The organism is Photobacterium sp. BZF1 (genome assembly GCF_014349205.1).
Taxonomy (GTDB): domain Bacteria; phylum Pseudomonadota; class Gammaproteobacteria; order Enterobacterales; family Vibrionaceae; genus Photobacterium.
The window spans coordinates 1-54,027 of sequence record NZ_JACSOF010000024.1; the positions used below are offsets into that span (position 1 = coordinate 1).

The 54,027-nt window shown below is 45.6% G+C and carries 41 protein-coding genes and 1 pseudogene; 18 read left to right on the top strand and 24 right to left on the bottom strand.

The features are described 5' to 3' along the window. Positions 1-398 precede the first annotated feature (398 nt). The 3 genes from BIZ37_RS07225 (at position 399) to BIZ37_RS07235 (ending at position 2,419) form a co-directional block, all read left to right on the top strand. Complete coding sequence (locus BIZ37_RS07225; RefSeq protein WP_187460942.1) at positions 399-1,466, top strand: transporter; 1,068 nt, start codon at positions 399-401, stop codon at positions 1,464-1,466. Between the two features lie 124 nt (positions 1,467-1,590). Next, the gene (locus BIZ37_RS07230; protein WP_187460943.1) at positions 1,591-1,989 is read left to right on the top strand and encodes a DUF2750 domain-containing protein; all 399 of its coding nucleotides are present in this window, start codon (positions 1,591-1,593) and stop codon (positions 1,987-1,989) included. Positions 1,990-2,059: 70 nt separating this feature from the next. Next, positions 2,060-2,419, top strand: a complete 360-nt coding sequence (locus BIZ37_RS07235; protein WP_187460944.1) for a HopJ type III effector protein — start codon at positions 2,060-2,062, stop codon at positions 2,417-2,419. A gap of 16 nt (positions 2,420-2,435) precedes the next feature. On the opposite strand, the gene BIZ37_RS07240 is transcribed toward BIZ37_RS07235, so the two are convergent. After that, positions 2,436-2,768 (bottom strand): hypothetical protein, encoded by a 333-nt coding sequence (locus tag BIZ37_RS07240; RefSeq protein WP_237156879.1) that lies wholly within the window; start codon positions 2,766-2,768, stop codon positions 2,436-2,438. A gap of 340 nt (positions 2,769-3,108) precedes the next feature. Here BIZ37_RS07240 and BIZ37_RS07245 point away from each other — a divergent pair, with 340 nt between their 5' ends. The 3 genes from BIZ37_RS07245 to BIZ37_RS07255 all read left to right on the top strand — a co-directional run bounded on the left by BIZ37_RS07245 (position 3,109) and on the right by BIZ37_RS07255 (position 5,439). Then, a complete protein-coding gene (locus tag BIZ37_RS07245) occupies positions 3,109-3,897 on the top strand; it encodes a phosphoribosylglycinamide formyltransferase (RefSeq protein WP_187460945.1) in 789 nt (262 codons plus the stop codon). A 267-nt stretch (positions 3,898-4,164) separates the two neighbouring features. Beyond that, positions 4,165-4,944 carry a RelA/SpoT domain-containing protein gene (locus tag BIZ37_RS07250; RefSeq protein ID WP_187460978.1) on the top strand — a complete coding sequence of 260 codons (780 nt, stop codon included), beginning with the start codon at positions 4,165-4,167 and terminating at the stop codon, positions 4,942-4,944. Positions 4,945-5,151: 207 nt separating this feature from the next. After that, positions 5,152-5,439 (top strand): Rho-binding antiterminator, encoded by a 288-nt coding sequence (locus BIZ37_RS07255; protein ID WP_187460946.1) that lies wholly within the window; start codon positions 5,152-5,154, stop codon positions 5,437-5,439. Between the two features lie 52 nt (positions 5,440-5,491). Here the strand turns inward: BIZ37_RS07255 and BIZ37_RS07260 are convergent, their stop codons facing one another. The 4 genes from BIZ37_RS07260 to mrcB form a co-directional block, all read right to left on the bottom strand. Beyond that, positions 5,492-6,778 carry a serine dehydratase subunit alpha family protein gene (locus tag BIZ37_RS07260; RefSeq protein ID WP_187460947.1) on the bottom strand — a complete coding sequence of 429 codons (1,287 nt, stop codon included), beginning with the start codon at positions 6,776-6,778 and terminating at the stop codon, positions 5,492-5,494. Between the two features lie 374 nt (positions 6,779-7,152). Continuing rightward, on the bottom strand, positions 7,153-7,731 hold the full coding sequence (locus tag BIZ37_RS07265) for an NUDIX hydrolase (RefSeq protein WP_187460948.1): 579 nt from the start codon (positions 7,729-7,731) through the stop codon (positions 7,153-7,155). Between the two features lie 62 nt (positions 7,732-7,793). Beyond that, positions 7,794-9,485 carry an asparagine synthase-related protein gene (locus BIZ37_RS07270; RefSeq protein WP_187460949.1) on the bottom strand — a complete coding sequence of 564 codons (1,692 nt, stop codon included), beginning with the start codon at positions 9,483-9,485 and terminating at the stop codon, positions 7,794-7,796. Positions 9,486-9,700: 215 nt separating this feature from the next. Further along, positions 9,701-12,052, bottom strand: a complete 2,352-nt coding sequence (gene mrcB / locus BIZ37_RS07275) for a penicillin-binding protein 1B (RefSeq protein ID WP_187460950.1) — start codon at positions 12,050-12,052, stop codon at positions 9,701-9,703. Between the two features lie 198 nt (positions 12,053-12,250). On the opposite strand from mrcB, the gene BIZ37_RS07280 reads away from it, so the two are divergent. After that, entirely contained in the window at positions 12,251-12,703 is a 453-nt protein-coding gene (locus BIZ37_RS07280; protein WP_187460951.1) for an exoribonuclease R, read from the top strand. 103 nt (positions 12,704-12,806) lie between these two features. On the opposite strand, the gene BIZ37_RS07285 is transcribed toward BIZ37_RS07280, so the two are convergent. From BIZ37_RS07285 to BIZ37_RS07295, 3 genes are all read right to left on the bottom strand, one after another. Further along, positions 12,807-14,513 (bottom strand): phospho-sugar mutase, encoded by a 1,707-nt coding sequence (locus BIZ37_RS07285; protein WP_187460952.1) that lies wholly within the window; start codon positions 14,511-14,513, stop codon positions 12,807-12,809. A 211-nt stretch (positions 14,514-14,724) separates the two neighbouring features. Continuing rightward, positions 14,725-16,614: a DEAD/DEAH box helicase gene (locus BIZ37_RS07290; RefSeq protein ID WP_187460953.1), complete on the bottom strand. Its 1,890-nt coding sequence runs from the start codon at positions 16,612-16,614 to the stop codon at positions 14,725-14,727. Positions 16,615-16,871: 257 nt separating this feature from the next. Then, positions 16,872-18,665, bottom strand: a complete 1,794-nt coding sequence (locus BIZ37_RS07295; RefSeq protein WP_187460954.1) for a diguanylate cyclase domain-containing protein — start codon at positions 18,663-18,665, stop codon at positions 16,872-16,874. Between the two features lie 317 nt (positions 18,666-18,982). Here BIZ37_RS07295 and BIZ37_RS07300 point away from each other — a divergent pair, with 317 nt between their 5' ends. The 3 genes from BIZ37_RS07300 (at position 18,983) to BIZ37_RS07310 (ending at position 23,119) form a co-directional block, all read left to right on the top strand. Further along, the gene (locus BIZ37_RS07300; RefSeq protein WP_187460955.1) at positions 18,983-20,986 is read left to right on the top strand and encodes an exoribonuclease II; all 2,004 of its coding nucleotides are present in this window, start codon (positions 18,983-18,985) and stop codon (positions 20,984-20,986) included. A 111-nt stretch (positions 20,987-21,097) separates the two neighbouring features. Beyond that, on the top strand, positions 21,098-21,652 hold the full coding sequence (locus BIZ37_RS07305) for a DUF1415 domain-containing protein (protein WP_187460956.1): 555 nt from the start codon (positions 21,098-21,100) through the stop codon (positions 21,650-21,652). Between the two features lie 303 nt (positions 21,653-21,955). Then, positions 21,956-23,119, top strand: a complete 1,164-nt coding sequence (locus BIZ37_RS07310) for a GGDEF domain-containing protein (protein ID WP_187460957.1) — start codon at positions 21,956-21,958, stop codon at positions 23,117-23,119. Between the two features lie 600 nt (positions 23,120-23,719). On the opposite strand, the gene malG is transcribed toward BIZ37_RS07310, so the two are convergent. The 3 genes from malG to malE form a co-directional block, all read right to left on the bottom strand. Further along, on the bottom strand, positions 23,720-24,610 hold the full coding sequence (gene malG / locus BIZ37_RS07315; protein WP_187460958.1) for a maltose ABC transporter permease MalG: 891 nt from the start codon (positions 24,608-24,610) through the stop codon (positions 23,720-23,722). An 11-nt stretch (positions 24,611-24,621) separates the two neighbouring features. After that, the gene (gene malF / locus BIZ37_RS07320) at positions 24,622-26,220 is read right to left on the bottom strand and encodes a maltose ABC transporter permease MalF (protein WP_187460959.1); all 1,599 of its coding nucleotides are present in this window, start codon (positions 26,218-26,220) and stop codon (positions 24,622-24,624) included. 75 nt (positions 26,221-26,295) lie between these two features. Continuing rightward, positions 26,296-27,477, bottom strand: coding sequence for a maltose/maltodextrin ABC transporter substrate-binding protein MalE (gene malE, locus BIZ37_RS07325; RefSeq protein ID WP_187460960.1), 1,182 nt, complete (start codon positions 27,475-27,477; stop codon positions 26,296-26,298). Between the two features lie 604 nt (positions 27,478-28,081). Between malE and malK the strand changes: the two genes are divergently transcribed. Both malK and BIZ37_RS07335 read left to right on the top strand, forming a co-directional pair. Next, positions 28,082-29,191 carry a maltose/maltodextrin ABC transporter ATP-binding protein MalK gene (gene malK / locus BIZ37_RS07330; RefSeq protein WP_187460961.1) on the top strand — a complete coding sequence of 370 codons (1,110 nt, stop codon included), beginning with the start codon at positions 28,082-28,084 and terminating at the stop codon, positions 29,189-29,191. A 206-nt stretch (positions 29,192-29,397) separates the two neighbouring features. After that, a complete protein-coding gene (locus BIZ37_RS07335; protein ID WP_187460962.1) occupies positions 29,398-29,577 on the top strand; it encodes a hypothetical protein in 180 nt (59 codons plus the stop codon). A 66-nt stretch (positions 29,578-29,643) separates the two neighbouring features. Here the strand turns inward: BIZ37_RS07335 and BIZ37_RS07340 are convergent, their stop codons facing one another. Further along, the gene (locus BIZ37_RS07340; RefSeq protein WP_187460963.1) at positions 29,644-30,834 is read right to left on the bottom strand and encodes a potassium/proton antiporter; all 1,191 of its coding nucleotides are present in this window, start codon (positions 30,832-30,834) and stop codon (positions 29,644-29,646) included. A gap of 185 nt (positions 30,835-31,019) precedes the next feature. Between BIZ37_RS07340 and BIZ37_RS07345 the strand changes: the two genes are divergently transcribed. The 4 genes from BIZ37_RS07345 (at position 31,020) to BIZ37_RS07360 (ending at position 36,209) form a co-directional block, all read left to right on the top strand. Beyond that, positions 31,020-31,373 carry a hypothetical protein gene (locus BIZ37_RS07345; protein WP_187460964.1) on the top strand — a complete coding sequence of 118 codons (354 nt, stop codon included), beginning with the start codon at positions 31,020-31,022 and terminating at the stop codon, positions 31,371-31,373. Positions 31,374-31,964: 591 nt separating this feature from the next. Further along, entirely contained in the window at positions 31,965-33,224 is a 1,260-nt protein-coding gene (locus BIZ37_RS07350) for a maltoporin (protein WP_187460979.1), read from the top strand. Between the two features lie 124 nt (positions 33,225-33,348). Next, complete coding sequence (locus tag BIZ37_RS07355) at positions 33,349-34,164, top strand: MalM family protein (RefSeq protein ID WP_187460965.1); 816 nt, start codon at positions 33,349-33,351, stop codon at positions 34,162-34,164. Positions 34,165-34,280: 116 nt separating this feature from the next. Next, positions 34,281-36,209 (top strand): glycogen-debranching protein, encoded by a 1,929-nt coding sequence (locus tag BIZ37_RS07360; protein ID WP_187460966.1) that lies wholly within the window; start codon positions 34,281-34,283, stop codon positions 36,207-36,209. Between the two features lie 63 nt (positions 36,210-36,272). Here the strand turns inward: BIZ37_RS07360 and BIZ37_RS07365 are convergent, their stop codons facing one another. From BIZ37_RS07365 to BIZ37_RS07400, 8 genes and pseudogenes are all read right to left on the bottom strand, one after another. Beyond that, entirely contained in the window at positions 36,273-37,913 is a 1,641-nt protein-coding gene (locus BIZ37_RS07365; protein WP_304622263.1) for an alpha-glucosidase, read from the bottom strand. Positions 37,914-38,243: 330 nt separating this feature from the next. Then, a complete protein-coding gene (locus BIZ37_RS07370; protein WP_187460967.1) occupies positions 38,244-39,392 on the bottom strand; it encodes a carbohydrate porin in 1,149 nt (382 codons plus the stop codon). 413 nt (positions 39,393-39,805) lie between these two features. Then, a complete protein-coding gene (locus tag BIZ37_RS07375; protein ID WP_187460968.1) occupies positions 39,806-40,822 on the bottom strand; it encodes a LacI family DNA-binding transcriptional regulator in 1,017 nt (338 codons plus the stop codon). 106 nt (positions 40,823-40,928) lie between these two features. Continuing rightward, on the bottom strand, positions 40,929-41,459 hold the full coding sequence (locus tag BIZ37_RS07380; RefSeq protein ID WP_107297093.1) for an MltR family transcriptional regulator: 531 nt from the start codon (positions 41,457-41,459) through the stop codon (positions 40,929-40,931). Positions 41,460-41,563: 104 nt separating this feature from the next. Then, positions 41,564-42,616 (bottom strand): annotated as a pseudogene (locus BIZ37_RS07385) (PTS mannitol transporter subunit IICBA); the annotation flags it as partial. 101 nt (positions 42,617-42,717) lie between these two features. Beyond that, complete coding sequence (locus BIZ37_RS07390; protein ID WP_187460970.1) at positions 42,718-43,074, bottom strand: hypothetical protein; 357 nt, start codon at positions 43,072-43,074, stop codon at positions 42,718-42,720. 170 nt (positions 43,075-43,244) lie between these two features. Beyond that, positions 43,245-44,390, bottom strand: coding sequence for a mannitol-1-phosphate 5-dehydrogenase (locus BIZ37_RS07395; RefSeq protein WP_187460971.1), 1,146 nt, complete (start codon positions 44,388-44,390; stop codon positions 43,245-43,247). Between the two features lie 97 nt (positions 44,391-44,487). After that, positions 44,488-46,440: a PTS mannitol transporter subunit IICBA gene (locus tag BIZ37_RS07400; protein ID WP_187460972.1), complete on the bottom strand. Its 1,953-nt coding sequence runs from the start codon at positions 46,438-46,440 to the stop codon at positions 44,488-44,490. A gap of 567 nt (positions 46,441-47,007) precedes the next feature. Between BIZ37_RS07400 and BIZ37_RS07405 the strand changes: the two genes are divergently transcribed. Next, positions 47,008-47,739 (top strand): GntR family transcriptional regulator, encoded by a 732-nt coding sequence (locus BIZ37_RS07405; RefSeq protein WP_222939615.1) that lies wholly within the window; start codon positions 47,008-47,010, stop codon positions 47,737-47,739. Between the two features lie 146 nt (positions 47,740-47,885). Here BIZ37_RS07405 and BIZ37_RS07410 read toward each other — a convergent pair whose 3' ends face one another. From BIZ37_RS07410 to hppD, 3 genes are all read right to left on the bottom strand, one after another. Further along, a complete protein-coding gene (locus BIZ37_RS07410) occupies positions 47,886-49,343 on the bottom strand; it encodes a sucrose-6-phosphate hydrolase (RefSeq protein ID WP_187460974.1) in 1,458 nt (485 codons plus the stop codon). Further along, positions 49,343-50,830 (bottom strand): PTS transporter subunit EIIC, encoded by a 1,488-nt coding sequence (locus BIZ37_RS07415; protein ID WP_187460975.1) that lies wholly within the window; start codon positions 50,828-50,830, stop codon positions 49,343-49,345. Before BIZ37_RS07415 ends, BIZ37_RS07410 begins: the two co-directional genes overlap by 1 nt. Before the next feature lie 219 nt (positions 50,831-51,049). Then, complete coding sequence (hppD, locus tag BIZ37_RS07420) at positions 51,050-52,126, bottom strand: 4-hydroxyphenylpyruvate dioxygenase (RefSeq protein ID WP_187460981.1); 1,077 nt, start codon at positions 52,124-52,126, stop codon at positions 51,050-51,052. 287 nt (positions 52,127-52,413) lie between these two features. On the opposite strand from hppD, the gene BIZ37_RS07425 reads away from it, so the two are divergent. Continuing rightward, a complete protein-coding gene (locus BIZ37_RS07425; protein ID WP_187460976.1) occupies positions 52,414-53,385 on the top strand; it encodes a CHAD domain-containing protein in 972 nt (323 codons plus the stop codon). A 58-nt stretch (positions 53,386-53,443) separates the two neighbouring features. Here the strand turns inward: BIZ37_RS07425 and BIZ37_RS07430 are convergent, their stop codons facing one another. Then, positions 53,444-53,926 (bottom strand): glutathione peroxidase, encoded by a 483-nt coding sequence (locus tag BIZ37_RS07430; RefSeq protein ID WP_187460977.1) that lies wholly within the window; start codon positions 53,924-53,926, stop codon positions 53,444-53,446. Positions 53,927-54,027 lie beyond the last annotated feature (101 nt).

The following is a 54,027-nucleotide window of genomic DNA, read 5'->3' on the forward strand; positions in this document are numbered from 1 at the left end:
TGGTCATACTCCAAATATATTTAGTAGTTATTTTCTTATAATCACTCGCCGTGTTCGCGAGATAATTTAAATATAGTGTTGGCAAGAAAAGCCCCTGTATTATTTTTAATAATTTTTTGTGCTTTTTATTCTGAACTTTTCCTTTTAATTCCTTGCGTTTATAACGTAAAAAATATGAAATTCATTCTCATATTTTCAATAGTTAGAATATTGCTTCATTTCATCAACAACAATATCACTTTCTCATTTTAAAGAAATAAAAGATCTGTTCTCACTAATAAGACCGAGAATAAGATTCTTAAGTACCATATAATTCTCACCTCTACTATGATTTTCTTATTCAATAACTATCAGTTTTTTACCGTAGTTAAATAAAAGCAATAACCACAATATTACTTATGGGTAAGCTCAGTGAATTAAGTGAGGAAATCGTGAGTATTTTCAACAACAAAAGCTATATCGCGCTTCTTGCTTTGATATCAGGAACGGTTGCAGCAGAAACCGAGCAAGCAACCAACTCATCGCAACCTAGTGAAAAGCCAAAACGAGTGCAAACCTTCGGCGATCTCCTTGACCCTGATTTACCTGGTGTTCTTACACCAAAGGGGTCATTTGTACTTGATACCAGCTTCTCTTTTACACAAAACTCGTCAAACAGGGTTTCAGTCGTCGGCTATACCGTACTACCCTCCCTTATCGTTGGCTTAATTGAAGCTAGCGACACCGATAGAACAACACTCACTTTCGGCCTAACTGGCCGTTATGGCATTACCAACCGCTTAGAGGTCGAAGCCCGGATCCCTTGGGTATACCGCTATGATTCAGTGTCTAAAAGGGATACAAATACACCAGCCGAGGGGGCTACAACTACCACTTTTGATGGTAGTGACATTGGAGATATCGAAGCTGCATTTAAATACCAGATCAATATGGAAACAGCGCCGTACTGGATAGCAGGACTACGCTTTAAAACAACAACAGGGACATCCCCTTATGACGTTCCTGCTTCAACCGAATTTGGTTTAGAAGAACTTCCGACAGGCTCTGGATTCCCCAGTATTGAACCAAGTCTAACGATGATTATGCCCATGGATCCCGCTGTCATTTATGCCAACCTAAGCTACATCTGGAACATTAAAGATGATGTTAGCTCTGAATTGAATGGCGTAACTACCAAAAATGAAATCGACCTCGGAGATACTATAGGCATCAGTGCAGGTATGGGTTTTGCTGTTAATCCTAAACTGTCTTTTAGTCTAGGTATGAGTCATAGAACTATCCTCAAGTCTAAAGTTAATGGCAGTACTCAGGATGATGCCAAACTGCTCCAGCTTGACTCTATCTCTATGGGCGCTAACTATGCTATCAACCCTGAAACCACATTGAACGTGGGTGTGAATGCAGGTTTGACCGCAGATGCCCCCGACTTCCAGCTGACAGTTCGAGTTCCTTATACTCTGCGCTAACCATTCTGCTCAACTGCCTTTCTTTTAATAGCCTTACCCATTGCGGGTAAGGCTATTTTCATGACTAAAGTCTAATTTTCCTCTATGCTATGTCGCTACTACTATGTGTAACAGGAAAATAAGAATGTCTACGCCATTAGATCCAAGCCAAATCGAACAAATTCAAGGCTATGACGCTGAAAAGCGCTACAAGTATTTGGTGAAAGAAGTGGTGAGTAACCGCGAAATCTGGATTCTGACGGATGAACATGGCTGTGTCATGCTCAATACCGATGACGAGGACTGTGTACCAGTATGGCCAAACAAAGAATTTGCCGAATCTTGGGCAACTGGCGAATGGGAAGATTGCAAAGCGGAAGCTATTTCCCTAAATAAATGGCACAGTCGCTGGACATACGGCCTTGAAGACGATGAGCTGGCTATCGTTATTTTCCCAAACCAGGACGAAGACGGTCTTGTGGTATTCCCTGATGAGCTTGATTTTGAACTGAAACAACAAGCAAAAAAAACAGGAAACCGCTAGACCAACCAATAGCAACCAATAACTCGGGGGCGATATCATCATTTCGCCCCTCATTTTAAGGATATTAGCCATGGAAGCGCTTCTCGCTAAGCTCAAATCCCAGCCTGATTCAGTCTCATTTCCTGAAGTAATGACTGCTATTGAGAGAAACTACACATACCAACCGGTCCCGTTTACCAACGGGTTGGGTAACGACACCCTGATCAACGACGCTGGAACCAATGAGGGATCGTGCCGGATCTTTGCATTTGCAAAGCTAAATAAGCTCTCTGAAGCTGAAACTCTTGCCTGCTTTGGTGACTACTACCGTATCGATGTACTTCAGAATCCAGACGGAAATGATCACCAGAATATTCGTCACTTTATGAAATACGGCTGGCAAGGCATTCAGTTTGATGAGGCCCCACTGATTGAAAGGGCCTGCGCGTAGGATAAGTGCTCTCAATTTACAGTTTTTTCTGGCAATGGGAGCATTTTTCAGGTGGCTTCATAAAAAATGGTGATCGTGATGGGTTTCCGCAACCATCACAAAACTTGGTTGATCGAATCGTCAACCATGTCAGCGGTACCATAAACGCCAACAATCCCAGCATCATTGGCATTGGTGGCTGCACATAAACAATCACCGCAGCAATCACAACATTGCTTGCAATGGTATAGATCGGCCACAGACGACGCTTTCTTGCAACATCCTTCCCTCTTTGAAACAACATATAGCTGCCAGCAGCCATAGCCAACCAAATCGCCGCAAAGATAATCATTAAATTTTGTTGCATCATAACTCTCTTAAGTAACACCACCAGCGCATTCTAGCACTTTGTGCATAGTCATCGTAATGCTTCTGCCACAGCCCCCCGCTGTAGCCCCCCGCCAAGGCGCTTGTTGGATAGAAAACAATCAAGTGTGACAACGCGCTCACTTTGCTGCCATACCGCCCTTAAAAGAATAACTTCCTATTTACGGCCTAGGTCACATTGCAAATCTGTTGATTGGGAAGCGCGTCACAGGATGATAATTTGCCATCCACTTTTCGCCTTGGTTCATATTGAAAACCCAGCCTCCGCCCAGATATCTTACGTATACCGCTTGAAGTTAGAGCGGTGATACCAAGGAGATCCAATGATCGCGAAGTCTTTGTTCAGAACATGTTTTGTTCTGTTATGTGTTTTCGGACGTGGCCCCGTTGCCAACGCAGCAGTACCACAATTTACTGATTCGGAGTTTAAGCTTCCATCCCCAACACAAGACACCAAGGATAACTTCCAACGCTCACTAAGCGGTTTATTTTCAATACCTAGCTTCCGCCAAGAAACATTGAGCCAGCCTTACCATAACTTCGACGAGCTATACCACCATGCTCACGCCGCCCAGCAAGAACTGGAGCAACTACTGACTCAAATCAGCCTCCATACAGAAGCAAAACCTATCATCCCGGGTATTAAGTCTCGCCAACGTGCTGAGCAGAAAATCGCAACCGAACTCAATGGTCAACCAGAAAAGCTTACTGATCTCGCTCGTGGGACACTGGTTGCCAATAATATCTCTTCTTTAGTTGATGCATTCAATCACCTTAGCCGTGAAAGCACTATCGTAGAAACCAAGAACCGTTTCAAGCAACCAGCATCTTCTGGTTACCGTGATTTAAAAATGCTGGTTCAGTTACCTCAATCTGGCTTGATTGCTGAAATTCAGCTCCACCTTGATAGCATTGCAGAAATCAAAAGTGGCCCTGAACACGACATTTACGAATCTATTCAGCACATAGAGCGCCAAGCAACCCTTGAGCAGCGGGTACTGAATGATATCGAAGTAGCCAAAATCAAAGCCTTGCGCAAACAATCACAGCATATGTATCAGCAAGCTTGGCACCAATACTTACAACCTGAACCGCTTGCAATGGCAAGTTAATGAAAATTATTTTCGAAGGGGAGCAACTTGCTCCCCTTTTTATTTCAGTGATTTATCACATATTCTGTCAGCGCTTTGTTAACTCTCATCAATGAATTTTCCAAATTCATCCAGCGTTCAGATAACTTTGCTAATCTAGCAAGCGTAGAGTAGCTAGCAACTCAAATAAATACGTCGCTTTTTCTGAGCAGGCCCTGCCCGCTGAGATGCACCTTTTTACGTATGATGCCCGATCTGATCGGGCAACCAAGGAGTTGTTTGATGGATTTGAAATCTGTACTTCGAACGTGTTTTGTTCTGTTTTTCCTGACCCGTGGGTCAGCGATGGCAACACCATTGATGGCAGACTACTCTGGACAAGATTATGAGGTATCACCAAAGCATTCAGAAGCCAGTAAAAAGTCGTTCCAGAAAAGCCTGAGCGGTCTTTATAGCATTGAGAGCTGGCGCGCAGCTGATATTCAGCAGCCACACCACAATTTTGAAGATTTATACAAAGTAGCCCCTTCTGCCCAACAGGAACTGGCGAACCTGATGAACGAAGTGGGTCTGATGACAAACACCAACATCGTCATGCCTGATGTTAAATCTCGAGAACGAGCAGAAAAGAAAATCGCTACCGAGCTTAATGGCGATGCCAGCAAGATTACTGACCTTGCCCGTGCGTCTCTAGTCGCTGAAGATATTTCAGGTCTGGTTCATGCCTACGAGCTCATTAGTAAAGAGGCGACGATTGTATCGGTTAAAAACCGCTTTAAATCGCCAACCGACTCGGGCTACCGTGATTTGAAACTACTGGTTCAACTACCAGGCTCTGAGTTGATTGCTGAGGTTCAGTTGCACCTAGATGCAATTTCTGATGTGAAGAATGGTGAAGAACACAAGATTTACGAGCAGATTCAGCATATTGAGCGTACGGCACTGAGCCAGAGCCGTCCACAAAGCGAATTTGAAATGGCTCAAATTAACAAACTGCGCGCTACGTCGAAGTCCCTTTATCACGATGCGTGGCAGCAGTACCTACAACCAGCAAGTATCGCTGTTTAAGCTTCCCCCAGAGGTCACTACGATTGGGTAGTGGCCTCTACCCCTAAACGATTATTCACTCATTAAATCATTTCAAGTTGTTTCAGTTTTAAGCGAGATTCTCATTCTTAACTACGCTTTTATGTGGTGGCTGTGGAATCTTGATCCAACTTCAACTCAACTTGGGGCCAAAACAACAACGCAGCCCCTAATTACAGAGACCGCGTTATGACCAATAGATACCAACCCATAGACTACAGGTTGCAAAATTATCTCGAACAAGCCTGTGATGCCCACTATGACGTCCTGCTTGAACTCACGGATGACAGCACTGTAGAAGGCCAATGTATCAACACCGAAATTCACCCTGACCGCTCTGAATGGCTGGTGTGTAAAACCCAATACCAATACACCAAAATTCGGCTTGATTTCATTGCCAAGATGAAGTCATTGACACCGGGTTCAAGTTTTTCAGAAGTCAGATCCACTGCAACGCAAGCCATATTCAAGGGATAAAAAAGAGCACCTTAGTGCCCTTTTTCACTATTTGTGATGCACTAGTTAGCGATCATTTGTGAACCATGATCTCCAAGATCTGAACATCGGTTTGGGTCATTGCGCCGTTGGCTAGTGCTGACATATTTCGGATTGAAGCATCAACATCATCTGCAACTATCCCTTCATTACCTGTTACACGAATACCATCAAGAGCCATTAACGCGGCTTTAATCGCTGCACTGGCAGACGATGAGACCTTCATTGCACAACTTGTTTTGGCACCATCACAAATAATGCCAGTGATATCACCGATCATGCTACAAATTGCGTTGCTAATATGACTAAACTGGCCACCGAGCAACCAAGTCATGCCAGCTACTGCGCCCATTGAAGCAGTGGTTGCACCGCAAAGCGCTGACAGTTTGTTTTGGTAACTCTTGATATAAATAGCCATTAAATGTGACATCATTAGGGCGCGAATTGTTGTTTCATGATTCGCTTTGACATGCTCTGCCACCACCACGACCGGCATCGTTGCTGCTATACCTTGGTTACCTGAACCTGAGTTACTCATTGCTGGCTTCATTGCACCATCCATACGGGCATCAGAAGCCGCTGATGTTCGGCGCAGAATATCGGTCAAAAGGCCACCCGTCAGCAAGCCACGATCAACATTTCGTTGGAATGTTGCCCCGATTTGCAAACCGTATTTCCCCGTCAAACCTTCTTTCGATAGTTCATCATTCAGCGCGTAAGCCTGTGAAATAAAGTCAATGTCTTCAATTGGCGCATTCAAGGCAAACTCGAAAATATCGTGAGCGGTTGCTTGCTCGAAAATATTCTGTTTCACCGCAGGCTGAGCTGAACCTGTTTGGTCGGCGATAAATAATACCTGACCATTTTTTTCAATAGAAACAACACGTGTGTGGCTATCAGCAATAATCACGGTTACGGAGTCAGCACCGTTGCTGACGGTCACTTTGGCAAATAAAATATTGCTGACATCAGCAACGCCTATAGATACGGATTCGCTATCCAGCATTAATTTGGCTTTTTCAACGTCTGTTGAAGTAATATTTTTCAGCACTTCAAGGCCGGCATCGGCATCACCCGCCAGTGCGCCCACGGCCGCTGCAATCGGTAAACCGACCATGCCGGTACCAGGTACGCCAACCCCCATACCATTTTTCATCAAGTTTGGAGAAACACAAGCATCGATTTGAGCCGGAGTACACGCCAACTCACGCGTCGCCAAAGCAGCAGCCAAAGCAACAGATACAGGTTCGGTACAACCCAATGCCGGAACCACTTCACGCTTTACAGTTTCAATGAAACCATTCCATAGATGCTTTTTCATGTTCATCACCTTAATACTAATAGGTAGGGCTATGGGCTTATTGAAATGCAAAATGAGGAGATATAAGCCCTTCTCTTTATGAGGTTAATGTACAGCTATCTTGAGAAAAATGTTTTATTCTTTACCTTGCGATAAGCACAATAATTAGCAAAAATTTCTCCATAAATGGAATATCGTGAAATTAATTTTCACTATTGCACTAAGCATGCGAAAGATCACACTACCAATAAGTATTCCAAGATCACCCTAATAGCCTGAGCCAAACATTAAGACATGCCTAGAAAATCATGATTTACATTTCTGGATAAAAAAACGGCCTCAATATGAGGCCGTTCAAAGATAAATCCATTGTCTACGCTTAATGAGCGATGTGCTTAGCTAGCCGCTTTTAATTCAAAAGTACTCGCGTTAGGCACTGCCTTCCCAAGTATTTCAGCTGCAATAGTTTTCAACAAGAAGGTTTCACGCTCAATAGACATACCTTTCTTTTCGCTGTTGGCAATTGTGTGTTCATTGTGAGCAATCGCATCAAAGATGTTGATCCAAACCGGCTTCATCCCGTTTTTCACTTCATAGTCTTCCAGCTTGGTGTCGCCGAGTTTCTCATCGATAGTACAAACGTAGCAGTAAGAGTGCATGTGCATGATATCAAAATCAGGCTTGTACCATGGGCGGTATTCTTCATAAAGGCCAAACTCACGGATATCACGAATGTTCTGTGCGCCGGTCTCTTCTTCTAGCTCACGAACCAAACCTTCAATGGCGTCTTCACCCTCATCGATACCACCGCCGGGTAAGGTGTAATCGTGGTAACGCTCGGTATACAGCATTAAGATATTGTCACCATTGAGAATGATGCCCCGTGCAGCCTTACGGTGAAACGTATTGCTATTGAGCTCAGGCGTTTCTAGGTGTTGTAAATCAGGGTGCACGGTCGCTTTCAGTAATCGCATGTATAATTTCCGAACGTTTTAACAAGCGGTTCATTCTAGCCCATAACCTACCTTTACCCAAGTCAAAGCATAAAAGTATTCATCCGCTTAACCATTGTCAGTCCCGGCGTGCAGTCATATAGCCTTAATGCGGTTAATACACATTGCAGTCCCAATACCGAACGATTGAATACTTCAGTATTTTCACTGAATACTGTTGAAAAACCCTCCCAGAGCAATTGGTTTTTGGTCTTTGTCGGCAAAGAGAACTGCCACTGGCTCGCTTTAGGCTTATCCACATCAATGGGGCAAGGAATATGGCCGGGATATGTCTGCCAAGGCGTTTGTAACGCCTGCGGATAAAACTGTTGCAGCCACTCCATATAGATGCCGTGTCTCAACGCCCAATGCGTATCCATCGCAAACATGGCTTTCAGTACTGACTTGCTATAATACGGCAAGCAGAAATCCAACTGAAAAAGATCCATGTCTTCAAAGGGTAAAGCAACATGATGGTGTTGATCATTTTCCCATAAGAAAAGTTGATAAGCTTTGAGCAAAGGTAGATGCGCATACTCCCTGAAGCTATCGATTATATTCTCCCGCAATCGCTGCTGAAACATTGCGCCTTGCTTGATAAGTCGCTGAGGAATGTATGCCATCTGCTGTTCTAAATAACAGTCTACCAATAGTTCGAGGTTTTCTTGTTTACATGCCTCGACAATTGCTTCACCAGTGTAGATTTGTCCCACGCAGACACTGCCACCATTTCCGGACCAGAAAAGCCTCGGGCGAGCTAATTTGTCATAATATTCAAAGCTCTCCGATTGCCAATGCTTGCCGAGTCTTTGCTCGACCGTAAGCTCTTGGGTATCGGTCACACGGATACTATGAAGGGGAATGTGGTGATAGGCAGCAAACTCCTGACCATAGGAAGCATCTTGTGAGTGGTTACGCGAAAAGTTCAGGCACTCTAACTCAACACCCCTGCGCTGCAATTCTGTAGCGAGAGTGCGAGAGTCCAACCCACCGGATAATGTACTTATTGTTGATGTATCCGAGCCTAGATATCGCTCTACAGCCTGTTTGAAACCAGCATCTAAGCGTGATACCCCTTCTTCCAAGGAGCACGTTTCAATATCCGAGTTAGCCCAGCAAAAGTATCGACGTCGCTTGATATCTACAGATTCTTCCATTAGCTTCGGGTTAGAAATTTCAACCATTTCTCCTGGCCGAGACGCTATCACTTGGTTGTACGGTGTTTTACTCGCCAGTGGATAACCCAATGTGGCAATTTCTGTCAGTGCTTCTAGGTTATTGTCCAATGGAACTCCCAGTTCTGGGAATATCCGAAGGCAAGTACTAAATACTACCGCACCCTGATAGTGCATAAGATAAAACGGCCTAATCGCTAAACTGTCTGTATATATCGACAAAATTTGTGGTTCTTTTTGATAATGAAATACACAAAATGTTCCCTCCCCTTCCAGCAAGAGTTTGTCCGGACTGGCACTGTCAGTAAGTGCCTGCAAGTCGTGCTGAACACATTGGGACAGCAACGGATGACCTGCTGCAACAGCAAAACTGTGTTCATTGTCAGCCTTTGCTGGCTTGCCGAAACATTGGTAATCGACATGGCAAAGGAATAATGAGGAGTCTGAGAAAGTTTGTCGTCTATCTTCCTGGTTACGAGATATATGTCTCTCAATATTGTGTTTGACCGCGGTCAGCTCCGGCGTCCAGCGGGGAGAAAATATGCCTGCGATTATACTCATTGCCTACTCCTTTTGATCTATACGACCAATCAGGCAATTAGTACGCCAACTCAAAAACCAATTTAAGACTATGTTTTAATTGAATTATTTATAGCAACCAATAAACAACTGACTATTTTTTGCTAATTGCATAGCAATACAAAAATACCCCCAAACCAAAAAAAGGGTTGGGGGTATTCCTTAGTTGTACTGTCTCTTGCTATCAATCAGCGCGTTTAATTAAAATCAAATAGCCGTTTGAAGAAGCTCTCTACCTTCTTGACACAGCCTTGCTTTAGCGTGCCTTGAGGATCCCAGGCTGGCAGGTGAGTTTGGCCTACACAGCTTTGTGATAGCACACCTCGTTGATCCCGGTAATAATCAAAATCGGTAACTTGAGCCGGGGTTTGCAACACCAGAGGCTCAGGATCTCGGCTTTGGATGTAGTCTGCGTACAAACGCAACGGACCAGATGAACCCGTCAGTTTAACGGCCTTGTTATCATCACGCCCCATCCAGACCGTTACGACCTCACGGCCATCTACACCAACATACCAGCTGTCCCGACCTCTATCTGAGGTTCCGGTTTTACCGGCTAGGCGTGAAGACGGCAGCAAAGAATTCAGATAACGCCCTGTCCCTTCGCTTACCACACGTTGAAGGCCATACATGGTTAACCAAGCCGCCTGTAGCGATACGGCTTGGGTCGACACAGGCAAAGATTGATAGAGGATCTTTCCTTCACTATCAACAACCGCACCCAATGCAGATAATTCCGTCCTATGGCCACCGCTAGCGATAGTTTGATACATCTGTGTCACTTCGACCGGGGTCAAAGTAAATGCCCCCAACAACATAGACGGCAACTTAGGTACTTCATTTTTATCAATACCTAGCTTTTCCATGGTATCGATAACTTCATCCAAACCAACAGCCATTCCGAGGTTCACTGTCGGGATGTTATACGACTTCGCCAATGCACTATACAATGGGACTTCACCACGATATTGGCGATCATAGTTACGCGGAGACCAGTTTTCCCCGTTTTGCCCCTTTAACGTCAATGGCCTGTCTTGCAAGCTGGTTGCAAGGGAAAAGCGCTTAGGCATTTCAAGTGCTGCTAGGTAGACAGCCGGTTTAACGACCGAACCAATTTGACGCTTTGCATCCACTGCGCGGTTAAAACCATCGTATCCAGGACGCGAACCACCCACCATTGCACGTATTTCGCCACTGACCCGATCAGCAACAACCACAGCCGTTTCAAGCTGGTCGCCAGCCTTTGATTCTAACTTGGGAATAATTTTACGTACTGACTGCTCAGCCATTTCCTGAGAGCGAGGATCTAGCGTTGTAAATAACCTCAGTCCCTGGCCTGCCTGATAGTTTTGTACTTTCGCCGCAAGCTCCCGTTGTAACTGACCAAAATATGCCGGCTGCCGGTTTGAAATCGTGCCTTTTTCTTGGATATCAAGTGGCTTATCAACGGCAGCTAGGTAATCATCTTGCTCCAACACACCGTTTTCAAACATCAGTTGCAACACAAGGTCTCGACGGTTCTTGGCTCGCTCAGGGTAGCGCCAGGGATTGTAATACGACGGGCCTTTAACCAAGCCAACCAATAAGGCTTGCTGATCGACTCGAAGCTCAGACAGCGGCAAGCCAAAATAGAATCGCGAACCTAATTCAAAGCCATGTACGGCATCTCGGCCACTTTGTGCCAGATAGATCTGATTCAAGTACGCATCAAGGATTTGATCCTTGCTGTAACGATAATCGATGATCAGTGCCATATAGGCTTCACGAGCCTTACGCCAAAGGCTGCGCTCGCTGGTCAAGAACATGTTCTTGGCCAATTGCTGGGTTAGCGTACTGCCCCCCTGAACCGTGCGCCCCGCTTTGACGTTTGCAATAAAAGCCCTCGCGATGGCCGTTGGTGAGACACCATCATGCTCGTAGAAGTCTCTATCTTCTGTCGCAATCAGTGCACCTATTAGGTCTTTGGGCATTTCATCCATCGGGCGGTAGATACGCTGCTCTTCGGTTTGTGCCTCGAGCATACCAAGCAATTTCGGCTCAACACGGATATAGCCAAGCTCCCGATTTGACTCAACCTCGGTGATTGATTTGACCTTGGAATAGTCAAACTTCACAACAACGTGCCTGGCTTCCTGCTGACCATCGCGAAATTCAAATGGACGGCGGATCATTTCGACCGTTAGACGGCTGGTAGAGTATTCACCAGGACGGGTTGGGTTGCTGACCTTACGGTACTTCAACGCCTCCAACTCATTGACCAAGTCTTCATAACGGACCAGTACACCGGGCTGCAGCGACAGTTCACGAGCATAGACAACAGAAGGAAGTTGCCACAATTGCCCCTCGAACTTTGCTGTCACCTCATCGTTAATATCAAAACCCATTTTAACAATGCCACCAGTGGTCAGCAGGCATACACCCAGTAACGCAAATTTCAATTTACGGTACGAGCGGCGAGGCTTAACACTTTTCTTTGGGGCCGAGGATTCAGATGATGGGATATCCAGCTCGGTTATTTGAGGCTCAATACGCTTCTGTTGCTTGGTCATAATGTCGCTTTCGTTACAAATTCGCGCCGACCTTACCGCAAGGTGCAAGGTGCTTTGTCAGTAATCTGTCAAAGCATTCACGCCCCCCATATCACCACTTCACCCAGTAAACAAAGCCAACTCCACGACATCGCTGGAAATTAAGCGCAAAATCGAGCAAAATACGCGCCCCACAACTGATAGCCAAGCAGAGAAACAATGGAACGCGATTATAAACTAGAGTGCCTGATGACGATGCCACGCCATGAGCTTGAAGAATTCAGCTTGCGAGTGATCGGCCGCATGGTGCCTGAAGATATGATGCAAGAGATCTTTACCTTCGAACAGGAAGAGATCGACAGCGAAGATCGCATGAAATCGGCACAATTTGATGCCATGCTGCGTATGACTGCCATTGCGCTTGGTGAAGTGAGTGCCGCTTTTGCTGAATCGGACAATGCCAAGCAGAACATAGAGCGCACAAGCCGCCTTATCTTATGGCACTTCTATGCAATGTCATTCAACCTTGAAGAAGCGGTTACGCTCGAGCAGCACTGTGAGCAGGTTGAAAAACTACTTAGCAACGCGCCTACAGATGCATTTGGCTGGATTAAAGTCCTAACAGATTTGCTGCATACTTACGCAGAACTCAACGAACAACGTAAGAACTAACAGCATTCATCAAGTCGAAAGAAACAATCCCGACTAATGATTGCTGGAAAAACATTCAACCCAGCCAGAACACAGAATAAAGGTGCTCTGGCTGAAGTCTGTCCTACCCTAACGATGCCTGATGTTTTGTTATCAAATCATTCATCGCCTCTACTGCACGTTGCTGCACGTGATTAAAACAATCCTCGTGGCTCATCGCTTCAACCACTTCGTAGTAGCATTTCAGTTTGGGCTCTGTACCTGATGGCCTAACAACAACTCGAGAATCATCATCCAAGTGGTAAATCAGAACATCACTTGGCGGTAAATCTATCACTTCCGTTTGCCCATCCGAGTGGGTACGTTTTGATGTTTTCAGATCATCAACTATGGCCACTCCTCGCCCTGCTATATGGCTTGGTGGAGAAGCCCTTAAACTGTCTCCGATTGGAGGCGTCTCCGGTTGTAGTGCAATACTTCTCTGGGCATTGATATACAGGCCATGTTCGCGATAAATGGACTCAAGTTGGTCCCAAACCGTTTTCCCTTTGGAAGCAAGTTCAGCCGTTAGTTGGGCAAAGGCAACGAGCGCGGATAAGCCGTCTTTGTCCCACACCACATTACCAACGGTATAGCCTAGTGCTTCCTCATAGGCAAACAAGAACTGGCTCTCCTCTGTCTGCTTTTCCATCGCAACATTAGTCAGCCATTTAAAGCCGGTCAGGGTCTGGTAAAAAGTCGCGTCAACCGACTCGGCAACCTTGTTGAGCAAAGTCGATGACACTATGGTTGTTCCAACCAAATTTTGGGTTGGTGCCGCATGGGTTAATAAATAATGCCCCAGCAACACGCCCACTTGATCCCCTGTTAGCATTTGATATAAGCCTTCTTCTGTTCGCACAGCTACGGCAAAACGATCAGCATCTGGATCATTGGCGCAAGCTAAAGTCGCTTGGTGTTTATCTGCCTCGGCAATGACCATATCCATCGCACCCGGCTCTTCTGGGTTAGGAAAATTAACCGTTGGGAATGCACCATCGGGTTCCCGCTGCGCAGCAACACTATAAACCTTGGTAAACCCTGCATCTGCAAGTAAAGATTCAGCCAACTCAGCCCCCACGCCATGCATCGCGGTATAAGCTAAGCTCAGCGCTTCAGGTTCGTTGTGATTAGATAACAGAGAACTATTGTTGAGCGTTCTGCGGTATTCGGTATAGAAATCGCCATTAAGCCAATGCAACAGCCCTTCTCGCTCACCATCTTCAATGGAGTGCTGTGGCAAATCTTCTGTGGCGGCGATATCAATTTGCTCAGCAATCCCAGAGTCATGAGGAGGGATGATCTGTGCACCATTGCCCCAATATACCTTGAAGCCATTATAGGCAGGCGGGTTATGACTGGCCGTTACCACCACACCTGCAGCTGTTTGTAAGTGACGGACACCAAAAGCAACGACTGGAGTGGGAGCGACTTTTTCGGTTAGGTAAACCTTGATACCCAATGACGTCAGCATTGAGGCAGCATCATGGGCAAACTGGCGTGAGTCAGGACGAGCATCGTATCCAATCACAACCCCTTTCTCTGCCGATTGTGGATCCACCTGCAATAGGTATTTGCCAAGCCCCAATGCGGTTTCATGGATAACCAACCGATTCATGCGGTTTGGCCCAGCGCCAACAATCCCTCTTAGTCCTGCGGTACCAAATGCCAAGCGGGTTGAAAACCTATCAGCTAATTCTGATTGGCGATTGGCATCAACTAATTGCTGCAACTCTTCACGTGTTACCGGATCAGGGTCCCGTGCTAACCATGTTGAGATTTCTGGTGTCATGTCGGTGTTCCCTATTACAAACCATTTGGGAAAGTATAGAGGGTGTGCCACAAGGAACAATTATCTCTGTCTCAAAAAACAGACTAAGTGGTATTAATAATAAGTCATTGGAATGACTGGAAGAAGGAAAAACTGGCAGGCATAAAAAAATCCAGCCCCTTTCAGGGCTGGATTCTCAAATCATCTAACTAGATTGTGCAATCTAGGTCGATTAGTCTTCGAAGCGAGGCTTACGGTCGCGACGTGGAGCACCATGGTTACGCTCACCACGGAAACTACCACGGTTATCACCGCCACGGTTGCGGTCAAAACGACGCTCACCATCACGACGTGGGCGGAAGCCTTCACGGTTACCGTCACGGTTGCCATCGCGGTTACCACGGTAGCCACCACGGTTGCCATCACGGCCGCCACGACGGTGCTCACGCAGTACATCGTCAGCCACAACTACAGCTTTTGCTTCGTTCTGACGAATACGTAGTTTCTTAAGCTGTGCTGCCACTTCGCTTGTCATCTTCTTAGGAAGCTGAACGTAAGTGTGCTCTGGCGCAAGCTTGATTGCACCGATGAACTCTTTGCTTAGGCCAAGTTCGTTTGCGATAGCACCAACGATATCTTTAACCTGAACACCTTGCTCACGGCCAACCTGAAGCTGGTAAGTATCCCAGTCAGCAGTGTTGAAGTTGCGACGCTCACGGCGCTCGCCACGCTCACCACCACGGTCTTCACGACGGCGCTCACGACGCTGCTTGTCACGCTCGATAGCAGCAATCATTGGGTCTGGACCTTTGTAGAACAGAGGACGGTTACCCTGCTGGCGCTTAAGTAGCATTGCAGCTAGTGTTGCAGCATCAACTTCGATGGTTTCTTGTAGCTTCTCTACAAGCTCAACAAACGCTTCTAGGCTTGATTCTTCTTTCTGTGCTTCTAGCTCCTGACCTAGACGGTTCAGACGTGCTTCAGCGACAGTGTCACGTAGCGGAAGTTGAATTTCTTCCATACGAGACTTAGTAACACGCTCGATAGTACGTAGCATGCGGATCTGGTTAGTACGAACCAATAGGATCGCTTTACCGTTACGACCAGCACGGCCTGTACGACCGATACGGTGGATGTATGACTCAACATCGAATGGGATGTCGTAGTTAAATACGTGAGTAATACGTGGAACGTCTAGGCCACGAGCAACAACGTCAGTCGCAACTAGGATGTCGATAACACCTTTCTTGATGTGATCAACTGTACGCTCACGTAGAGACTGAGGAATGTCACCGTGTAGTGCAGCAGCTTTGAAGCCACGTGCAGATAGCCAGTCAGCTAGACGCTCGGTGTCCTGACGAGTACGTACGAATACGATAGACGCATCAGTATCTTCAGTTTCAAGAAGACGCATCATTGCTTCGTCTTTCTCTACGCCTTTAACAACCCAGAACTGCTGCTCAACCTGAGAAACAGTACGGTTTTCACCAGCAACGTCGATGCGCGCAGGTTCACGTAGGAAGCGGTCAACGATTTCTTTAACCATTGGAGGCATAGTTGCAGAGAACAGAACACGCTGTGCTGTTTCTGGCGCTTGCTCCATGATCCAAGTCACGTCGTCAACGAAGCCCATTTTTAGCATTTCATCTGCTTCATCAAGTACAAACGTGTGTACTTCATCAAGGTGTAGACGATCACGAGTGATAAGGTCTTTAACACGACCAGGTGTACCAACAACAATGTGGGCACCGCTCTTAAGGGCACGCATTTGATCAACGATAGAAGCACCACCGTAGATCTCTAGAACCTTAAGGCCCTTAACGTTCTGACCTAGAGTCTTGATTTCAGCTGCAACCTGAATCGCTAGTTCGCGAGTCGGTGCCATTACAATCGCCTGAGGCTTGTGCTGACCAAGATCCAGTTTGTTAAGTAGAGGCAGTGAGAATGCCGCTGTTTTACCAGTACCTGTCTGCGCTTTACCTAGTGCATCAGTACCAGTCAGTAGAAGAGGAATAGACGCCGCCTGGATAGGAGTCGGCGCAACGAAGCCCATTGAGTCTAGTGCGGATAGTAGTGTGTCGGCCAGATCTAACTGGCGAAATTCTGTAACAGATTCTTGCATTGGGATCCCAATAAATGATCTAACGGAAACGGGGCCCCTTTGGCTATAAAACGGTTCTGCAACAGCAACCACAAGCATGGGCCTCGACTATAGAGGCGCGCATTGTGCGCTAATACAAGATAAAAAGCCAGAAAAAATTGAACACTGTCACAAAATACTCTTCAAGCACTTATTATTTATACAAAGCGGTTATTAAGGTAACCCATCTCATACAACTTATATTGGCTGTCCTCTTTTTCGCTTTAGAAAATCTGAACTTACTTAGTAAAAACAGTAGTATCTACTGTGTTTAAAACTGGGAAAATGTTGGCGTCAACGATATAGGCCTGATTTCTCCCCCCCTTTTTAGCTTGATACAAAGCCATATCCGCTTTATTAATTAACACGCTCGATTCTGCACTATGCAAAACAGCGGGTGGAGCTGCTTTTACTGCTATATCCTCATCCTTATATGTGATGTCGGTAAGAAAAAACGTCGATGGCACCATATAACAACCACCAGCAGTAAGCGTCACCATTCCATATGCGCTTTTTTCGTGAGTTAACTTTAACTCTCTTACCCCTGTTACCATTTCGTTAGCGAGCGATTGAAGTTGTTGCTGGCTACAACGAGGTAATATACAAACGAACTCCTCCCCGCCAAACCGTGACAAAGTCGCCTCATCTATTCTATTTGTAATAGTTTTCAATAGATGGGCAATTTCTTTTAGGCACTGGTCCCCCTGCAAGTGACCATAGTAATCATTGAATGCTTTAAAATGATCAATATCTAGCATGATGACACCAAGCGATGTCGAATCCTCCAATGCCTCTCGCCAAGCTTCTCGATAACTTTCTTCAAAAAAACGTCGGTTTGAAACCTGGGTAAGACCATCTTGCATTGACCATAGCGCCAACTTTTTATTTGCCGTTTCCAAAGCGGCATTGGTAGACATTAGCTCCTGCGTTCTACGGGCTACTCGCCCTTCCAATTCAGAGTTCAACTGCCTCAGCTCTTCATTTTGTTGTCGAATCACAATCTGTTGAGCCAATGACGCGCCAAACAGTTTCAATATTTGTTTGTCATGCTCAGTAATAGACTGGCGATTTAATAGGTTATCGGCTGCGATCCAACCGATGCAGCGATCACCGTTCCACATGGCTATCATCGCATTCCAGCCAGTACCCACTTGTTGCGTGCCGTAATAAAGAGGGGCGTTTTCCTTGACGACAACATGATCCTTGCGGCTCAAAGCTTCATTGACCAACGGATGATCTGGCACTGCACTACAAAATGAACGTCGGCAAACTAGCTGGCCCTCTGGGTCTGTACCATAAGTTCCCCGCATTTCATTTTTTTCGAAATCAATAAGAAAAACCGCCATTCGGTCAATATCTAACTTTTCACGCCCTAGTTTCACCGCAGCCTTAAACAGCTCATCGTTGGTATCGACCTTTGACAAAACCAGCGTCAGCTCATGCAGGTTCTTGAGTAACTTCAAATATTGCTTGAGGGACTTATTCCTAACAGCTAGCTCCGCTTCTGCCGTTTGCCGGCACTGATGCTGGGAGTCCAATTCCTTCAATAGCACCCGAGCACTGACATCTGAGGCAATCACCGCGAAGAACTGTTCGACCTCCTGTATTCTTGCTTCAAAGTATTCGGGTTTGTTGGTCTCGGCATAAATGTAGCCAACAGGTCTTTCGTGCATAATAATTGGCAGTACAAGTTGGCACCAATCACCGCAGTCGTCATACCATATTGCCTTATAAGGCCGTTTTACATATGTCCGGACGAACTGGCCATTATCACGGGCAAATTGAACGGCTCCCAGCGGTACGCCATTGTAATCATCTAAACGTAATGCCGGGGAATAGTATTGAAAGGTATCTTCGACACAACTTGCAACGGCCATGATTTCATTACCCTGCTCAATCATGAAAGTCATATTGCTTAAGTGGAAATCGTCCTTTAGCCTCCCTAATAATGCCTGGCACCACTGACTCATGTTGGCCTGCCGAACAAGTTGATCGACTAGCTTATCCAACTCCCTATTCGATTCTTTATTCATATTTATACCTAGCCATGTTGTAGCAGCTATGCCGCTTGATTTATAGGTAGCAAAGCAATGATAAACATATGCAACCACTTGATATGGCAGTTATAACTCAATCACCGAGCGTTGACTTCAGCTTTATTTATGGAATGCAGCCCATGTTATAAATTTCACTGGTTAGTTTTTTATAATTTCGACCGCCATCATATGTCTGTTAAGTAACAGCATGCGTAGAAAGGAAGTAAGACAATTTGGTGACATTTTGTCTGGAGCTTGGTTTTATGGGCTGAAAACTTTATAGTGTGCCTGTTAACAACCTGAGACCGGGCATAATGTTTCAAGATAATCCTTTACTAGCACAGCTTAAAAAACAAATTCAGGAAACACTTCCTAAAAAAGAAGGCAGCATCAAAGCAACTGACCGTGGCTTTGGCTTTCTTGAAGTCGACAACAAGGAAAGCTTCTTCATTCCACCTAACTATATGAAAAACGTTATGCACGGTGACCGTGTTATGGCGGTCATTCGTACAGAAAAGGAACGTGAAGTTGCAGAGCCGCAGGAACTGATTGAGCAATTCATCACTCGCTTTATTGGCCGAGTGAAGCTTATCCGTGATCGCCTGCATGTTGTTCCCGATCACCCGCAGCTGAAAGACGCTATTAAAGCTCGCCCTGTCAAAGGACTTAACCCAGAGTTACTAAAAGAAGGTGACTGGGTTGTTGCCAACATGACACGCCACCCGTTGGTTGGTGACAACAAGACTTTCTTCTGTGAAATCAAAGAAAAGATCACAGACAGCAATGACAAGATTGCCCCTTGGTGGGTAACACTTGCGCGTCACGACCTGCCGAATGCCGAGCCAGCGCCGCAAGAAAGCTGGTCGATGCTGGAAGAAGGCCTAGAGCGCGAAGATCTGACCGAGCTTCCGTTCATCACTATCGATGGTGAATCCACTAAAGATATGGATGACGCGATTTACACGGTTGCCAAGGAAGACGGTAGCTTTGAAATCACCATAGCTATTGCTGATCCGACATCTTACATCGAAGTCGGTGACAAGATGGACAAAGAAGCACGCGAGCGTGGCTTCACCATCTATCTACCAGGCCGTAACATCCCAATGCTGCCTCGTGAACTGAGTGACGAACTGTGTTCGCTGCTAGAAGACGAGAAACGCCCGACACTTTGCTGCCGCGTTAGCATTGATAAAGACGGCGTTATCCAAGACGATATCCATTTCTTTGCTGCATGGATTAAGTCACAAGCTCGTTTGGCTTATGACAATGTGTCTGATCTGCTTGAAAACGGCGAGTGCGAAAACTGGGCACCAAACGACACTATCCTTGAGCAAATCAAAGCCCTTCACGGTTTTGCTAATGCCCGTAGCGCTTGGCGTGCAGCTAACGCGGTCGTATTCCCAGATCGCCCAGATTACCGCTTCGAGCTAAGCGAAGATAACGATGTTATCGCTATCCACACCGATCCGCGCCGTACCGCAAACCGCATGATCGAAGAAGCGATGATCACCGCAAACATCTGTGCTGGTCGCGTTCTGCAAGACAAATTCGGTTTTGGTGTATACAACTACCACAACGGGTTCAACCCAGAGAAGCTGGATACAGCGATGGACTTCCTCACCGAAGCCGAAGCACCGTTTGAAAAAGAGCAGTTGCTAACACTGGAAGGCTTTAGTGCCCTTCGCCGCTGGCTAAACGCTCAAGACAGTACTTACTTAGACAACCGCCTACGCAAGTTCCAGGCGTACAGTGAAGTGGGTAACAAGCCTGCTGCGCACTACGCAATGGGCTTGGATGTCTACGCCACGTGGACATCACCAATTCGTAAATACGGCGATATGATCAACCACCGCCTGCTTAAAGCCGTTATCTCGGGTCTGGAACCTAGCCAGACACCAGATGAAACTGTGGGTGAAGAAATCGCAATGCACCGTCGTAACCATCGTATGGCGGAGCGTGATGTTGCTGATTGGCTATATGTACGACTACTGAAAGACGCAGTGAAAGAGGCAACAGTCTTTACCGCTGAGATTTTCGATATCAACCGTGCAGGTATGCGTGTTCGCCTACTTGAAAATGGTGCTGCAGCGTTCATTCCTGCCCCATTGATCCTCGATAACAAAGAACGTATCGAGTGTAACGGCGAGCTAGGTATTGTGAACATCGACAAGGTGAAAGAATACCAACTTGGTGATCAGCTTGAGGTCAACATTGCCGAAGTGCGTACAGCAACTCGCCAACTTGTTGCCAAGCCTGTTAAGCAATTCCCAGCTCCAACAGCAGAGAATACTCCTGCTGAAGAGTCTGCTGAAGCTTAATAAACTCTAAGCCAAAGACATCAAAGGGCCAGCGCTTGCTGGCCTTTTTTATATAATTATCGCTATAAATCAAAAAGCCACATTGCTCAGTGGCCCAACAACAAGTCAGCTATGAAAAATCAAAATATCGAACTCGTTCACCAACAAGTCCAGAAGTGGCTAGAAGATGTCGTCATCGGACTCAACCTCTGCCCATTTGCGGCTAAGCCTAACCGTAACAAGCAGATTCAGATTTTCATCTCTGAAACCAACAGTGAAGAAGTACTTCTAGAGGAAATCTACCAGCAGCTTCAGAAACTCGATAACACGCCAGCCGATGAATTGGAGACGACTTTAGTCGTGACTCCTCACCTGTTCAAAGATTTTGGTGACTACAATCAATACCTTGATCTCATTGATGCCCTTATCTTTCAAATGGGCTACCAAGGCACTTACCAGATTGCCAGCTTCCACCCAGAATATTACTTCCATGGTACTCAACCCGAGGACGCAGAAAACCTGACAAACCGTTCACCTTACCCGATCTTCCATTTGATCCGCGAGGATAGTATGGAAAAAGTCCTCAAGCACTACCCCGACCCAGAGGGGATCCCTGAGCGAAACATCGAGCGGGTTGAAGGTTTGTCAGCAGAGGAAGTGAAAAAGCTCTTCCCATTTATCAAGTAAGTATTCACAAGTGAATTAGCACTAGGCTTGAAAGCCTAGTGTCAATTTTATGGCACTTCATACCTAGCTCTCATTTTAAGTCTCTTCTCAATAAACATTAGTGAATCAGTGCTATAAATTATAAAAATGTATGTTCCTATGCATGTTGACGCATTACATATATAATCAAAAAGAGGTAATTGCTGTTCTCGTTAAATGATTCAACGTATCCAACTTGAGCAAAGGTATCATCAGCCAGCAATGCAGTTATTTTCAATCTCAATCAGCCGACATGCTTTTTTCCGATTTGGTTCCCCTGTCCTATTGGCTTTTGTTGTGCTGGCAGGTTTGCATCATGCCTCACCTTTTTCCCCAACTAATGAAGTACTCGTCAAGTCACTGCCCTACATACTTCTTCCTATTGTTGTCTTCTTAGGAGAGTTGTTTAATCAGTCGCGTACTTCATTGGCAGCCATATTATTACTGTTTAGTTATCACATCATACAGACTTGGCTTCAGTCACCATTGTCAGTTCCGTTTACTAAGCTTGCTTATACATTCCTTGCCGTCGCTCTTCCCTTGAACTTAATTTTCATCCAACGACTGCCAGAGCGCCGATTGATGTCACGCACCAGTGTTTTTTTCCTATGCGCTGTACTTTTGCAGTTTATCGGCACGACATTTCTCATTGATGCCATAGCAAGCTTTGACCTAACCTTAGTCTGGCAACAGTATCTAATCAGTTTTCCACTTATATCAAAGCTGCCAGTTGCCATTATTTTACTCTTCATTGCAGTACTCACTTTCCATGCGATGTTGATTTTCAAACGGAACCAACCCCATGATCACGCATTATTCATCAGTACGCTTTTTTCGGCGCTTACACTCACTTTCTTTCATTACCCGATGATTTCGAGTATTGCTTATTCGGTGCTGTCTCTACTACTGTTAACCAATCTGATCAGTTGTAGCCATGAGCTGGCATACATCGACCAATTAACCGGGATACCTGGACGGCGCTCGCTGGATACAGAAATAAAACATCTAGGGCGTACCTATTCGATTGCGATGATCGACATAGATCACTTCAAGCTATTCAACGACACTTATGGGCATAATACTGGGGATGATGTACTACGTCTTGTTGCCAGTATCCTTGCCAAACAATCAAATAACGCCAAGGTATATCGGTACGGAGGGGAAGAGTTCACCATTATCTTTAAAGGCAGGAAGCAAAACGATAGCATGAGGTATTTAGAAAAAATCAGGAAACAAGTCGAAGCCTACCCACTAAAAGTTCAAGACCACCCAAAAGGCGAGCACTCAATGGATAACGATACTGTCTCTACAAATATTACAGTCAGTATTGGTGTTTCTGATAATCACAAAATGGATAACCCACACTCAGTATTTAAAGCGGCAGATCAGGCACTGTACCGCGCAAAATCCAACGGAAGAAACCAAGTTTGCCAGCGACTCCATTCTTAGCTTACGTTTCCCAGAACAACTCCACCTAGATACAAAAAAACCCGAACAGATATGTCGGGTTTTGGTTACCAATAAAACTTACTCTTAAGAAAGGTAAGCCCAGCTATGCAGCAACGCCAATGATGTATGGAGCCTAGCTTACCCTAACAGATCGGCGGCCAAACCATTGTTAAGCACTAAGCTCGGGAGTCGCTTGCCTAAGTGAAAACAAGCGTATTGTTATTATTCCATGAGGCACTTTTTATGCCCCTCTAGAATGATTCTATCAGCCACAAATGAAATGTGAAACAAATAAGATGGCAAAAATGACTAAAATTCATCAAATATGCAAGATTTATATTTTTGAGTAAATTGACAATATCAAACGGACAACAAAAACAAAAAAGACTATTTAAAACAGCAATATGGGTTAATACGCAATTTGATTTTCAATAATATAAAAATAGCCTCATCGATTACCACTTTTATAAAAATCAGGCTAAGTATGAATATACAGAGCCATGCCGTATGAACATAATCCTCAATACAAAGTCAACATAAAAGAAAACCCGGATGTTTCCATCCGGGTTTCATTGAGTTAACCGTGTGTAATTTAGGCCGTTAGCCCTTAACACCACCGGCAGTTAGGCCACCAACTAGGAATTTCTGTGCTAACAAGAACACGATAGTAATTGGTAGGGCAGACAATACTGCCGCCGCTGCAAAGTCACCCCACAGGTAGTTCTGCGGGTACAGGTACTGCTGCATCCCAACCGCTAGGGTATAGGTATCTACATCACGTAGTAGTAGTGAGGCAACTGGCACCTCTGTTACCGCAGCGATGAAAGAAAGGATAAATACAACCGCTAGGATTGGCACTGACAGCGGCAACAAGACTAGGCGGAATGCCTGCCATGGTGTCGCACCATCGAGAGCTGCAGCCTCTTCTAGTGAATTATCAATGGATTCGAAGTACCCCTTGATTGTCCATACGTGCAGTGCAATACCGCCCATGTAGGCAAATACAACACCACCGTGGGTATTCATTCCCAAGAATGGAACGTAAGCACCAAGACGGTCAAACAACGCGTACAATGCAACCAGTGCTAGTACAGCCGGGAACATCTGGAAAATCAGCATTGAGCGAAGGATAAGACCCTTACCAACAAACTTCATACGGGCAAACGCATAAGCACAAGTCGTTGATAGTGCAACAATACCAATTGCAGTTAAGCCAGCGACTTTTACTGAATTCCATAGCCAGGTCAGAACCGGGAATGGTGGTGGCGTCACAGAACCATCTGCATGCTGAACTGCAATACCAAGTGCCAGTTTCCAGTGCTCCAGGGATGGGTTAGACGGAATCAGCTCACCCGATGCATAGTTACCTTCACGGAATGAAATAGCGATAACCATCAATAGAGGGAACATAATTAGTGCAAGGAAACACAACATGCCGAAATGCGTTGCCCAAACACGGTATTTTAGCGATTTAGGTTGAACCATTGCCATTATTAGGCTCCTTACTCAGATTCAAGCTTTGTGAACTTCATGTTCAGTAGCGATAGGCCACCAACCAACAGGAAGATGATTGTTGCGATAGCACCTGCCAGACCGAAGTCCTGACCGCCAGCACCTTCGAAGGCAATACGGTAGGTGTAGCTAACTAGTAGATCGGTGTGACCTGCTGGCACGCTGGTACCAATCATATCCGGTGCACCGTTAGTCAACAGCTGAATCAGCACGAAGTTATTGAAGTTAAAGGCAAAGCTTGCAATCAACAGTGGAATCATTGGTTTCACTAGCATTGGCATAGTGATCTTGAAGAAGTTATCCAGTGGCCCTGCACCGTCCATGGCCGAAGCTTCATACAAATCCTCTGGAATGGCTTTGAGCAAGCCCATAGCCAGAATCATCATATAAGGGTAACCCAACCAAGTGTTGACGATAATGATCATGGTCTTAGCCAAGAACGGGTCGGTAAACCATGTCGGGCTAATACCAAATAGGCCCTGAAGTAACTGGTTGATCTCACCAAAGCTTTGGTTGAACAAACCTTTGAAAATCAGAATCGAGATAAATGCCGGTACTGCGTAAGGCAAGATAAGCAGAACCCGGTATACGCCTCGTCCTTTGAGTTCTTCCCATGACACAATCTGTGCCAGGACAACACCCACAGCCAGGGTCAATACAACCGTCAGGCCAGAGAAGACAACCGTCCATACAAAGATCTTGAAGAATGGTCCCTGAATACCTGGGTCGGTGAAAATACGGGCAAAGTTGTCAAAACCGATGCCAACAATAAAGCCAGGTGCAAGCGGTTCGCCAATGAACTGGCCATTCTCATCAATTTGCTGATAGTGACCAATTTCAAAGTTCGGTTTTAGTGTGATGTTTTCACGTGTGTTAACAAGTGTTTCGCCATCATCCTGTACGACATACAAAGGCTGAATTTCAGCGAAAGTACGCAGGCCAGACATCTTAAGGTCTGTACCGTCAGGGGCTTCTAGCGTGATGGCATTAATTGCACTGCGGTTCTGAATTACCGTTTTGAGTGCAGCTTTTGCGCCAACAGGCTCATCTATTGGGCGTAATGAGATCTCTTCATCAGTAGGTAGGGATTTCAAATCATAAAGATCTGTGCTGTACCACTGCTCGCCATCCTTAAGGGCAATACTGAAGCTACCGTCTTGTTCGTACAGTGAGAAGTTAAAGCTATCCCCGCTCTGGTAAGTCTGTTGCGTTAGAACAGACTGAGCACGGTCAAAGCTTAACTGGTTGGTACCACTATAGTTAGTAAACGCCAGTCCTACGGTGTAAAGAAGCGGGAAAATAATGAAAAGAATCATCCCTGCCACACCTGGGTAAATATAACGGTGGGCATAGGTACTCTTACGTGCGAAAACGTATACACCTAGAGAAGTTAGGACTAGGGTTAATAGTGCGAATGCATACTCTCCACGAGCATACATGAGAATAGTCGCATAGCCATTGATTAAACTGACTAACCCTAACGAAGCCCACTTAAGAAAAGCTGCCTTGCTTGAACTTAATTTTGGCTTTGGTTTGTTTGCCATATCGGCATTGGCAACCGACATATCGGCCACTTGATGAGACTGCATTAGAGATCCTCACAGTACTTCAGACGAAGGGGGAGCTAACTCCCCCCTTTTTTACGGTAAAACTAACTTTTTTAATTACTTAGTGATACGCTCTGCCACAGTGTTTAGGGCATCTTCAACTGATTGACGACCAGTTACTACGTTAGTAATTGCCGCTTTTTCTGCATACCAGAATGCAGACATTTGCGGGATGTTCGGCATGATTTCGCCGTTCATCGCATTATCCATTGTAGCTGCAATACGTGAATCAGAATTCAGTTCTTTCTGGAAAGAGTTCAATGCAACAGCACCTAGTGGTGTGTCATCATTCACTTTACGTAGACCGTCATTTGTCAGCAGGTAGTTTTCGATAAACTCAACCGCTAGGTCTTGGTTTGGTGAAGCCGTGCTGATACCAGCCGTTAGTACGCCTACGAATGGCTTCGATGGGTTACCGTTCAGTTTAGGAAGCAGTGTTACACCGTAGTTGATGCCAGCTTTGTCAATGTTTGCCCATGACCATGGACCATTGATAGTCATAGCGACATTACCTTGGTTGAAGCCAGACTCAGCAATTGAGTAATCAACATCAGCAGCAATAACACCTTTATCTACTAGGCTCTTCACGAACTTCATAGAACGCATTGCGCCTTCATTGTTCACACCCACATCTTTAGCGTTGTAGCCTTCAGAGGTAAATTTGAACGCATAGCCACCGTCAGCAGCAAGTACTGGCCAAGTGAAGAACGGTTCTTGTAGGTTCCACATGATGGCTTTTTTACCATCTTTCTGAAGCTCTTTATCTAGTGCTTCAATGTCTTCCCAGTTCTTAGGTGGGTTTGGAACAAGGTCCTTGTTGTAAATCAGAGAAAGTGCTTCAACAGCAACCGGGTAGCCTACGTACTTACCGTTGTAAGAAACAGCATCCCACGTGAAGTCAACGAACTTAGACTTGAATTCAGCTGATGGCTTAACTTCTGCAAGAAGGCCAGCTTGAGCGTAGCCACCAAAGCGGTCGTGAGCCCAGAAGATAATGTCAGGACCGTCACCAGTAGATGCTAGCTGTGGGAATTTTTCTTCCAGGGCATCAGGGTGAGAAACAGTTACTTTAATACCTGTGTCTTCTTCAAACTTCTTACCAACTTCAGCTAGACCGTTATAACCTTTGTCACCATTGATCCAAATTGTCAGTTGGCCTTCCTCAATCGCCGCATGAGCAGAAACTGAGCTAAGTGCAGCTAGGGTACATAAAGCAACTGTGCTAAGGACTTTCTTCATTTTTAACATCCTTCATGATTGTTATTTGTCATGTTGATGAACCTCTTCAACAACACGTTTTTCATGCTCAATCATCTATCAATAAACGATAGTGGGCATCATCCTGAGTCCTACGCCCCCAACACTTATGATTGAAAGCGTGATCTTTATCATTTGCAATAGTGACCCAGATCTAAATATCCCCCTTAAATGTGACACTACGCACATGGTAGCGCCAGTTTTTCGTCCCATCATTAGCAGGAACTATAAAATGTGATCCATACACTCCTCCCCCCCTCATCCCCCTTTTAATTTATGAATAAGGAGGATGTTTCTAGTGCTGGGCTAGGCAAGAATACATCCATACCGATTCGGTAGTTGAAGACACTGTTCTTTTTCAGGTAATGCACTTTGCACTAACCACTTTCATTTTAAAGACGACAGCACCATTTTATTTCTTGGGGAAGTAGATAATTTGGATTTAGTCAGGGTAGGTACAGCAATTCCCTTTAGATAGCTGACTACCCGTTTTTTCTTCAACTACACTGGAAAAATCTTTACCTGCAAGGCGGTAGCACAATAAGATGTGGCCTTGCTGGCAACAACAACTAGAGGAATAGGCTCGATGACGAGTGTTACTTTACGAAATGTATGTAAAGCATATGGAGATAACCTGATTTCCAAAAACGTTGATCTCGATATTGCCGAGGGTGAGTTCGTTGTCTTCGTAGGTCCGTCGGGCTGTGGTAAGTCAACACTACTACGTTGTATCGCTGGCCTGGAAGACATCACTTCAGGTGATCTGTATATCGGTGAAGAGCGCATGAATGATGTACCGCCATCTCAGCGCGGCGTGGGGATGGTTTTCCAATCTTATGCTCTATACCCTCACCTAAACTTATTCGACAACATGTCTTTCGGCATGAAGCTGGCTAAAGCTGACAAAGATGAAACCAAGCGCCGTGTTGACCATGCCGCTGAAATCCTACAGCTAGGGCACCTTCTTGAGCGCAGGCCAAAAGCCCTGTCAGGTGGTCAACGCCAACGTGTTGCTATTGGTCGTACTCTGGTCGCCCAGCCAGATGTATTCCTACTCGACGAACCGCTATCAAACCTTGATGCAGCCTTACGTGTCCAGATGCGTATTGAATTGGCTAAACTGCATAAGCAGCTAGGCTGTACGATGATTTACGTCACCCACGACCAGATCGAAGCAATGACACTTGCTGACAAGATTGTTGTGCTTGATGGCGGCTATGTTTCCCAAGTTGGTAAACCTCTTGAACTTTACCACTACCCGCAGAACCGTTTCGTCGCTGGCTTTATCGGCTCTCCGAAGATGAACTTCATGAGTGTATTCATCGAACAGGCTGAAAAAGACCGTGTCATGGTACAAATGGCCAATGGCAAAGCGTTCTGGATCCCTGTTGACGGCACGACCGTTACCAAAGGTGACCGTATGTCACTGGGTATCCGTCCTGAACACTTAGTACCATGCGAAGAAGCTGATGCTTGTATCGACGGTAAGATACTTGTGGTTGAAAAACTGGGTCACGAAACACAAGTTTACCTAGAGCTAGAGGGCGTTGACGCAGACTTTATTTACCGTCAAGCCGATACCCTTCCAGTCGAAGCTGGCGATACCTTTGAAGTCGGGATCCCTGCAAACCGCTGCCACCTATTCCACCGTGACGGCACAGCTTGCAAACGCCTATACCAAGAGCAAGGCGCATAAATCCATAGAACCCCCAAAAAAAGCTGCCTACATGTGTTGTGTAGGCAGCTTTTTTATACTTGCTTGCCGAAATCCCCCTCCCCCCAACTCCCCATATTGCCACACACGTGGAGCACTCAGTGATCCAAACCTACACTTATTAAGTAGTCATTAAAGTTCCAAATAAAGGAACAGCTAAATATCTAACTTTGATTGAGGACTGGGCTATGGACAATCGAGATAGAATTGAAGACCTTGAACAAAGGATCTACCTGGCATATCAAGAAGGCGACTACCAACAAGCCAAACAGCTTGAGGGGGAAGTACAAAAACTCAGGGGAAAAAATGCACTTTTCGACGCCAAAGAACCCTACTCTATCGAAGGCCGTACCTTTTGGGATGAGTGACATAAGCTCATATACAAAAAAGCGCAGGTGACCCTGCGCTTTTTTTACTGGCGAACTCAACTGGCCTTAGCTTTTCATCCTCAGATCCAGTTTATTGGCTAATGGCTCGAGCAATGACCCCTGTACAATGATGGATATTAATACGATAAAGAAGACCATATGAACCATTTGTTCTGCACCTTCTATACCGGCAGCTGCAGGTATCAAGGCAAAAACAATCGGTGTCGCTCCCTTTAGGCCAATGGCTGAGATAAACAATTTTTTCTTCGTCTCCACCTGCCTAAACGGAAGATAAGTCAGGAACACAGCAACAGGCCGTGCAATTAGGATCAATGCCAATGCAGGAAGGATTGCATACCAAGCATCCGCAGCCAACTCATCCGGGAAAAATTGCAGGCCAAGTATAATAAACATCAAGGCTTGGGCGAGCCAAGACACGCTATTGAAGAAGTGTTTGCTGACCTCTCTACCCCTTTGCAGTTTATTGCCAATGATGACTCCCGATACATAGGAGGCAATCAAAATATTGCCGCCAAGCAATTCACTGCCGTAGGTCGCAATTAGGAAGCACGCAAGGATAAAGACCGGAATCAGACCATACTCTTCCAGTTTTATGGCTTTTAGCAAAGTAACACAAAGTAGTCCAACACTTGCCCCCACCAAAAGGCCCACTGTAATTTGCTGGACTAACTCGACTGAAACCCCAGCAAAGGTAACCACATTTTCAGGCTGGGCCAACATGCCGGTAAGAATCATGATCATTACCAAGGCTACCGGGTCATTGGTTGCGGATTCAAACTCAAGAACGGTATCAGTATTGTGCTTGAGCTTGAGCTTTTTGGATTCGAGGATCGAAAAAACAGCGGCCGCATCTGTTGAAGAGACGACTGCTGCAAACAAAAAGCAAGTCAGCAGATCAAAGCTGGTAATGTAGTAGAGCATGCCTGCCAATATCGAGGTGGTAAGTACGACACCGATCGTAGACAGCATCCCTCCCTCTTTATAGGCCACCTTGATATCATCGGTTTTGGTATTGAGCCCCCCTACAAACACAATAACATTCAAGGCAATGGAGCCAACCATAGATGTCAGCGCAAGGTTATCGTAGACAAAATTAAACTCTCCGTTGCCAAACACCAGTCCAACACCGATGAAGATCAACAAAGAGGGGATCCCCAAAGTTTTTGAGGGTTTGTGCAATAAAATTCCCATGGCAACCAGCGATGCCATCACAACCAACATAATTTCTATAGGCAAGCAAACCTCCAACACAGCAGCTCTTTTTTTCTATTATACAAAACAGAGGCTTACTAATGGCTTAATTTTGTCACCTTATGGTTACAAGCTATTAATTTGATCATCTGCACTTTCCGAGGCGTATTTGTTGAAATTGTCCGAGGCTTTGACGGTCTTGTTATAAGAAGTCCAATAGGAGAATCACGATGAAAAGCCTAACCCAGCTATCTGTGCTTATCGGCACAACTATCTTGATGTCTTTCACCGCCCAAGCCGATCTCAGGGAGATCGGGAGCTTCAAAAACGGCGTTTATGAACCCGGCTATGTCAATTACTCCCATGCACGATCGTCTAGCGACATGGAGCACGGCGGCCTCAATACAACCGGTTTTGTAAACAGCAATGGTGTCTATGAGCCAAATTACCGTAACTATAGAACACAGCCTGACATTCCTGCCGTTCAGCACGAAAAAGAGGATGAATATCTAACCTCAATTGGTACTTATAACAATAACAATGTATACGAGCCGGGTTATGTGAATTACAGACACAAGAAATAACCGCTCAGTATTCTGAGATATAAAAAATATATCGTGATGATGATCATCATTCTAAAAAGATATCTTTGTTATATAAACGAGATTATCATCACATTTATCTTCCAATTGAAGTTCTCTCCTCCCAGATTCCCCCTCATTCCATACCTTCTACGCCCAATATTTGTGTGACTCATATCATATGAAAAATACCAATATGGACCAAAAAATTACTGTTAAGTGATCAGGCGCACATTAATCTCGCTCAAACAGCCCATAGCACAACCCATCAGTACAAAACGTGATCTATACACTCATCCCCTCTCCTCCTCCGCTGGGAGGAGAGGGGTAGGAGGATGTTTAGATTCAAAGGGAAGCGCAATATTAATCCATCAGTTAACGCTACTGAATTTCGAGTTTCACTGTCGAGTTCACTCTTATCTCCGGTGTATTTGAGAGAAGTGACCAGAAGGTCTGGCGGGATAGAAGTTTATCCCGCCAATTTTTAAAAAAAGGATTTCGGGTGGCGGGTTGTATCCAAATTAGTAGCCCACCTCCTAAATAAAGAGCAATTACAAAATAATAACGTTCCATGAAGGAGTTTCAGCGATGAAATTGAACAAAATTTGTCTAACCGCTGCAGCAGTTTCTGCAGCTCTAATGTCTACAGCGACATTTGCAGACAGCGGCGTAGACTTCCACGGTTACATGCGTGCAGGCGTTGGTATCAGTGGTGAAAATGGCCAACAAGTTCAATACAACAAGAACCAGGTCGGTCGTCTAGGTAACGAAAATGACGTTTACGGTGAAATTGGCCTAGGTAAAGAAGTTTACAACCAGGACGGTAAGTCTTTCTACGTTGACTCTATGCTAGCAGTTACTGGCAAAGGCGGTAACGACTGGGAACCACTTGGTGGTGAAGATGAAGGCGATATCGCACTTCGTCAGTTCAATGTTCAGGCGAAAGGTCTATTGAACTTTGCCCCAGAAGCGACACTTTGGGCAGGTAAGCGCTACTACCAGCGTCACGACATCCACATTACTGACCTTTACTACTGGAACATTTCAGGTGCCGGTGCTGGTATCGAAGGTGTTGAAATGGGTCCAGGTAAGCTATCTGCAGCATGGGTTCGCACAGATCGCGAAGACGCAAATGGTAACATCGCAGATCCAGGTAACGAAAATGGTGCACTAAACGTTAATACCCTAGACCTTCGTTATGCGGGTATCCCATTATGGGAGAACGGTTCATTGGAAGTGGGTATCAACTACGCTATTACCAATGAAACAGATGAAGCAACTCAGGAAGCAAAAGATGCTAAAGACGGCGTATTGCTAACCGCTGAATTGACTCAAGGTTTATCTGCAGGCTTTAACAAAACGGTTCTTCAGTACGGTACAGAAGGTTACGGTAAGGCCCTTTCTTACTACGGTGACGGCTCTTGGTACGGCGCTGAAGCTGAAAGCGGCGCAGCTGCATACCGATTGATTAACTGGGGTGTTGTAGGCCTAGGTTCTGATTGGGAAATCGGCCACCAGCTATACTGGGCATCTTCTATTGATGATGTTGAAGCGAACCAAACTGATGACATCACATCATTCTCGGCTGTTGTTCGCCCAACTTACAAGTGGGATGCTAACCACAAAACGCTATTCGAAGCAGGTTACTTCGACAACCAATATGCTGACGGTGGTAAGGCTTCTGGCCAAAAATTCACTATTGCACAAGCTTGGACTGCAGGCGAAAGCTTCTGGGCACGCCCTGAAATTCGTCTATACGCAAGCTACCTAATGGATAACGAAAACGATGATGCATTCGGTACTGGCAACGATACTGAATACAACTTCGGTGTTCAGGTTGAAGCTTGGTGGTAATCGCACTGCTTAACTAATACTCAACAGCCAGTCTTTCAGACTGGCTGTATTTGATTTAGTATGACGCCATTATGAAACTCATTGTTCATTCTAAATCCAATACAGCCAATTCTATGGTGAAAACATGAAGAAAATCCTTCCCCTTTGCATTGCTGCTTCATTGCTTGCCGGCTGTGCTAATAATATCGAAAACATTGATACTGCTGCGGCAGCCAACCAAGCCCAGGTTGACTCTTTGTCTAACCTAAACTGGACACCACTAAAGCTACCTTCAGATGTCACTTTTGAGCTGAACGAAGATAGCCAGACATTGGCTTACAGTGACAGTGCGGGACCGGTTGCAGCATTTCTAGTACCGGCTAACCGCGGTGCTATCACGGTAAACCTGAAGAGTTATGCGACGACAACTCTGTATGCACCGAGCATTAAGGTATTAGACGAAAACAACAAAGAGCTAGAGCACTATAGCTATGCAGATTTTGTCTACAAGCCTGCCAGAATGCTAGAAGGTGACCTTGTGGAAGGCACATTCAGCTTCATCCCTACTTATAACACGGAAGAAGTGAAGGTTCTGGTTTATACCAACCCTCAAGACCTACAAACCTCAACTGAGCTCCTTCACCCTGCCAAAGCGTATGCCCGGGCCCGTAGCACCGTTGAACCAGATATCCCAAACCCACACGCTCAGCATAGCCCTTATGGCAAATTTTCGATGCGTATTTCATCACCACAAATCGATAACGCAAGCGTTGCCTTTACCAAACCAAGAGTCGACCAAGCACCTGCGATGGAAGAAACTCAGGGTTATTACTTGAATTCTATCGAAAATGCTGTCAATAATGGCGACATTAACAAAGCTATGCAACTTCTTGAAGAAGCTGAGCGATTAGGGATCAAAGAGGCACGTCCAACGTTCATCAACGCAGTTGAGAACAAATAACCGGCGTACTCGCTACATAGAGACAAAAAGGCTGTTATAGCCTTAACCAGAAGGCTGCAAAGCGTGAAAATAACGCGATGCGGCCTTTTGGATTTCTTGATTGTTTTGAGGGATACATGAACTGGCAATTGAAAACAGGGTCGATATTTGACTTCGGTACGACCCTTACTGATGAGGGATGTAATTTTGCAATTCATGCCCCGCTCCACCATCATCTAACCTTGGTATTGTTTGATGATAACGACGTCGCAACCTATCTACCTATGGTTGCCCACCACAATGGTACCCACTCACTCTTTGTTTCAGGCTTACCTAGCCATACCAAGTATGCTTACCGAGGTAATCTGAGTGGTGAAATCTGCTGGATTTTAGACCCATACGCAGCGCTGCTGACCGACAACCCTGAATGTCCGAATACCCCTGCCGGACTCACCTACCACCAGCCATTCGATTGGGGGCAAACACGCCACCCCAATATTGATAAAAACAGCACTATTATCAATGAAATCCATGTAAAAGGGTTCACCAAACGCCATCCAGACGTGCCGGAGCACTTACAGGGGAAATTCCTGGGGCTTTGTCATCCAAGCGTCGTAGAACATTTCAAACAACTTGGCGTCACTTCGTTGCAGCTATTGCCTATTGCGACCAGCTATGACGAACCACATCTCCAGGACAAGAAGCTCACCAATTACTGGGGATACAACACACTGAGTTGGTTTGCTCCTGATAGCAAGTTTGCTGTTGAAGACCCGATTTTAGAACTCAAACAAATGGTTAAAACCCTTCACCAAAATAACATTGAGGTTATTTTGGATGTTGTCTACAACCATACTGCCGAAAGTGGTGAAGGCGGGCCAGAGTTCCATTTAAAACGACTCGACAAGTCCTACTACTTGCAAGATGCCAACAAAAACTACCTTAACTTTACCGGGTGTGGAAATACCCTCGATCTTACTTATCAACCAAGTCTAAACATCGTGCTTGATAACCTGAGGTACTGGGTTAAAGAGTTTCAGATCGACGGTTTCCGTTTTGACTTGGCTGCGACATTAGGTCGTAACGGAAATCGCTTCAACAAGGACAGTGCATTTTTCAAAGCCATTGCACAAGACCCGGTCTTGAAACGGGTAAAACTGATTGCCGAACCTTGGGATATCGGCCCGGACGGCTACCAACTAGGCCATTTCCCAGCAGAATGGAATGAATGTAACGATAAGTTCCGCGATACGGTGAAGAGCTACTGGCTATGCCATGAGCGAAACATCAAAGAGTTTGCTACCCGCTTTATGGGGTCAAGGGATCTTTTTAGTGCGGGCTGTTGGCCAGGAAAACTTCCGGTCAATTATGTCGCATACCATGACGGCTATACGCTACAAGATCTTGTGTCATACAACCATAAGCACAACCATGCCAATGGTGAGGATAACCGTGATGGCCATGGTGATAATCGTTCAAACAACCAAGGTATAGAAGGTGAAACAACAAACTATGCTGTTCTGAGCCGTCGTGAACGCCAGAAGCGTAATTTGATGACGACACTGTTGTTTAGCTTTGGTATCCCGCATATTCTTGGTGTCGATGCCTTGTCCCATTCCCAAGGGGGCAATAACAATGCCTATTGCCAGGACAATGAAATTAGCTGGGCTGATTGGACACCCAACAAGGACAAATCGGATTTCACCCAATGGCTATCGACGATGATTGCTCGTCGCCAGCAGTATATGATGCCTTTTATCAGTGCTTTTAGTGGCCATAACAGGGGCCATCACCGTATCCATTGGTGGCGATCAAATGGTCACGTCATGGATGCTGCTGATTGGCAGGGTCTGGAGGCTTTTGCTCTTTACTTGGGCCTTTTCGATTCAGGCAACGAACTGATGTTCCTTATCAACAACTCTGTCATCCCAACCCGCTACCGCCTACCTGAGGGGAGCAAATGGAAAGTGGTTTGTGACACCTCTGAGGCGGCTCTTGGCGATCGCCAAGTCCAAACGACCTATATGCAGGGTGCTCAGTCGCTAACGATCCTGTACCGCGATTAAAGATGAAATCAAACAGCCTAGTTAGATGCTAGGCTGTTTTTTCCACAAAATGCACAACGCAAACTACTGGTACAGCACAGCAAAGGACTCATAAGGTTTCAGGTCCAAAATTGCCGGCAGAGCTTGATAGTCCCCGTAGTTAGCAATCACACACTCTACATGCTCAGCTTGCAAAGCTTCAGGCAGTTCAACTGTGACGTCTTCAGCGGTAAAGTTATTGAGCACAAACAAACGCTGTTTATCATCTTGTCGCACATAGCCAAAGATCTTGTCATGTTGTTCAAATACAGGCTCGAACTCACCATAGACAATAACTGGTAGCGACTTACGCAGTTCAATCAACGTCTGGTAGTGGTAGAACACAGAATTCGGGTCTTCCAGCGCCGCACTGACATTCACCTCTGAGTAGTTCGGGTTAGCCTTAATCCAAGGCTCGGCAGTCGAAAAACCACCGTTGGCACTGTTATTCCACTGCATCGGTGTTCGTGCGTTATCGCGGCTGTTCTCATGCACGGCTGCCAACATGGTTTCTGGAGCAACCCCGTTCTCAGTACGTTCTTGGTAGAAATTAAGCGTCTCTATATCCCGGTACTCATCAATGCTATCAAAGGCCACATTGGTCATGCCTATTTCTTCACCTTGGTAAATATAGGGCGTACCTTTCATCAAATGCAGTGTCGTTGCCAGCATTTTGGCTGATTCAACTCGGTACTGACCTTCACAGCCGTATTTCGAGACCACGCGAGGTAAGTCATGGTTGTTCCAGAACAAGGAGTTCCAGCCTTCGTCAGCAAGCTCTACTTGCCACTTGGTCAATGCCTTCTTGAACGTTGGGAGATCCAATGGGATTGGCTGCCACTTATCACCATGCTTCCACGTCAAGCTAATATGCTCGAACTGGAACACCATCGAAAGCTCTTCACGGCGAGGATCGCTATACAGTGTGGCAATCTCAGGTGTCGCATCCCATGTTTCGCCTACGGTGAGCAAATCCTTATCACCAAAAGTGGCGCGGTTCATTTGCTGAATCAGCGGATGCAGACGCGGGCCGTTGCCGGTGATTTTCTTGTCGATTTCCTTACCGATCAAATCAATAACATCCAAGCGAAAACCACCAATCCCCTTATCGATCCACCAGTTCATCATCTTGTGAACTTCTTCTTGGACCTTAGGGTTTTCCCAATTCAGGTCCGGCTGGCGCTTGGAGAAAATATGCAGGAAATACTCACCAGTTTGCTCGTCGTACTCCCAGCCACTGCCTCCAAAAACAGAACCCATTTCGTCAGGGACACCGCCGTTTTCGCCAGGCTTTCGCCAAATGTAATAATCACGATACGGGCTGCCTTTCGACTTTCTCGCTTCGGCAAACCACGGATGCTCATCAGAAGTATGATTCACAACCAAATCCATAATAATGCGAATGTCGCGCTGTTGCGCCTCTGCCAACAACTGTTCCATATCTTCCATGGTGCCAAATTCCGGTGCGATATCCTGATAGTCAGAAATATCATAACCATTGTCATCCATTGGCGACTTATACACCGGTGACAGCCATAGCACATTCACCCCCAAGGTTTTCAGGTAATCCAGCTTGCTGATAATACCTTGCAGATCACCTATACCGTCGTTGTCACTGTCGCAAAAACTACGCGGGTAAATCTGGTATACGACAGCATCGTGCCACCATTTTGGCATCCTGTTCATGGCAAAACCTCACTCGGTGTGCCCTTGAAGAGCACCGTTATCTTCTTTTCCACATAATAAGAAATATAAACTTCAGAGATTACACGTTGGATTTATTTCGCTATGTGATGGAATTCAAAAATGTTGTCCCAACACTAGACGCCGAGTTTAATTTCGGAGTTAAGCTCAATGCTTGGTGGTATAGCAATCTAATGGGTTGGGCGATAGCACTCGGCCCAATAAAAGACGGGAAGTGAATATCACTTCCCGGTGAAAAGTGGCAACAGGATTAACTGTTGCCCAAAAGGACTGAAAAGAACAAAAGATAACAGTATTTAAGAGACGTTTAGCTTAGAAGAAGTACTTGAAGCGTACGCGAGCACCTTTGTCATCCAGCTCACTGAACATTGCGCCTTCATTCAAACGCTTACCTTCTTCATTCAAGCTAGTGTGGAAAGCACCTAGGTAGATTGAGAAGTCTTCCACGTCCAGCACGTTGGCAAACTCATAAGATGCGTAGAAGGTATCAATCTTCACTTTACCGTCGTAGAAATCAGATTTTGCATCGAAGTCATTCACACCATAGATGTAGCCAAGGCCAAAACCTTTCCACAATACGTTAAGACCAACAGATGTATCCTTTTCATTTAGCGCATCAAGATACGCAACGTTTGCATTTACAGATAGGTCATTTACGGTGTAGTTCGCGGTAATACCGTAACCAATACGGTCGCTTAGATCATTGCCAGCATCATCAATTACCGCATCTTTGACAAGGTTTGCTTCAATAGCACCTGCAATGCGGAAGTCACCCATTTGGTAAGCAACAACTGGTCGAACTACGATGGCATCCTTGTTAGAAATGACTTCACGACCGTGGTAAGTAACGCCATCACCTTCGGTATTTGTACCAAACAAATCAGCACGCTCACCGATTACACTTGCTAGCTCAACATAAAGGTTATCAAAGGTTTGGCTGTACATGAGCTGGCCTGCTGATGTTGCACGGCCTCGTGCTTCTTTCATTTGGTATACATAACCTGCACCATCGCGGTATAGGTCATTGGCGGTATCGCCTGAGTATTCTAGGAATGTATCCTGACCAACAGGGAACATATCGTACGCTTCGAAGCGACCCATACGAAGGTCCCAACCACCTTGTTTACCGAATGAGAAGTAAGCATCATCAAGGTTTACTTCACCATTTGAGTCCATCAAAGGCTGTGCCTTTACTGCTAGGTAGTGGCCACTTTCTGTTTTGCGCTCACCGGCAAATTCAATCAGGACACGACCTGTCTGGTTGTAGTTCGAATCTTTATTTTCGGTATTCAGCGTGTCGGCTTGGTCATTGTCTTGGTAGTTAAAATCAAACTCAACATCACCACCGATAGAAAAGCTACCTTGCTCATTATCAATGATGCTGATCCCTGCTGTTGCTGTGAAAGACGTTGCGACTGCTAAAGCAGCTAGGGACAGTTTGAATAGACCACTGCGTTTCATAAAAGATACTCCGGATAATTGTTATATATGCTAATCATTGTGTTCGCTGCGATTATTGCTAAACTGTTTTAGCAGATCGAGAAAAACTTGCTAAAACCGTTTAGCTTTGTGATCACTTAAACAATTTAGTGCTTTTTTGTGATCAGGCTATATGTCGGTAAACACACATGGAATGGTCGAATGCTCTACATTGAGCAATGAAACCCGGTAGCGAAGATATATTCGGCAGTGCGGTAGGGGCAATTTGGTTTACTGGATTTAGCACGCATTCGTTAATCGCCATTTCAAAAAGGCGATTATGCTGTGACTAATTTCAAATTATTTATGGTGAATTGAGACGGTCATTAAGTTTATCGTTTTACCCCTGCTAACTTTCTCATTAACAGGGGCTAGAATTTTATCAAGAAAAGTAATTATTCGCTTCGCCAGCGAATGGTGGCATCCAAAGCAAAAGCGGTCGGTGTGACATTTTGACTGGACATCAAAAGCTGGATGAGCTGAAAGCTACGTTTAGCTAACTCCTCACTGTTTTGCGCGATCGAGTCAATATTCAAAGGAAGACAATCAAGGAGGTCATGGTTATCGAAAGTGACCAAGCGCATCTCTTTGTTTAGCAATGCGTTTAATTGATTGTGTTCATTCAGGTATCGCAGTACCCCTTCAAGTAAGGTATAGGACGCAGTGAAAAGCGCTTTTGGCAACCGGCCTAGCTCTTTATGGAGTTGCTCCATCAACACATAACCAGACTCGGTTTGGTAATCACGGTGCCGAATCCAGGCATCGTCTAGCTCCAGCCCTGCCCTGCTCAAACCCAGTTTGAATCCGGCTAGGCGGTGACGACTTGGGGATAACTCCAGTTGACCACCGAAGTAATAAAACTCATCGACCGACTCCGCTGTTTTGCTAATTAATTCAGCGGTTACTTTTGCAGCATCGGTAATTACCATTGGTAACGTGGATTGTCCGATATGGCGGTCTAGTTGCAGCACCGGGATCTGCTTGGTTAATGCCTGGTAATTGTCATCATCGGTTTGGCTTGAAGCAATGATTAAACCATCGACCTGTCGTTTGACCAGCCCTTCTACAGCCTGCCGTTCAATCTCTGGATTATCTTCTGAACAAGCGATAAAAAGCTGTAACCCAGCCTCACGGCATAAACGCTCAAGTTCGCGGGAAATAGAGGCAAAACCAAAGTTGGTGAGATCTGGGATCACCAAGCCAATGGCATCTGAACGCTTAGCTTGTAGTGACTTGGCATGAACATTCGGCGAGTAATTTTGCTCTTTTGCGACTGCGAGAACCCGCTCACGCGTTTCATCCTTGATCCGAAAAGTCGATGCCCTTCCATTTAGCACCATACTTGCGGTTGTTTTGGAAACCCCTGCCAATTTGGCAATGTCGGCTATCGTTATACGTTTTCTTTTTTCCACAACTAACCCGTTTTAGCTACATCTTGCCTCTCATTATGTGTAGAGCGCGTAAAAATGAAAAGCAAAACAGGCTAAAAGTTAGGGTTAGGGTCAGGAAAACGAAGATTTAGAATGGACTGTCTTTGTCGAGCTCGGCACAAATACCTGATACAGCCAGTGCCATTGCTGATTTGATCACTTGTTCTTGGCGGGCTAGTTGCATCTGATAGAAAGTAATATCAGTATCATCATCTGGGGGCGCGACATCAAGCAAAACGACCCCCATGGTTTGCACCATATGTAGCTGTTTGACAGGGTCGAGAATAGCTGGCTCAGTAAAGCTATATTCCTTACCTTCTTTATTCAAAAAGTCACGCAGCTTAATTATCGCTTCGATATCGTGGTACACATTGTCTTCAACTACGCCCAAACCAAACAATAACTTGAGGCGCACAGAAAGCTCCCCTAACGGGCCTGACTGGCTCAACAAGGGTTCGACAACAGACTTCACGGCAAAGTCATCTTTGCGGAAGATCCGCTGGATCAGATTTTCAACCGCTTCATCAAACACCTCAACCGAGGTAATGAAAAAACCTCGTACCGTCGGGGCATCATTGAGCCGCTCTAAAATGTCAGATTCTTGGTCACTATGTGCCATAAATTATGTATCTCTGTAACAAAAGGATAGCACTTAGCCTCCTTAACCTGTTGTTATAAAAGTGATTGTATCATCACGGCCAGTATTATTTCACTTTATGATGCCTTGCCTGCCGCTTTTTCGCACTTCTCGTCCGCATTCGGTTCGGTTTTAAGCAAAATACCCGCAACAGCAAAGGACACTAGGGTTGCTGATACAATAGACAATACGACACCAAGCAGTGATGCCTTCGGGGTCAACAGTAAAATCGCAAAAATTGAGCCCGGTGAAGCTGGCGATACCATCCCAGCATCAAAGAAAGACAGGACAAACACGCCCGCCATGCCTCCAGCAATGGCCGCAAGGATCAACCTTGGCTTCATCAATATATACGGGAAGTAAATCTCATGGATCCCGCCAAAGAAATGAATAATCGTGGCACCGCCTGCGGTTTGCTTCGCCATCCCCTGACCAAACACCATATAAGCCAGTAAAATACCAAGCCCCGGGCCGGGGTTTGCCTCAATCAGGAAGAAGATAGAATCTCCGGCTTCTCGTACTTGCTGTACTCCCAGCGGCGAGAAAATACCATGATTGACGGCATTGTTTAAAAACAACACTTTGGCAGGTTCAACGAATATCGAGGTCAAAGGCAACAAGCCAATATCTATCATGGCATTCACCCCTGTTGCCAAGGCAACAGCAATGATTTTGACTGCAGGTCCAATCATAAAGAAGGCAATTATGGCGCATACCATTCCGATGATGCCGGATGAGAAATTGTTCACCAGCATCTCGAAGCCACTTTTGACCTTACCCTCAACCGCCTGATCGAACTTCTTAATGATCCAACCGCCCATTGGTCCGAGGATCATTGCCCCCATAAACATTGGGATATCGGTGCCAACAATCGCGCCCATAGTGGTAACAGCACCGACGACTGCGCCTCGCTCCCCACCAATGAGCTTACCGCCTGAATAGCCTATGAGCAGGGGCAATAAATAGATAATCATTGGCTCGACAAGCTGTGCTATAGCCTCGTTGGGCCACCAACCGGTCGGAATAAATAAAGCGGTTAGAAAGCCCCAAGCGATAAATGCACCAATATTGGGTAAAACCATATTGGTAAGAAAACGACCGAAGCTGTGTATTTTTATTTTTGTTGTTGGTGAAAGCATAAATCATCCCATCATTTTTCTTTCTTTAACCACTATACCCAAGTCGAGCCAAACCGCACAATTGCTTATTTCAAAGTATTGTTTAAATTACCAATTTTCACCTAACAAAATGCAAAACCGGCATAGCTATGTGCCCGTTCACGCCTAGGCAAAGCCAAGCATTGCTGAATAAAGTGCTTACCCCGTACCGATGAGTGAAGGGACAGCTCGTTTTCAAATAACTGCATGGTTTCAAACTCTAACCCGAGATCTTGGCAAGAAACCTTTAACACACTGTTTTCCATGAGTGTTTCATCACTCCAACGTAGTTTGTAGATATAGCCCTGCCCTTCAATAAAATGGCAGCTTTCAATCGTTCCAATCCAACCGGAGATCTCCTGGCCAAAATCAGGATCTACCATGCCACAGTTAACGATAACCATATCGCCCACTCGGAATTTATTTTTGGTCAGGTTCATGACTCTACCCCACTTCCTACTTCGAGATTTATCATTTAACGCCCTATACCCAAATCACCTCAGGTTGCTTGATTCAGCGAAAGAGACTTGGGTATAAAGTGACTTAGGTATAAAGCGATTCGGATATAAAGCAAAAGGAGGCGCCATTGCGCCTCCTTTTTATCCAATACTTAAAGCGACTGGAAAAGTGCTTCAACTTTTTTCGCTTCTTCACCTTCGGCATCAAGGCCAGTGTATTTCGCCAATGTTGGACGCAGACCAATTTCTTTCAATGACGCTTGCAGTTCGATCGCTTGTGGATCTGTGTCATTAGTGTATTTGAATGCTGCGGCAATACCTTTTAGCAGCATACCGTTTTCGACACCGTACTCCATCGTGCCTAACAGCGGTTTGATTAGGCGGTCATTGGCACCCAACTTACGGATTGGTTGACGGCCAACACGGTCGATTTCATCACGCAGGTATGGGTTGGCAAAACGGCTCAGGATCTTATCGATGTAGGCATTGTGCATATCACGGTCAAAACCATAACGACGGATCAGCACCTCACCACTCTCCTGCATGGCAGCTTTAACTTGGTCATAGATCTCTTGGTCTTCAATCGCATCGCGAACTGTCTCGTGACCTTTAAGGGAACCAAGGTAAGCGGTAACGATATGGCCTGTATTCAAGGTAAATAGCTTACGTTCAACAAAAGCCATCAGGTTATCAGTGGTTTCCATGCCTTCGATGGCAGGGATATCACCTTTGAACTGCTGTTTGTCAACAATCCACTCACTGAAGCTTTCTACCGTTACTTCCAATGGGTCATCATTGGCCGCCTCTGAAGGAGGTACGATACGGTCAACAGCTGAATCAACAAAGCCGACCAACTCATCAGCTTGGCTGTGGTAAATGCTGTTCAGGTGTTTGTAGACTTCTTCTTTCAGGTGGGTCGTACCACGCACCATGTTTTCACAAGCAATGATATTAAGTGGGTTGCTATTACCCGCTTCGAAACGGTGTGTTATGCCAGTCGCAATGGTTTTTGCAATGATATCCAATACGTTAGGACCAACAGCGGTAGTCACCATGTCAGTGTGGATAATCTGATCAATTACGTCCTGGCTTGCTGAGTTAACGGCTGTTACGTGGGTAACCGTATCGATTTTACACTCGCTACCAACCACTTTTACCTTGTATGACTGGTCATGGCTTAGTTGGTCAACCAACGGCTCATCAACATCTGCAAACGTAACGGCTACGTTAGCGTCTGCTAGCAATTTACCAATAAAACCACGACCGATGTTACCTGCACCAAAATGTACTGCTTTCATAATAATTCCTACCTAAAAAATGTTCTCTATTAACGCGCTAGAGGGGTGAGGCCGGAGGGGGAACACCGGCCTCGATTTAACTCAATGATTGGGGTGATTAAGCGGCTTTCTCGCCGGCTAGAATTTCTAGCACTTCGTTGACATCACTGGTCGTGGTCAAGCGCTCAATCGCCTCTGGATCATCAAGTGCATTGGTGATGGTAGTAATTACCTGAATGTGTTCATCATTTTTGGCTGCGATACCGATTACCAGTTTCGCTACATCGTCCTCGTCTTCAGTAAACTGCACACCGTCTTGGTATTGGCAGATAATGATGCCGGTTTTCATAACCTTGTCTTTAGCTTCCACTGTACCGTGAGGTACGGCGATTGACTCGCCAAGGTAAGTCGGTACCAATTTTTCACGCTCGAACATGGCATCAACATATTCATCTTGTGCGTAGCCAAGCTTAACCAGTTGCTCACCAGCGTAACGGATTGCTTCTTCTTTACTGTTCGCCTTCAGGCCAAGGTGGATATTCTCCGCTTGAATCTGGAATACCTGCGCTGGTTGCTCTTCAAAGCTGTCATCGTTGGCAGCAATAGGAGAAACTTTTACCATTTCACCATCATTGGCGGCTTCTGGGCTGCCCGCTGCCACAATGCTGGTTACTAGGTCGTTGTACACCTGGCTATCAAGGAAGTTAGTTAGCGAAAGGTGCTGGGCATTAGCTGCATGCTTACGAGCACGGTCAGTCAAATCTTTATGAGTAATCACGATATCCACCTCTTGCGGCAAGCTATTGATAGCACAGTTGGTCACACTAATATTTAGGCCAGCTTCCTGAACTTTCTTACGAAGTAGGCTGGCACCCATCGCACTGGAGCCCATACCGGCATCACAAGCGACGATGATGTTGCGCACATTGGCTAGATTGAATTCAGATTGAGCAAGTACAGTTGCTGGAGAACCTTTAGACCCTTTTGAAGAAGCTTTCATGCCTTTCATCTTACTCGTTGCTTCTGCAAGGTCGTCGCCTTCTTCATCTGTCACTTTCTGCGTTTTCATCAGTAGTGCAGCGACACAGAAAGACACGGACGTTGCTGCGATAACTGAAAGGATTACCCCGACAAATGATGCTTTAGGTGTCATTAGCAAGATTGCGAAGATTGAACCCGGTGATGCTGGAGACACAATGCCTGCATCGAATACTGTTAGGGTGAACACACCCGCCATACCACCTGCGATAACCGCAAGGATTAGACGTGGGTTCATCAAGATGTACGGGAAGTAAATCTCATGGATACCACCGAAGAAGTGGATGATAGATGCACCGCCAGCAGTTTGTTTAGCCGTACCGCGACCAAACACCATGTAAGCCAGTAGGATGCCTAGGCCAGGACCTGGGTTAGCTTCAATCAGGAAGAAGATTGACTGACCCATCTCGTTTGCCTGCTGGATACCCAGAGGAGAGAAGATACCGTGGTTAATTGCATTGTTGAGGAACAGGATCTTCGCTGGCTCGACAAAAATTGACGTCAGAGGAAGCAGGCCTGCGCTCACCAGCATGTTTACCCCACCAGCCAAGGCTGATGACAATACCTTCACGAAAGGACCAATCATGTAGAAGGCAAGGATGGCACATAGCATACCAACGATACCGGCAGAGAAGTTGTTAACCAACATCTCGAAACCGCTCTTCACTTTGCCATCAACCCAGCGGTCGAAACGCTTGATTGCCCAGCCACCCAGAGGTCCCACCATCATGGCACCCATGAACATCGGGATATCGGTACCGACAATCACACCGATGGTTGTAATGGCACCGACTACGGCACCGCGATCACCACCTACCAATTTACCACCGGTATAACCGATGAGTAGCGGCAGCAAGTAAGTAATCATTGGACCAACCAACTTAGCTAGTTCTTCATTCGGGAACCAACCCGTTGGAATGAAAAGTGCTGTGATGAAGCCCCACGCGATGAATGCGCCAATGTTAGGCATCACCATGTTAGATAAGAAACGACCAAAATTTTGTATCTTGATCTTTGCATCTGGTGATATCATATCGATTCCCCGTCTGATGTTCAGTTATAGATTTTGTGTTAGGTACGGTTCGCCAAAACCGTCCAATTGCTTAGTACCCAATTAATCTAACACAGAATTTTTAAACCGATCTGATGACGGGTTTTTTGTGAGCCACACCCCTAAAATCCCCCTTCCAACCTTTTTCTTCGTGATCTTTATTGCAAAACTGTAATGAAACTTTGCTACAAATAAGTCCAAACCTATTTGTCAATAAAAAATAAATGATCAACATCACAGAACTGCTCGGGACACTTGTTAATCACTTGGTGATCACGATCACACGAAGAGCAATTTAGCTCTATTAAGTCGATCTTGATGGTGATGTAGATCACATTCACGCAGCCAATACTAGCCCGCTTCGACTTGTCAGGCGTTCCAGTGTTACGTTTTGTAACTCACTTTCAGTTGAAACCAGCCAAAAACCATATCTAACCACTTGCTTATAAACATAAAACACGGCGGATTTACCTCCCCAAAAGTGGTAGTTCCGTTGGCTGATATCCCTGCATCAGTCAGGTATAATTTGGAGATTCACCAGGAGGGATGATGACGAATTACATTGCGCAGAAACAATCACTGCCACTCTATGTGCAAATTGCAGATTTTATTAAACAAGAAATTGAACGCGGTAACTTCAAGCCGGGTTCGATATTGCCTTCAGAAAAGCAACTGGTGGAAGATTTCAATGTCAGCCGCGTAACTGTCCGAAAAGCGATTCAGCTCCTGAATGAAGAAGGGCTGACATACAGCGAAAAAGGTAAAGGGACTTTTATTGCCCAGCAGAAACTCAAACATAGCTTTGTCAATGTGGTGGGGTTAACAGAAGAAAGCCAGTTAGGCGGCCAGAAAGTCAGTAATAAAGTGATTGATTTCGCCGTTATTGATGCGCCTGCTGCAGTCGCTCAAAAGCTACAGGTCGCAGAAAACAGCCCAGTCTACTGCTGCTCCCGTCAGCGCCTATTGGACAACCGTGTCGCGTCTTTCGAAACCTTTTATATCCCGGTCAGCTATCTCCCAGAAATGACCGAGCAAGATATGGCAGGCTCCAAGTTCGCTTACCTAGAAGCCAAAGGCTACAGCATTGGCCAGATCACCCAGAAGCTCAAACCCGCCTTGCCGGAAAAACGTATTCAAGGCTATTTTGACATTGATCCTTTAACGCCTATCTTGATTAATGAGTCGCTCTCATATCTCAAGGACGGTCAAATCTTCGAGCTTTCAAAGGTTTATTTCAAAACCAGCGAATACGATTTCGAGCTTGTTGCTTATAACGAATAGTATCGGTGACAAATAAACAAGCCAATTAGTAGATAAAGAAAAGTAATAGATAAAGAAAAGGCGCCCCGAAAGATGGAAGGGGCGCCCAAAACGTTACCCCCAACACGAGTAACGTTTTATTAGGGTACAAAGGCTCGGGGGAAACCTTAGTACAAAGAAATCGCTGACATTTCAGAGATTTTCACTGCAGCAGCACCCGCAAACGCCATGTTGTGGCTCCGGTTCGGGATAAAGAATCGGGATGTCATCACCTCTTCACCACCATTGATGAAAATCTCAATCACTGAGTTATCGATAAAGATTTCCAGCTGCTGCAAGCTTTCCATCTTCACTGTCCGCTCTGAGCCAAAACGCTTCATATCATCGGTTTCAATGGTCTGGCTACGGTCAAGCAATAGGCTTCCATCTTGGTAGGTCAGCACCAGTTTATGTTCGGCATCCTCAAACAAGGTCAGGCTGAATGCTTGGTCAGCAATACCATCGACAACAATGTGCGATTGGCTGAGATTACCGTCAATGTCATAGCGACCAGGCTGTTCCAATGTCACCAAAGGTTGCTTGAGTTGATCAAACTCCACCAGTGGACGCTGCATCAGCTTATTGCCTTCCATCAGCAATTCACGCGGCATGGAAAGCATGAATTTCCAACCCAATAATTCCGTCGGGATGCTCAATGAGCCATTACCGCACCAAGCCAGCATAATATTTCGCTCACTATCGGTAAACGTTTGTGGCGCATAGAAATCAAACCCTTTGTCGAGTTCAATCACCTGCTCGGCGTGCATTTCACCTTTCTGGTATTGGCCGATCATCAACTGGGTACTGAAGATATTGTTGTAGCGCTCTGCCTGTGGTTTCAAGCCCATTGGCGAGAGGATGAACAAGTCTTTGCCATTGGAATGGCTGATATCCGGGCATTCATGCATGTACACATCTGCCTGCTGCGCAAGATCCGACTTCCCACCGTAGCTAACCTCGCCGACCAATTCCGCCTCGGTCAGTGATGCCATCTTATACAGTAGCGTTGCACCGGATTCGTCTTCACGCTGGGCACCCACGACGAACATCAGTTCGCCGTCATCATTGATGAATGGACTCGGGTCACGGAAGTTACCGGTATAGCCAGCAGGGGCTTGCGACACAATATTCCATCTATCAAGTAGCTTACCGTCAGTGGAATACTTGGCGATATTCTGGTTCTGGGAGAATGTCTCACCATCCTCATTCATCACGTTGCCGCTATAGAAGCAGTAGATGAAACCGTCGATGCAGATTGCGCCGCCCGAATAGATACCATGGGTTTCAAACTCGTTTTCCGGCGCAAGGACATCACCTTCTTCAAAATGGATGAAATCTTTGGTGATCAGGTATTTCCAATGCTTCATACCATGGAACGGACCAAACGGAAACCACTGATAAAACAAGTGGTATTTCTCACCGTCAAACACCATCCCGTTAGGGTCATTCAAGTGACCTGTTTTCGGTGCAATGTGGTAAGCAGGAAGGTAATCCGTATCCTGCGCCAGCATCTGCTGGCGTAGGTTTTCTAGTTCTCCCGGTTTAGCCGTCCCTAGCGCTCGGAATCGATTCGACTTATCAATCATTACGCTGTTTCCACATTACTTTCTGTTACTGACTTTTTTGCAGCGGCCTCGTTGCTAGATGATGTACTTTCAACATCAGCCGGGTAGTCTTCGATCATCTTCTTCGGAATCCCCCATAGGCAGACTGCAATAAAGGCCACAATAGAGGTAACAAGCATCAACGCTGCATAGGAGACAAACTGGTGCATGTCGTAGGTGTAGAACAGAATACCAGGCAGCATACTGATGCCGTTACCCTGTGCCGCCAATTCCAGAAGCGCCGCAGCCATACCACCGAAACCACCGACAATCGACGCCACTACAAATGGGCGAATACCAAACCGTAGGTTCATACCGAAAATAGCCGGCTCTGTAATACCCAGATAAACCGTGGCACCCGCTGGAATACCCGCCGCGCGGATCTTTTTGTTACGCGAACGGTAAGCCAGAGCGAGAGCTGCTGCACCTTGTGCGGCCATCGAAGGCATACCCAGCGCGATAATTGGGTTCATTCCGGTCTGGCTAACCAGCATGACTTCAAACATGGTAATGATGTGGTGCATACCGGTAACTACAATCGCTTGCAGGAACAGGCCATAGATAAAGCCACCGATACCAAATGGAATATCAGCAAGACCAACCAGAACAAAGCCAATGCCCTGCTCTACGACCTGAAGTGCAGGACCAAGCACGCTCAATGCCAAGAACAAAGTAATAGATACTGACAAGATAGGAACCAGAATTAGCTGTAATACATCCGGTACTACCTTATTCAAGCGCTTCTCGATTTTGGCGCCCATCAAACCAACAACCAGCGATGGCAGAACAGAGCCTTGATAGCCTTGCCACGCAATCACATCAAATAGCATGATGGCATTAACATCTGGGTTGAGCGCTACGTCCCATGCATTAGGGAAAGCCGGAGAAATCAGCATCAAACCCAGCAAAATACCCAAAGAAGGTGAACCACCAGCCACTCGGTAGGCAGACCAGCAAACCAAGGCCGGCAAGAACACAAAGGCGGTTTCTGTTACAGCGGCCAAAAATGCGGTCAACGGCTGAGGAACGCTTTCTGGCGTTAGGCCCATCATTGCCAAAATGGCAGGGTTAAGTAGAACCGACTTCAAACCAAGACCGACACCAGTCGCGATAATCGCAGGTAGCAGCGGCACAAAAACGTCTGAGAAAAAGCGCATGGCACGCTTGTGTGCAGGCTCACGTTGAATAGCTTCCTGCTTCACTTCGCTAGCCGTTTTGGCGGCAAAGCCTTTCTCGGCCAGTTGATCGTAAACCTTATTAACGATCCCCGTACCGAAGATGACCTGATACTGACCCGATGTGAAGAACTGCCCCTTCACCAAATCAATATCAGAAATTTTCTTGTCATCGATAAGATCTTTATTCTTAACGATGATCCGTAGTCGTGTTGCACAATGGGCAATCGACTCGATGTTGTCTTCACCAATCACCTTAATAAGCTGATCAGCAATCTTGCTGTAGTTTGCCATAACCAATCCCAACCTGTATTAAACATGTATATAGTAATACACGTTTAATACATGGTGAATTCTTTTCGTATATTCAGTCTATATAACGTGCTGCAACTCACATCTTTTGCGTCCACAACACGTTAACCCCGCTGCTTGATAATCAACACTTCACATATACAAAAACAAAAAAGGCCGGACAAACCGGCCAAACTGGATAGTGTGGATTTAAAACATGAATTAGGAATCAGATTCCGCTTTGAGCACGCCCCTTCGGATCTGATCGAGCTCGATAGACTCGAATAGCGCCTGGAAGTTACCTTCACCGAACCCTTCATTACCTTTACGTTGGATGATCTCAAAAAAGACTGGGCCGATAACGGTATCGGTAAAGATCTGCAGCAAGATGCCTGTCTCATCGCCGTCGATCAGGATCTTCAGATCATGGAGCTTGGCGACATCTTCGTGATGGCCAGGGACACGCTTGTTGATCCCTTCGTAATAGGTGTCTGGCGTATTCATGAAGATCAATCCACCTGACTTCAGTTTCGATACCGTGGCAAAAATGTCATCGGTGCTCATGGCGATATGCTGGATCCCCTCACCGTTGTATTGATCGAGGTATTCAGCAATTTGCGATTTATCGTCGCTGGATTCGTTGATCGGGATCCGGATCTTGCCGCAAGGTGCGGTCATCGCCCGTGATAGCAAACCTGTCATTTTGCCCTTGATGTCGAAATGCCTGATTTCCCTGAAATTGGCAATACGCTCGTAAAAGCTGGCCCATAAATCCATGTTGCCCTGCTTCACGTTGTGAGTGAGGTGGTCAATAACGTTCAAACCAGCATCTAGCGTTTTCATCCGTTCTTGATAATCGGGGTAAAAATCAAAGTCGATATCATAGATATTGTTGCTGCCATAGCGATCTACGAGGTAAATCAGCGACTCACCAATTCCGTAGATAGCAGGGATATTGAGCTCCATTGGGCCAGCTTGTGCAGGGCAAGCCGTCGCGCCTTTTTCAACAGCATAAGCCAATGCCTTTGCAGAATCCGCTACCCGAAAAGCCATAGCGTTAACGCTTGCACCATGCACACCAGCAAAGCCAGAAGCCTGAGAATGCAGCTCACCATTGACGATAAAATTGACGTCACCTTGACGGTATAACCAAACTGATTTGTGCTTGTGCTTGGCGACCTCAGCAAACCCCATGTCATGGAAAAGCTGTTTTAGGTTTGCAATCCCTTCTGGTGTCGGTGCCGTGTATTCCACAAACTCAAAGCCGTCCGTCCCTAATGGGTTCTCAATCATCTTCATCATCCTTTTCAGCCACTAAAAAATGCAGTCATTTGACCTTATTTAAAGAATTAGCAGTTCTCTGCCTGGATGAGAAATTCGTGCTGCAAACCATGTTGCAAAAATGTAAACACCCAACGTAAACCCATATTGCCAATTTGATACATACACTTAGAGCAACTATTGAGTGAGCTATCACAAAAATCATTTTCTTGTTATTGATCAGTGAGATTTTCACTTTCTCATCGCCAAAATGACAATTTACCCACTAAAGTTAATTGAGGAGGTATGAAGGAGGCAATTGCAGTATGTCAGTGACTAAGCGGGATCAGCTCAAGCTACCAAAACGAAAAAAACCAGCCGTTCAGCTGAAACCGGATGTAGAAATTTACCTCCCTACCTACCATTTCCTTATTAACGAGTTTGACCACGCTAGAAAACACGAGCTAGGCATTATCCGCGATGATCATGAAGAGTTTATTCATCAATATCGTGTTGCCCTGAGAAGAAGTCGTGCGTTGATCAGCCTGCTGAAACCGCTATTTCGCAGTAAAGAAAAAGACATCCTAAAAGACACACTCAGACAACTCATGCAGCACACCAACCTGATGCGTGATCTCGATGTGTTCCTCATCAATATGGAACAATATTTTTCTTTGCTTGAACATCAGCACCACAAAGGCCTGATCCGCTTCTTCGATGATATTCAGTCACAACGGAGGAAATCTCTGAAGACACTCAAAGGGTGGCTAAAATCTGGTGAATATAAATCGGCTTGCAAACAAGTGCTAACCCAGCTTGATAGTATGCGGGATAATCCGACCACAGAGGGCAAGTTAGGCTGCAAAGCCACAGCCCACAGTATGTTATGGCATCAATTTAAGCAGATAGAAAGCCAATGCCACAACATTGATACCAACAGCGATGACGCCATCATTCATCAACTTCGAATAGACTTTAAGAAATTCCGCTATCTCCTTGAGTACTTTGCGCCAATACTCGCTTCACGCGATACCAAGCAACAAGTTGACCGACTCAAAACACTGCAAGATACATTGGGAAGTTTCAACGACTCTTCTGTTCAGTTAGAGTTTTTCAAGCATTACCTGACCGAGCAGAAAAAGAAAAGTGGTCGTTACAAAGCCATTGAAGAGTTAATCGATATATATGGGGATTACCACAATAAAGCAAAGCAGTTAACGGTAGAGCAACTCGTCCAATTTAGACAGCCAAAGAGCCTAGATATTTATTACACCCTATATCAAGAACCTCAAGATTAGGCCGTCAAAAATCGAACATGCTAGCCCACACAGACTTTGGGCTAGCTTTGCTGAAGGCTTAGCGATCAAGCGCGCGAACAATATCTTTCTCGATCGCCTCAGGGGTTTTGGTTGGTGCAAAACGCTTCATCGGTTTTCCATCACGGCCAATCAGAAACTTGGTAAAATTCCATTTGATCTTCTTACCCATTAATCCAGGGAGCGCACTGGTCAGGTATTTGAAGACTTCATGGCTATCAGGCCCATTGACATCAACTTTTTCAAACATAGGGAAATTTACCCCGTAGTTAAGCTGACAGACTTGCTCAATTTCGTTGTTTTCACCAGGTTCCTGTCCACCAAACTGATTACACGGGAAACCAAGGATCACCAATCCCTTCTCTTGGTACTTATCAAACAGAGTTTGTAGCCCTTTGTACTGTGGCGTAAAACCACATTCACTTGCGGTATTAACAACCAACACTACCTTCCCTTCGAACTCACCCATATCAACAATTTCGCCGTTGATTTTATTCGCTGAAAGCTCATAAAAGCCTGACATAACCTTTCCCTCTATAATGACTAGATTCTTTTCTATATCTATTTATATACCTGATTTATAGTAAATGAATGATTTAGAAAGTGAGCTCTAATTTTGTATAC

What these genes read in the sequence shown, in the direction of transcription:
- BIZ37_RS07225 (WP_187460942.1), top strand. Translation starts at nt 399, where the DNA reads ATGGGTAAGCTCAGTGAATTAAGTGAGGAAATCGTGAGTATTTTCAAC.
- BIZ37_RS07230 (WP_187460943.1), top strand. Translation starts at nt 1,591, where the DNA reads ATGTCTACGCCATTAGATCCAAGCCAAATCGAACAAATTCAAGGCTAT.
- BIZ37_RS07235 (WP_187460944.1), top strand. Translation starts at nt 2,060, where the DNA reads ATGGAAGCGCTTCTCGCTAAGCTCAAATCCCAGCCTGATTCAGTCTCA.
- BIZ37_RS07240 (WP_237156879.1), bottom strand. Translation starts at nt 2,768, where the DNA reads ATGATGCAACAAAATTTAATGATTATCTTTGCGGCGATTTGGTTGGCT.
- BIZ37_RS07245 (WP_187460945.1), top strand. Translation starts at nt 3,109, where the DNA reads ATGATCGCGAAGTCTTTGTTCAGAACATGTTTTGTTCTGTTATGTGTT.
- BIZ37_RS07255 (WP_187460946.1), top strand. Translation starts at nt 5,152, where the DNA reads ATGACCAATAGATACCAACCCATAGACTACAGGTTGCAAAATTATCTC.
- BIZ37_RS07260 (WP_187460947.1), bottom strand. Translation starts at nt 6,778, where the DNA reads ATGAAAAAGCATCTATGGAATGGTTTCATTGAAACTGTAAAGCGTGAA.
- BIZ37_RS07265 (WP_187460948.1), bottom strand. Translation starts at nt 7,731, where the DNA reads ATGCGATTACTGAAAGCGACCGTGCACCCTGATTTACAACACCTAGAA.
- BIZ37_RS07270 (WP_187460949.1), bottom strand. Translation starts at nt 9,485, where the DNA reads ATGAGTATAATCGCAGGCATATTTTCTCCCCGCTGGACGCCGGAGCTG.
- mrcB (WP_187460950.1), bottom strand. Translation starts at nt 12,052, where the DNA reads ATGACCAAGCAACAGAAGCGTATTGAGCCTCAAATAACCGAGCTGGAT.
- BIZ37_RS07280 (WP_187460951.1), top strand. Translation starts at nt 12,251, where the DNA reads ATGGAACGCGATTATAAACTAGAGTGCCTGATGACGATGCCACGCCAT.
- BIZ37_RS07285 (WP_187460952.1), bottom strand. Translation starts at nt 14,513, where the DNA reads ATGACACCAGAAATCTCAACATGGTTAGCACGGGACCCTGATCCGGTA.
- BIZ37_RS07290 (WP_187460953.1), bottom strand. Translation starts at nt 16,614, where the DNA reads ATGCAAGAATCTGTTACAGAATTTCGCCAGTTAGATCTGGCCGACACA.
- BIZ37_RS07295 (WP_187460954.1), bottom strand. Translation starts at nt 18,665, where the DNA reads ATGAATAAAGAATCGAATAGGGAGTTGGATAAGCTAGTCGATCAACTT.
- BIZ37_RS07300 (WP_187460955.1), top strand. Translation starts at nt 18,983, where the DNA reads ATGTTTCAAGATAATCCTTTACTAGCACAGCTTAAAAAACAAATTCAG.
- BIZ37_RS07305 (WP_187460956.1), top strand. Translation starts at nt 21,098, where the DNA reads ATGAAAAATCAAAATATCGAACTCGTTCACCAACAAGTCCAGAAGTGG.
- malG (WP_187460958.1), bottom strand. Translation starts at nt 24,610, where the DNA reads ATGGCAATGGTTCAACCTAAATCGCTAAAATACCGTGTTTGGGCAACG.
- malF (WP_187460959.1), bottom strand. Translation starts at nt 26,220, where the DNA reads ATGCAGTCTCATCAAGTGGCCGATATGTCGGTTGCCAATGCCGATATG.
- malE (WP_187460960.1), bottom strand. Translation starts at nt 27,477, where the DNA reads ATGAAGAAAGTCCTTAGCACAGTTGCTTTATGTACCCTAGCTGCACTT.
- malK (WP_187460961.1), top strand. Translation starts at nt 28,082, where the DNA reads ATGACGAGTGTTACTTTACGAAATGTATGTAAAGCATATGGAGATAAC.
- BIZ37_RS07335 (WP_187460962.1), top strand. Translation starts at nt 29,398, where the DNA reads ATGGACAATCGAGATAGAATTGAAGACCTTGAACAAAGGATCTACCTG.
- BIZ37_RS07345 (WP_187460964.1), top strand. Translation starts at nt 31,020, where the DNA reads ATGAAAAGCCTAACCCAGCTATCTGTGCTTATCGGCACAACTATCTTG.
- BIZ37_RS07355 (WP_187460965.1), top strand. Translation starts at nt 33,349, where the DNA reads ATGAAGAAAATCCTTCCCCTTTGCATTGCTGCTTCATTGCTTGCCGGC.
- BIZ37_RS07360 (WP_187460966.1), top strand. Translation starts at nt 34,281, where the DNA reads ATGAACTGGCAATTGAAAACAGGGTCGATATTTGACTTCGGTACGACC.
- BIZ37_RS07365 (WP_304622263.1), bottom strand. Translation starts at nt 37,913, where the DNA reads ATGAACAGGATGCCAAAATGGTGGCACGATGCTGTCGTATACCAGATT.
- BIZ37_RS07370 (WP_187460967.1), bottom strand. Translation starts at nt 39,392, where the DNA reads ATGAAACGCAGTGGTCTATTCAAACTGTCCCTAGCTGCTTTAGCAGTC.
- BIZ37_RS07380 (WP_107297093.1), bottom strand. Translation starts at nt 41,459, where the DNA reads ATGGCACATAGTGACCAAGAATCTGACATTTTAGAGCGGCTCAATGAT.
- BIZ37_RS07390 (WP_187460970.1), bottom strand. Translation starts at nt 43,074, where the DNA reads ATGAACCTGACCAAAAATAAATTCCGAGTGGGCGATATGGTTATCGTT.
- BIZ37_RS07395 (WP_187460971.1), bottom strand. Translation starts at nt 44,390, where the DNA reads ATGAAAGCAGTACATTTTGGTGCAGGTAACATCGGTCGTGGTTTTATT.
- BIZ37_RS07400 (WP_187460972.1), bottom strand. Translation starts at nt 46,440, where the DNA reads ATGATATCACCAGATGCAAAGATCAAGATACAAAATTTTGGTCGTTTC.
- BIZ37_RS07405 (WP_222939615.1), top strand. Translation starts at nt 47,008, where the DNA reads ATGACGAATTACATTGCGCAGAAACAATCACTGCCACTCTATGTGCAA.
- BIZ37_RS07410 (WP_187460974.1), bottom strand. Translation starts at nt 49,343, where the DNA reads ATGATTGATAAGTCGAATCGATTCCGAGCGCTAGGGACGGCTAAACCG.
- BIZ37_RS07415 (WP_187460975.1), bottom strand. Translation starts at nt 50,830, where the DNA reads ATGGCAAACTACAGCAAGATTGCTGATCAGCTTATTAAGGTGATTGGT.
- hppD (WP_187460981.1), bottom strand. Translation starts at nt 52,126, where the DNA reads ATGAAGATGATTGAGAACCCATTAGGGACGGACGGCTTTGAGTTTGTG.
- BIZ37_RS07425 (WP_187460976.1), top strand. Translation starts at nt 52,414, where the DNA reads ATGTCAGTGACTAAGCGGGATCAGCTCAAGCTACCAAAACGAAAAAAA.
- BIZ37_RS07430 (WP_187460977.1), bottom strand. Translation starts at nt 53,926, where the DNA reads ATGTCAGGCTTTTATGAGCTTTCAGCGAATAAAATCAACGGCGAAATT.